The sequence below is a fragment of the Paenarthrobacter sp. NPDC089988 genome (assembly GCF_044748465.1).
In the GTDB taxonomy this organism is placed as follows: Bacteria; Actinomycetota; Actinomycetes; order Actinomycetales; family Micrococcaceae; genus Arthrobacter.
On record NZ_JBIVGD010000024.1, the window covers coordinates 1 to 53041 of the forward strand.

53 protein-coding genes are annotated in these 53041 nt (G+C 65.1%); 36 read left to right on the plus strand and 17 right to left on the minus strand.

Going from position 1 to position 53041, the window contains the following annotated elements; all coding sequences use genetic code 11:
- Window positions 1-201: 201 nt before the first annotated feature.
- Complete coding sequence (gene pgm, locus ACIPV6_RS20920) at window positions 202-1863, minus strand: phosphoglucomutase (alpha-D-glucose-1,6-bisphosphate-dependent) (protein WP_400272743.1); 1662 nt, start codon at window positions 1861-1863, stop codon at window positions 202-204.
- 226 nt (window positions 1864-2089) lie between these two features.
- Complete coding sequence (locus ACIPV6_RS20925) at window positions 2090-2845, minus strand: SDR family NAD(P)-dependent oxidoreductase (protein WP_400272744.1); 756 nt, start codon at window positions 2843-2845, stop codon at window positions 2090-2092.
- A gap of 217 nt (window positions 2846-3062) precedes the next feature.
- On the opposite strand from ACIPV6_RS20925, the gene ACIPV6_RS20930 reads away from it, so the two are divergent.
- Entirely contained in the window at window positions 3063-3695 is a 633-nt protein-coding gene (locus ACIPV6_RS20930) for a DUF4190 domain-containing protein (RefSeq protein ID WP_400272745.1), read from the plus strand.
- A gap of 77 nt (window positions 3696-3772) precedes the next feature.
- On the opposite strand, the gene ACIPV6_RS20935 is transcribed toward ACIPV6_RS20930, so the two are convergent.
- From ACIPV6_RS20935 to ACIPV6_RS20945, 3 genes are read right to left on the minus strand one after another with little or no spacing between them, the layout of a single operon-like run.
- Window positions 3773-5272 carry a peptide MFS transporter gene (locus ACIPV6_RS20935; RefSeq protein WP_400272789.1) on the minus strand — a complete coding sequence of 500 codons (1500 nt, stop codon included), beginning with the start codon at window positions 5270-5272 and terminating at the stop codon, window positions 3773-3775.
- Window positions 5273-5327: 55 nt separating this feature from the next.
- Complete coding sequence (locus tag ACIPV6_RS20940) at window positions 5328-6761, minus strand: amidase (protein ID WP_400272746.1); 1434 nt, start codon at window positions 6759-6761, stop codon at window positions 5328-5330.
- The gene (locus ACIPV6_RS20945) at window positions 6754-7497 is read right to left on the minus strand and encodes a Type 1 glutamine amidotransferase-like domain-containing protein (RefSeq protein WP_400272747.1); all 744 of its coding nucleotides are present in this window, start codon (window positions 7495-7497) and stop codon (window positions 6754-6756) included. The genes ACIPV6_RS20940 and ACIPV6_RS20945 overlap by 8 nt, the downstream gene beginning before the upstream one ends.
- 162 nt (window positions 7498-7659) lie before the next feature.
- On the opposite strand from ACIPV6_RS20945, the gene ACIPV6_RS20950 reads away from it, so the two are divergent.
- The 3 genes from ACIPV6_RS20950 to ACIPV6_RS20960 all read left to right on the plus strand — a co-directional run bounded on the left by ACIPV6_RS20950 (window position 7660) and on the right by ACIPV6_RS20960 (window position 9302).
- Window positions 7660-7986: a rhodanese-like domain-containing protein gene (locus ACIPV6_RS20950; protein ID WP_400272748.1), complete on the plus strand. Its 327-nt coding sequence runs from the start codon at window positions 7660-7662 to the stop codon at window positions 7984-7986.
- Between the two features lie 21 nt (window positions 7987-8007).
- Window positions 8008-8940, plus strand: coding sequence for a prephenate dehydratase (pheA, locus tag ACIPV6_RS20955; protein ID WP_400272749.1), 933 nt, complete (start codon window positions 8008-8010; stop codon window positions 8938-8940).
- Window positions 8941-9071: 131 nt separating this feature from the next.
- Window positions 9072-9302: a hypothetical protein gene (locus ACIPV6_RS20960; protein WP_400272790.1), complete on the plus strand. Its 231-nt coding sequence runs from the start codon at window positions 9072-9074 to the stop codon at window positions 9300-9302.
- Here the strand turns inward: ACIPV6_RS20960 and ACIPV6_RS20965 are convergent.
- Window positions 9299-10357 carry a diacylglycerol/lipid kinase family protein gene (locus tag ACIPV6_RS20965; protein ID WP_400272750.1) on the minus strand — a complete coding sequence of 353 codons (1059 nt, stop codon included), beginning with the start codon at window positions 10355-10357 and terminating at the stop codon, window positions 9299-9301. The genes ACIPV6_RS20960 and ACIPV6_RS20965 overlap by 4 nt on opposite strands.
- Window positions 10358-10457: 100 nt before the next feature.
- Here ACIPV6_RS20965 and serS point away from each other — a divergent pair, with 100 nt between their 5' ends.
- From serS to ACIPV6_RS20985, 4 genes are all read left to right on the plus strand, one after another.
- On the plus strand, window positions 10458-11747 hold the full coding sequence (gene serS / locus ACIPV6_RS20970) for a serine--tRNA ligase (RefSeq protein WP_400272751.1): 1290 nt from the start codon (window positions 10458-10460) through the stop codon (window positions 11745-11747).
- Window positions 11748-11883: 136 nt separating this feature from the next.
- Window positions 11884-12729, plus strand: coding sequence for an HAD family hydrolase (locus ACIPV6_RS20975; RefSeq protein ID WP_400272752.1), 846 nt, complete (start codon window positions 11884-11886; stop codon window positions 12727-12729).
- 67 nt (window positions 12730-12796) lie between these two features.
- On the plus strand, window positions 12797-13642 hold the full coding sequence (locus tag ACIPV6_RS20980) for a DUF6597 domain-containing transcriptional factor (protein ID WP_400272753.1): 846 nt from the start codon (window positions 12797-12799) through the stop codon (window positions 13640-13642).
- A gap of 78 nt (window positions 13643-13720) precedes the next feature.
- Window positions 13721-14110: a DUF1761 domain-containing protein gene (locus tag ACIPV6_RS20985; RefSeq protein ID WP_400272754.1), complete on the plus strand. Its 390-nt coding sequence runs from the start codon at window positions 13721-13723 to the stop codon at window positions 14108-14110.
- A 33-nt stretch (window positions 14111-14143) separates the two neighbouring features.
- Here ACIPV6_RS20985 and ACIPV6_RS20990 read toward each other — a convergent pair whose 3' ends face one another.
- Window positions 14144-14884, minus strand: coding sequence for an ANTAR domain-containing protein (locus tag ACIPV6_RS20990; RefSeq protein WP_400272755.1), 741 nt, complete (start codon window positions 14882-14884; stop codon window positions 14144-14146).
- 253 nt (window positions 14885-15137) lie between these two features.
- Here ACIPV6_RS20990 and ACIPV6_RS20995 point away from each other — a divergent pair, with 253 nt between their 5' ends.
- Window positions 15138-15827: a sigma-70 family RNA polymerase sigma factor gene (locus ACIPV6_RS20995; RefSeq protein WP_400272756.1), complete on the plus strand. Its 690-nt coding sequence runs from the start codon at window positions 15138-15140 to the stop codon at window positions 15825-15827.
- 27 nt (window positions 15828-15854) lie between these two features.
- Here the strand turns inward: ACIPV6_RS20995 and ACIPV6_RS21000 are convergent, their stop codons facing one another.
- Complete coding sequence (locus ACIPV6_RS21000; protein ID WP_400272757.1) at window positions 15855-16805, minus strand: glycosyltransferase family 9 protein; 951 nt, start codon at window positions 16803-16805, stop codon at window positions 15855-15857.
- Window positions 16806-16890: 85 nt separating this feature from the next.
- Between ACIPV6_RS21000 and ACIPV6_RS21005 the strand changes: the two genes are divergently transcribed.
- From ACIPV6_RS21005 to ACIPV6_RS21035, 7 genes are read left to right on the plus strand one after another with little or no spacing between them, the layout of a single operon-like run.
- A complete protein-coding gene (locus ACIPV6_RS21005; RefSeq protein WP_400272758.1) occupies window positions 16891-17460 on the plus strand; it encodes a D-glycero-alpha-D-manno-heptose-1,7-bisphosphate 7-phosphatase in 570 nt (189 codons plus the stop codon).
- Window positions 17457-18539 (plus strand): glycosyltransferase family 9 protein, encoded by a 1083-nt coding sequence (locus ACIPV6_RS21010; RefSeq protein ID WP_400272759.1) that lies wholly within the window; start codon window positions 17457-17459, stop codon window positions 18537-18539. The genes ACIPV6_RS21005 and ACIPV6_RS21010 overlap by 4 nt, the downstream gene beginning before the upstream one ends.
- The gene (locus ACIPV6_RS21015; RefSeq protein WP_400272760.1) at window positions 18536-19609 is read left to right on the plus strand and encodes a glycosyltransferase; all 1074 of its coding nucleotides are present in this window, start codon (window positions 18536-18538) and stop codon (window positions 19607-19609) included. Before ACIPV6_RS21010 ends, ACIPV6_RS21015 begins: the two co-directional genes overlap by 4 nt.
- Window positions 19606-20874: a glycosyltransferase gene (locus ACIPV6_RS21020; protein WP_400272761.1), complete on the plus strand. Its 1269-nt coding sequence runs from the start codon at window positions 19606-19608 to the stop codon at window positions 20872-20874. The genes ACIPV6_RS21015 and ACIPV6_RS21020 overlap by 4 nt, the downstream gene beginning before the upstream one ends.
- Complete coding sequence (locus ACIPV6_RS21025; protein WP_400272762.1) at window positions 20871-21581, plus strand: SIS domain-containing protein; 711 nt, start codon at window positions 20871-20873, stop codon at window positions 21579-21581. Before ACIPV6_RS21020 ends, ACIPV6_RS21025 begins: the two co-directional genes overlap by 4 nt.
- A complete protein-coding gene (gene rfaE2, locus ACIPV6_RS21030) occupies window positions 21578-23011 on the plus strand; it encodes a D-glycero-beta-D-manno-heptose 1-phosphate adenylyltransferase (RefSeq protein WP_400272763.1) in 1434 nt (477 codons plus the stop codon). Before ACIPV6_RS21025 ends, rfaE2 (ACIPV6_RS21030) begins: the two co-directional genes overlap by 4 nt.
- A 33-nt stretch (window positions 23012-23044) precedes the next feature.
- The gene (locus ACIPV6_RS21035; RefSeq protein WP_400272764.1) at window positions 23045-23740 is read left to right on the plus strand and encodes an SDR family oxidoreductase; all 696 of its coding nucleotides are present in this window, start codon (window positions 23045-23047) and stop codon (window positions 23738-23740) included.
- On the opposite strand, the gene ACIPV6_RS21040 is transcribed toward ACIPV6_RS21035, so the two are convergent.
- Window positions 23709-24860 (minus strand): glycosyltransferase family 9 protein, encoded by a 1152-nt coding sequence (locus ACIPV6_RS21040; RefSeq protein ID WP_400272765.1) that lies wholly within the window; start codon window positions 24858-24860, stop codon window positions 23709-23711. The genes ACIPV6_RS21035 and ACIPV6_RS21040 overlap by 32 nt on opposite strands.
- A gap of 146 nt (window positions 24861-25006) precedes the next feature.
- On the opposite strand from ACIPV6_RS21040, the gene rfaE2 (ACIPV6_RS21045) reads away from it, so the two are divergent.
- On the plus strand, window positions 25007-26560 hold the full coding sequence (rfaE2, locus tag ACIPV6_RS21045; protein ID WP_400272766.1) for a D-glycero-beta-D-manno-heptose 1-phosphate adenylyltransferase: 1554 nt from the start codon (window positions 25007-25009) through the stop codon (window positions 26558-26560).
- 14 nt (window positions 26561-26574) lie between these two features.
- The gene (locus tag ACIPV6_RS21050; protein ID WP_400272767.1) at window positions 26575-27609 is read left to right on the plus strand and encodes an NAD-dependent epimerase/dehydratase family protein; all 1035 of its coding nucleotides are present in this window, start codon (window positions 26575-26577) and stop codon (window positions 27607-27609) included.
- A gap of 9 nt (window positions 27610-27618) precedes the next feature.
- On the opposite strand, the gene ACIPV6_RS21055 is transcribed toward ACIPV6_RS21050, so the two are convergent.
- On the minus strand, window positions 27619-28698 hold the full coding sequence (locus ACIPV6_RS21055; protein WP_400272768.1) for an aromatic acid exporter family protein: 1080 nt from the start codon (window positions 28696-28698) through the stop codon (window positions 27619-27621).
- A 175-nt stretch (window positions 28699-28873) separates the two neighbouring features.
- On the opposite strand from ACIPV6_RS21055, the gene ACIPV6_RS21060 reads away from it, so the two are divergent.
- From ACIPV6_RS21060 to ACIPV6_RS21070, 3 genes are read left to right on the plus strand one after another with little or no spacing between them, the layout of a single operon-like run.
- The gene (locus ACIPV6_RS21060) at window positions 28874-29890 is read left to right on the plus strand and encodes a hypothetical protein (protein ID WP_400272769.1); all 1017 of its coding nucleotides are present in this window, start codon (window positions 28874-28876) and stop codon (window positions 29888-29890) included.
- Window positions 29887-30318, plus strand: coding sequence for a phage holin family protein (locus ACIPV6_RS21065; RefSeq protein ID WP_397326012.1), 432 nt, complete (start codon window positions 29887-29889; stop codon window positions 30316-30318). Before ACIPV6_RS21060 ends, ACIPV6_RS21065 begins: the two co-directional genes overlap by 4 nt.
- Window positions 30315-30890, plus strand: a complete 576-nt coding sequence (locus ACIPV6_RS21070; protein ID WP_400272770.1) for a DUF3618 domain-containing protein — start codon at window positions 30315-30317, stop codon at window positions 30888-30890. Before ACIPV6_RS21065 ends, ACIPV6_RS21070 begins: the two co-directional genes overlap by 4 nt.
- An 82-nt stretch (window positions 30891-30972) precedes the next feature.
- Here the strand turns inward: ACIPV6_RS21070 and ACIPV6_RS21075 are convergent, their stop codons facing one another.
- From ACIPV6_RS21075 to ACIPV6_RS21100, 6 genes are all read right to left on the minus strand, one after another.
- On the minus strand, window positions 30973-31572 hold the full coding sequence (locus tag ACIPV6_RS21075; RefSeq protein WP_397326559.1) for a hypothetical protein: 600 nt from the start codon (window positions 31570-31572) through the stop codon (window positions 30973-30975).
- A 6-nt stretch (window positions 31573-31578) separates the two neighbouring features.
- A complete protein-coding gene (locus ACIPV6_RS21080; protein WP_400272771.1) occupies window positions 31579-32265 on the minus strand; it encodes a hypothetical protein in 687 nt (228 codons plus the stop codon).
- A complete protein-coding gene (locus ACIPV6_RS21085) occupies window positions 32252-32887 on the minus strand; it encodes a hypothetical protein (RefSeq protein WP_400272772.1) in 636 nt (211 codons plus the stop codon). Before ACIPV6_RS21085 ends, ACIPV6_RS21080 begins: the two co-directional genes overlap by 14 nt.
- 42 nt (window positions 32888-32929) lie before the next feature.
- Window positions 32930-33706, minus strand: coding sequence for a hypothetical protein (locus ACIPV6_RS21090; protein WP_400272773.1), 777 nt, complete (start codon window positions 33704-33706; stop codon window positions 32930-32932).
- The gene (locus ACIPV6_RS21095) at window positions 33703-34683 is read right to left on the minus strand and encodes a hypothetical protein (RefSeq protein WP_400272774.1); all 981 of its coding nucleotides are present in this window, start codon (window positions 34681-34683) and stop codon (window positions 33703-33705) included. Before ACIPV6_RS21095 ends, ACIPV6_RS21090 begins: the two co-directional genes overlap by 4 nt.
- A gap of 183 nt (window positions 34684-34866) precedes the next feature.
- On the minus strand, window positions 34867-35355 hold the full coding sequence (locus ACIPV6_RS21100; protein ID WP_400272775.1) for an inorganic diphosphatase: 489 nt from the start codon (window positions 35353-35355) through the stop codon (window positions 34867-34869).
- Between the two features lie 219 nt (window positions 35356-35574).
- Here ACIPV6_RS21100 and dacB point away from each other — a divergent pair, with 219 nt between their 5' ends.
- From dacB to hpt, 4 genes are all read left to right on the plus strand, one after another.
- Entirely contained in the window at window positions 35575-37017 is a 1443-nt protein-coding gene (gene dacB / locus ACIPV6_RS21105; RefSeq protein ID WP_400272791.1) for a D-alanyl-D-alanine carboxypeptidase/D-alanyl-D-alanine-endopeptidase, read from the plus strand.
- A gap of 60 nt (window positions 37018-37077) precedes the next feature.
- Window positions 37078-38199, plus strand: a complete 1122-nt coding sequence (locus tag ACIPV6_RS21110; protein WP_400272776.1) for a zinc-dependent metalloprotease — start codon at window positions 37078-37080, stop codon at window positions 38197-38199.
- 248 nt (window positions 38200-38447) lie between these two features.
- Window positions 38448-39494: a tRNA lysidine(34) synthetase TilS gene (gene tilS / locus ACIPV6_RS21115; RefSeq protein WP_400272792.1), complete on the plus strand. Its 1047-nt coding sequence runs from the start codon at window positions 38448-38450 to the stop codon at window positions 39492-39494.
- 31 nt (window positions 39495-39525) lie between these two features.
- Window positions 39526-40077 (plus strand): hypoxanthine phosphoribosyltransferase, encoded by a 552-nt coding sequence (gene hpt, locus ACIPV6_RS21120; protein WP_216924216.1) that lies wholly within the window; start codon window positions 39526-39528, stop codon window positions 40075-40077.
- Between the two features lie 438 nt (window positions 40078-40515).
- On the opposite strand, the gene ACIPV6_RS21125 is transcribed toward hpt, so the two are convergent.
- A complete protein-coding gene (locus ACIPV6_RS21125; protein WP_400272777.1) occupies window positions 40516-41373 on the minus strand; it encodes a hypothetical protein in 858 nt (285 codons plus the stop codon).
- Window positions 41374-42039: 666 nt separating this feature from the next.
- Between ACIPV6_RS21125 and ftsH the strand changes: the two genes are divergently transcribed.
- The 11 genes from ftsH to ACIPV6_RS21180 all read left to right on the plus strand — a co-directional run bounded on the left by ftsH (window position 42040) and on the right by ACIPV6_RS21180 (window position 52553).
- Complete coding sequence (ftsH, locus tag ACIPV6_RS21130) at window positions 42040-44109, plus strand: ATP-dependent zinc metalloprotease FtsH (protein WP_400272778.1); 2070 nt, start codon at window positions 42040-42042, stop codon at window positions 44107-44109.
- A gap of 10 nt (window positions 44110-44119) precedes the next feature.
- Window positions 44120-44752 (plus strand): GTP cyclohydrolase I FolE, encoded by a 633-nt coding sequence (folE, locus tag ACIPV6_RS21135; RefSeq protein ID WP_400272779.1) that lies wholly within the window; start codon window positions 44120-44122, stop codon window positions 44750-44752.
- 8 nt (window positions 44753-44760) lie between these two features.
- Window positions 44761-45666 (plus strand): dihydropteroate synthase, encoded by a 906-nt coding sequence (folP, locus tag ACIPV6_RS21140; RefSeq protein WP_400272780.1) that lies wholly within the window; start codon window positions 44761-44763, stop codon window positions 45664-45666.
- 11 nt (window positions 45667-45677) lie between these two features.
- Window positions 45678-46040, plus strand: coding sequence for a dihydroneopterin aldolase (gene folB / locus ACIPV6_RS21145; protein WP_400272781.1), 363 nt, complete (start codon window positions 45678-45680; stop codon window positions 46038-46040).
- On the plus strand, window positions 46037-46576 hold the full coding sequence (gene folK / locus ACIPV6_RS21150) for a 2-amino-4-hydroxy-6-hydroxymethyldihydropteridine diphosphokinase (protein WP_400272782.1): 540 nt from the start codon (window positions 46037-46039) through the stop codon (window positions 46574-46576). The genes folB and folK overlap by 4 nt, the downstream gene beginning before the upstream one ends.
- A gap of 3 nt (window positions 46577-46579) precedes the next feature.
- Window positions 46580-47104 (plus strand): DUF3180 domain-containing protein, encoded by a 525-nt coding sequence (locus ACIPV6_RS21155; RefSeq protein ID WP_400272783.1) that lies wholly within the window; start codon window positions 46580-46582, stop codon window positions 47102-47104.
- Window positions 47085-47597 carry a PH domain-containing protein gene (locus ACIPV6_RS21160; RefSeq protein WP_400272784.1) on the plus strand — a complete coding sequence of 171 codons (513 nt, stop codon included), beginning with the start codon at window positions 47085-47087 and terminating at the stop codon, window positions 47595-47597. Before ACIPV6_RS21155 ends, ACIPV6_RS21160 begins: the two co-directional genes overlap by 20 nt.
- Window positions 47594-49114, plus strand: a complete 1521-nt coding sequence (locus tag ACIPV6_RS21165) for a PH domain-containing protein (protein ID WP_400272785.1) — start codon at window positions 47594-47596, stop codon at window positions 49112-49114. Before ACIPV6_RS21160 ends, ACIPV6_RS21165 begins: the two co-directional genes overlap by 4 nt.
- Window positions 49107-50051, plus strand: a complete 945-nt coding sequence (locus tag ACIPV6_RS21170; protein ID WP_400272786.1) for a Rossmann-like and DUF2520 domain-containing protein — start codon at window positions 49107-49109, stop codon at window positions 50049-50051. Before ACIPV6_RS21165 ends, ACIPV6_RS21170 begins: the two co-directional genes overlap by 8 nt.
- Window positions 50052-50056: 5 nt before the next feature.
- Window positions 50057-50959 (plus strand): pantoate--beta-alanine ligase, encoded by a 903-nt coding sequence (gene panC / locus ACIPV6_RS21175; protein WP_400272787.1) that lies wholly within the window; start codon window positions 50057-50059, stop codon window positions 50957-50959.
- A gap of 103 nt (window positions 50960-51062) precedes the next feature.
- Window positions 51063-52553 (plus strand): DHA2 family efflux MFS transporter permease subunit, encoded by a 1491-nt coding sequence (locus ACIPV6_RS21180; RefSeq protein WP_400272788.1) that lies wholly within the window; start codon window positions 51063-51065, stop codon window positions 52551-52553.
- Window positions 52554-53041: the final 488 nt, after the last annotated feature.

The following is a 53041-nucleotide window of genomic DNA, read 5'->3' on the forward strand; positions in this document are numbered from 1 at the left end:
TCAAGCGACAGAGCGTCAAAATCATGCCGGAGCCGGCAGGCCAGCACACCCATATCCTGCACCAGGAAACAGGCTACGAAAAAGGTAACGAGCGTTCGGGGGAAGGGGGTGTTTGGTGAGAGAGCGTCCGGGGGTGGGATGGTCTCTCACCTAACCGCCCTTTTGGGAGAACCCTCTCGCGCCCATCTGTACTCAAACCGCCTACGCGATGACCCCGTCCACCAGGGCCTTGGCCTCGTCCTGGACCTGCTTGAGGTGGTCGGCGCCCTTGAAGGACTCGGCGTAGATCTTATAGACGTCCTCCGTGCCGGACGGGCGGGCCGCGAACCAGGCGTTTTCCGTGACAACCTTGAGGCCGCCGATGGAAGCGCCGTTGCCGGGAGCTTCCGTCAGCTTCGCGGTGATGTCCTCGCCGGCCAGGGACGTCGCGGTGACGTCGGCTGCGGAGAGCTTGCCCAGCTTGGACTTCTGCTCGCGGGTGGCAGCAGCGTCGATCCGGGCGTACACCGGAGCGCCGAACTGGTCGGTCAGGCCCTTGTACAGCTGCGACGGGGAGGAACCCGTGACAGCAGTGATCTCGGAGGCGAGCAGGGCCAGCAGGATGCCGTCCTTGTCCGTGGTCCAGACGCTGCCGTCGCGCTTGTTAAAGGAAGCGCCGGCCGATTCCTCGCCGCCAAAGGCGCCCTCGCCGGACAACAGGCCGGGTACGAACCACTTGAAGCCCACGGGAACCTCAACCAGCTTGCGGCCCAGCCCGGCAGCCACGCGGTCGATGATGGACGACGAAACGAGGGTCTTCCCCACCACCGACCCAGGGTTCCAGCCACTGCGGTTGCGGTAGAGGTAGTCGATGGCGACGGCGAGGTAGTGGTTGGGGTTCATGAGCCCACCGTCCGGCGTGACGATGCCGTGGCGGTCGGCGTCGGCGTCGTTTCCGGTGGCAACGTCATACGCGGAGCCGCCGGAAGCGCCGGCAGCCATGCGCTTGATCAGCGAAGCCATGGCCGACGGCGAGGAGCAGTCCATGCGGATCTTCTCGTCCCAGTCGAGGGTCATGAAGGCCCACTGCGGGTCCACGGTGGGGTTCACGACCGTCAGGTTCAACTGGTGGCGTTCGCCGATCTCGCCCCAGTAGTCCACGGAGGCGCCGCCCATGGGGTCGGCCCCGATTCGGACACCCGCGTTGCGGATCGCATCGAGGTCCAGGACGGACGGGAGATCATCCACGTAGCTGCTGAGGAAGTCGAACTTGCCCGTGGTGTCTGCGGCCAGGGCGTCATTCAGCGGGATGCGCTTGACGCCGCGGAGTCCGTTTTCCAGGAGCTGGTTGGCGCGCTCGGCGATCCAGCCCGTGGCGTCGGTGTCCGCGGGGCCGCCGTGCGGAGGGTTGTACTTGAAGCCCCCGTCGGCGGGAGGGTTGTGGCTCGGAGTGACCACGATGCCATCGGCCTGGGGAGTGCCGGGTGCGGCCTCACGGTTGTACTTCAGGATTGCGTGGCTCAAGGCCGGGGTGGGCGTGTAGCCGTGGCGCGCGTCCACCAGGACCGTCACGCCGTTGGCTGCCAGCACTTCCAAGGCGGAGTTCTGCGCGGGTTCGCTCAAAGCGTGGGTGTCCCGCCCAATGAAGAGCGGTCCCGTGATTCCCTGGCGTCCCCGGTATTCGACGATTGCCTGCGTGATGGCAAGGATGTGCGCTTCATTGAAGGAAGCTTTCAGGCTGGAACCGCGGTGGCCCGAGGTTCCAAATGCCACGCGCTGCGCGGGATCGCCCAAATCCGGAGCTACGTCGAAATACGCGTCCAGCAGGGCTGTGATGTCAACAAGGTCCTGGGGAAGGGCAACTGTGCCCGCTCGGCTAGCCATGTCCAACAGCATGCCAGACCGTTCCGCCCGCCGACAGGAAATGTCCGTGATGCGGCCCCTATGACGTCGAATGGCGGTTAGGTGGAACAAACGGACTAAAGATTCACGTCGGCTTTACGTTGTGGACAGCTTCCTGACTAAGCGCAAAAGAGCCCTCCCGGCCCGGTGGATCCGGCTGGTCCAACGGGCCAAGAGGACCGCGAGGGCCGCGAGGGCCGTGACCAAACTAGACGGCCGTGTAGCCGCCGTCAGCCAGGACATACGAGCCGGTCATGAAGCTTGCCTTGTCCGAAAGCAGGAACGTGGTGACGTTCGCGATTTCTTCCGGGCGGCCAAGGCGTCCCAGGGAATGCTTCGCTTCGAGCCCGCTGATGACTTCCTTCGGAGCGTTGGCCAGCAGCGGTGTCTCGATGTAGCCCGGGCCGATCGCGTTGATGCGCAGTCCCTGGGCTCCGTATTCGGCGGCGGCATTCTTGGTCAGGCCCACAACGCCGTGTTTGGCCGCCGTATACGCGGCGTTGCCCAAGGCGGCAACCGTGCCGTGGATCGAAGCCATGTTGACGATCGCACCCTCAGCCGCGCCGGCTTCGAGGATGGCCGGGACCTGGTAGCGCATCCCGTAGAGCACGCCGCTGAGGTTGATGGCGATGACGCGGTCCCAATCCTCAATGTCCACCTCGCCAACGGGGGCATTGGCACCGCCGATGCCGGCGTTGTTGACTGCATAGTTCAGGGCACCATAGGTTTCGACGGCAAAGTCGACGGCCTTCTTGCTGTCTTCGGCTACGGCGGTGTTGGCTTTGAACGGAACTGCCGTGCCGCCAGAAGCCGTGATTTCCCCGGCAACGCGGGTGGCTGCATCAAGGTTGACGTCCACTACAACCACGTTGACGCCGTTGTTCGCGAGGTCCTTGCTGATCGCTTCCCCGAGACCCGAACCGCCGCCGGTGACCAGTGCGGTTTTGCCTTGGAAGTTACCCATGATGTCCTCCTTCGCGGGACGGATCCCGCTGATGATCGTTGTAGCGCTGCTTACGTCGCTATTAAGGCCAACCCATCCCACAGCGGGCATATTCCATGCATATGCATGAATCGCGTCACAGCCCCGCATCCCGTCGGTGACAGCAACGCTCCGTACTTATGCGTGGCCTTCGGCAGCGGTAGGGTTGGGATCAAAGACCATGCACAGGGGGATACCTATGTCAGAGCAACCAGCCAAGGGCAACGAAGACAAGCCCGCGGGTTACGAACCGCCGCAGTACGTTCCGCCCGCAGAATTCAGCGCGCCGGGCCAGGGCAGCGCGGTGCCGCCGCCGCCGTCGTACGAATCAGCAACCCAGGCCGACGCCACCCAGCCGCTGCCGCCGTACGGGCAAAGCGCCTACACGCAAAACGCGCAAGGCCAGAGTGACTTCTACACCCAGCCGACGCCGCCCTCAAGTACGCCGCCTGCCAGTTCGTACACGCCGGGTGACTACAGCCAGCAGCCGCCGTCGCCGTACAACCAGCCGCCGAGCCCCTACCAGCAGCAGCCCTACGGCCAGCCGAACCCGTATGGACAGCCGGCCTACTACGCCATGCCCTCGCAGCCCAAGGGTTTGAGCATCGCGAGCATGATCTGCGGTATCGCCACGTTGGTGGGCTTCGGCTTCTTCATCCTCCCGCAGATCGCGGCCGTGATCCTGGGCCACCTCGCCCTTAACCGCGAACCCGCCGGCAAGGGCATGGCGATTGCCGGCCTGGTGATGGGATACATCGGCATTGCGATCGGCGTGCTCATCTTGATCGGATTCTTCGCGGCGCTCGGCGCCTCAAGCCGGTACAACTACTAAAAGGCGAACGACGGCGGCCCCCGCCTCGGTTGGGATTCCCACCGAAGGCGAGGGCCGCCGTCGTGATTTAACGCTTGTTACCGAACGCCCGCCATGAGCTTCTTGATCGCCGGAGTCGATGCGGCCAGTGCTACCGCGAGCACCACGGCCACGCCGCCGATGCCCAGGAAGTAGGGGAGCTCGTCGTCCGGGTTGTAGAGGCCCGCGAGGATGCCCGCCAGGGTGGTGCCGAGCGAGACCGAGAGGAAGAACAAGGCCACCATCTGCGTGTGGAAGGCCTTCGGTGCAAGCTTGGTGCTCACGGACAGCCCGATGGGGGAGAGGCACAACTCCGCCATGGTGAAGAGGAACAGGATGCCCACAAGTGCCAGGAGTGGGGTCTTGCCGTCGCCGGCCAGCGGGATGAATGCCAGGAAGGCCAGTCCCATGATGAACAAGCCCATGGAGAACTTGAACGGCGAACTCGGCTGCCGGGAACCCAATTTGGTCCACAGTGCGGCCATGACGCCGGCGAAGATGATGATGAACACCGGGTTGATCGACTGGACCCACGCGGCAGGCATTTCCCAGCCGAACAGGTTGCGGTCCAGCTTCTCCTCCGAGTACACGGCAATGAACGTGAACTGCTGCTGGAACAAGGCCCAGAACGCAGCGGATGCGATGTAGAGCGGGATGAATGCGAGCACGCGCTTGCGCTCAAGGCCCGTCACCAATGGACTCCGGAAGATCAGGAAGAGATAGATCACCGAGGCGCCAATAGCTGCGTAGGCCATGCTGCGCGCAAGGTTGTCCGCGTTGACGGTACCCGTACCGAGCAGCACGCCGATCACCACGAGGATCGCGAGGAAGATCAGGCCGTACTTTGTCCGGTCCTTGGCGGGCAGCGGGTTGGGGACCCGGTGGGCTTCCTCCGGCAGGCGCTTGCGGCCAAAGGCGTAAATGACCAGGCCGATTGCCATGCCCACGGCGGCCGCGCCGAAGCCCCAGTGGAAGCCGTTGCTTTCCTGGAGCCAACCCGTGACCAGAGGTCCAATGAGCCCGCCAATGTTGATGCCCATGTAGAAGATGGAGAAGCCGGCATCGCGGCGCTCGTCCTTCTCGCTGTACAGGGTGCCCACCAGCGCGGTGGCATTGGCCTTCAGGCCACCCGAGCCGACTCCTACCAGCACCAGGCCGGCGATCAGGCCCGGAATGCCGGGGATGAGTGCCAAGGCGATGTGGCCCATCATGATCATGATGGCCGAGCCGAAGAGGACCTTCTCCGATCCGAAGATGCGGTCCGCGAGCCACGCGCCCAGGATGGTGGACAGATAGACGCCACCGCCGTACGCGCCCACCAGGCCCGCTGCGAGGCCCTTGTCGATGGACAGGCCGCCCTGGTCGGCCGTGAAGTACATGTAGTAAAGCAGGATGCCCTGCATGCCGTAGAAGGAGAATCGCTCCCACATTTCCACGGAGAAAAGGCTGGCCAACATCTTTGGGTGGCCGAAGAATGACGTATCGCCCGGGGTTTTGGCAGGCGGAGCCGTGGTTTGAGGTGTGCTCATTTCCTCAATGCTGGCACTGACTGCGGGCATTGTCACATCGACCAATGCCCCTGGCAACCGCATTCCATATGCTAGACGCCTGGATTTATGCGGTCTCCAGCGCTGCCGCCACCTGGAGAAGCTGCAGCTCGGATCCCCTCCTGCCAATGAGCTGGATCCCCATCGGCAGGCCGTTCTCCGTGGTGTGGACCGGGATGCTGATCGCAGGGAGGCCGCACACGTTCACCATGGAACTCCACGGCGCGTACTCACACTGCCTCTTGTAGTCCTGGTCAGCGTCTCCGGCCCATTCGCTGGGCCACGGTTCGCCGCTGTGGCCGCCGCCCGTAAACCAGCCGATGGGACGTGGGGTTTGGGCCAGCGTTGGCATAAGCATCAGGTCCCACTCCGAATACTGGGCAACGGTATCCGTGGTGAACTGCCGCAGGAAACCGAGCGCTTCCTGCACCTTTGCGGCGCTCCGCTGTTGCGCGCGACGCCGGAACGTACGGGTAAGCGGGGTCAGCAGCGCCTCCCGCTGGGGAGCTATCCGGGCGCTCCCGACGCCGGCCGTCCAGGCCGCGGTGAAAGCTTCCGGATAGCGGTTGTCATAGCGGATGTCTGCTTCAAGGACACGGTGACCTGCCCTATCCAACAGGGTCCGGCCGCGGTTGAGCGCGTCCAAGGCTTCCGTTTCGATTTCGAACGGATAGCTCGCGGCCCAAGGGCTGTCCAAGGTCATTCCGATGCGCAGGGGTTCGGGCGCCGTGTAGACGTTGGCGAGGTAACCGCCGTCGGGCCTGTTCCCGAAGGGGACCAGCGCGTCCAGCAGCAGCGCGGCATCCGCTGCGTTCTTCGCGAGAGGTCCAGCGACCACCAACCTGGCAGCGTCACCGGCGCTCGCCCCCGACGGCACCAGTCCCCGGCCAGGCTTCAGGCCCACGAGCCCGCAGGCGCCGGCCGGGATGCGGATGGACCCGCCACCGTCGGTACCCGGCGCGAACGGCACCATGCCCGCCGCAACCGCGGCGGCGCTCCCGCCCGAAGAGCCACCCGAGCTGCGGGCCAGGGAATGCGGATTGCGCGACGGCGGTGCCACGCGGTTTTCGCTGTAGGCGGTGAGTCCGAATTCCGGAACCTGCGTCTTGCCCAGCGAGATGACCCCTTGGGCCTTCAAGGTGGCTGCCAGGGCGCCATCCTCGGGTGCCGCCTTGTGTTCCAAGGCCGCGCTGCCGTGCGTGGTGGGTACACCGGCCACATCCGTGAGGTCCTTGAAGGCGGCGGGCATGCCGTGCAACAAGGGGAGTTCACTGCGCTCGCCGTTTGCATGGCGTTGGTCCGCTGCCGCGGCGGCGGCCATCGCGTGTTCGGCAGTCACGGTGATGAAAGCGCCCAGGTGTCTATTGCGGGACTCAATCACGGACAGGAAGTGAGTGGCGGCCTCACGGGCAGACAACTCGCCGCTGGCCAGGGCATCGCGGAGTTCAACTGCCGTCAACGCTGCGATCCCCGACTGGTCGGCAGGGGGTGAATCAATCAAGGAAGCGCGACTCCAGCCGTTCTTCGACGGCAACCGCATCAACGCTTTCGCCGGCTCCTGCCGTCACGCGGAATGCTGCTTTGTTCTTCACCGAGGAGACCACCTCCACCAGTTCCGTTCCGCGGTAGACCAGACCGACGCCGTCGTCGGTGCAGTGGGTCTCGCCCAGCGTTCCGTTCGCCACCAGCCTGTGGACCGTGGGGCGGCGGCGGAGTTCGGAATCGAAGTGCACGCCATTATGGAACGGGAGGAATCCCAGCGAGTTCGTGACGGGCCTCAACTCGGGACCGAAAGAGTCGGTGACTCCGCCCTTGAACCAGCAGATGGAACCGGCCGAAACGCCGGCCAGGATGATGCCGCTCTCCCACACGTTCTTGAGGATGCTGTCCAAGCCATGGGCGCGCCACACCGCCAGGAGGTTCACCACGGATCCGCCGTTGACCCAAACCACGTCCTGCTCCATGAGGTATGCCTCGGGATCGGCCACGTTGGGCATGGTGAAGAGATTCAGGTGGCTCAGGTCGAAGCCGGCAATCCGTGCTGCCTGGTCGACTTCCGCGGCCCACCATCGTTGGTCCCCGCCTGCGGTGCCGATGTGGGCGATCCGCGGTGCACGGCCCGTGACGCCGGAGAGTTCCACGGCGTAGTCCACCAGTGAGTCGAACTCGATCCGCGTGCGGCTGCCCTGCTTGTACCCGCCGGACGTGGCAAGAATAGTGGGTTGGCCAGCGGCCATGGTCCTGCTCCTTACTTCTGGGTGGCGTCGGTGGGAGTGGCTGGCACCCAGTCTTCGCGGGAAGGCCCCGGCATGCAAGGGATGCCCACGGTGCGGGCGCGGCGTGCGCCTCCCGGGGACTAGGCTGGATGCAGACTCCGTGAACCGATGGAAGGGACTGCCTTGAGCGACTTCGAAACAGTGCCTGTGGGCGACATTCCGGCCGACGCCAGCATCCTGGACGTCCGCGAGGACTACGAGTGGGTTGCCGGCCACGCCGAGGGTGCGCGCCACATCCCCATGGACCAACTCCCGGCGCGCCTGGAGGAATTGGACCCCGATGACGATTTGTTCGTCATCTGCCGCACGGGTGGCCGATCGTTCCGGGTGGTGCAGTGGCTCGTGGCCCAAGGCTACTCCGCCGTGAATGTGGCAGGGGGCATGGACATGTGGTTCGAGGCGGGCAAGCCGATGACCTCGGACAACGGACTCAAGCCGGTCGTCCTTTAATAACCAGCAAGGAATATATTGATGCCTGCAGTTCCCACTTACACGTTCCTGGGCCCGGAGGGGACGTTCACTGAGGCTGCGCTCATGCAGGTTCCGGGAGCCTCGGAAGCGATTCGGGTCCCTTGCACCAACGTCAACACCGCACTGGACAGCGTGCGTTCCGGCTCAGCAGACGCTGCCATGGTGCCCATCGAGAACTCGGTGGAAGGCGGCGTGACGGCAACCCTCGACGCCATTGCCACAGGCTTGGAGCTCCGTATCCTCCGCGAGGCGCTGGTTCCCATCACGTTCGTGCTCGTGGCGAGGCCCGGCGTCGAACTTTCGGACATCCAGCGCATCTCCACCCATGGCCACGCCTGGGCGCAATGCCGCCTCTGGGTGGACGAACACATTCCCCACGCGGACTATGTTCCGGGCTCATCGACGGCGGCCGCCGCCATGGGCTTGCTTGAACCGGACGCGCCCTATGAGGCAGCCATCTGTGCGCCGCTGGTCGCTGCCGGGCAGCCGGGGCTGAACGTACTTGCCGAAAACATCGGGGACAACCCGGAGGCGGTCACCCGCTTCATCCTGGTAGGCCGCCCGGGTGCTGTTCCAGAGCGTACGGGGGCGGATAAGACCACGGTGGTTGTGCCGCTGCCGGAGGACCACCCCGGTGCCTTGATGGAGATCCTGGACCAGTTCGCCTCCCGTGGGGTGAACCTGAGCCGCATCGAATCACGGCCCACCGGCCAGTACTTGGGCCACTACTTCTTCAGCATCGACGCCGACGGCCACGCAGCCGATTCCCGCGTGGCTGACGCCCTCGCCGGACTCCACCGGATCAGCCCCGCCACGCGGTTCCTGGGGTCCTACGCCCGCGCCGATAAGCAGCCGGCAGTCGTGGCACCGCACACCTCCGACGCCGCTTTTGCGTCCGCGCATGCCTGGGTGGAATCGATCCTTAGGGGCTGATCGCTTTCTTCGGCGGGGGCCGTTTCCAGCGAAATCATTGACGCTTCAACCCCCTTTCGCGCGCCTGTAAGTGTGCGTATGCTTGCCTGATCCACAAACGATGGATGAATGCCCAAACGAAGGGAGACGTCATGTCAGTGCATCGCGATGACAAAGACGGCCAGGGCATGATCGTCAATCCCAAGCCGTCCGGCGACAACAAGGACGACTGGGACGGCGACGAAGCCGACCGTGCGGATCGACTCCGTTTTGAAGAAGAACAGGCCATGATCCGGGAGCAGGCCGAGGCCCGCGCGGCGGCAAAGGCTGCCCAGGAAGAAGCCGACCGGAACGCCGCTGAGCCGGATAAGGGAGCTCTCTAGAGGTGGCTCTTCGGCACCCGCACCAGCAGCGAGCCGGGCTGCACCTGGACGGTGACCTCGGTCGCCTCACCTGACGGGTCGCCGTCGAGCTGTGTCGCCATGGGTTCCTGGCTGCGGATGCTGACTTTCTGCGAACGATAGAAGTTCATCACCGGCAGGTTCCTGTTGTGCTTGAACAGCACCTTCGCGTACATCGCGATCCAGCCCACCGCACTGCGCGGACTCATCACCACGATGTCCAGCATGCCGTCGTCAACCATGGCCTGCGGGATGAAGTCGATGCCGCCGGGGATCAACCCGCAATTGGCGAACAGCACGCTGCGGATCTTACGGGCCTGTTCCGCTTCGTCGTCCATGGCGATGGTGACGCGTTTGCGGCGGCCGGGCAGGTGCCGCACACCAGCTTCGGTATAGGCGAGCCAGCCCACCGTTTTCTTGAGGTCTTCCTTGGTATCGCCCACCACTTCGGCATCCAGGCCCATGCCCGCGATCACCAGGAACGTGTGCGTCGAAGACTCCCCGGTAATGCTGTTCTCGATGCCCATGGTTGCGGTATCGATGTAGCGCTGGTGCCCGAACAACGACACCTGGATGCAACCCGGCAGATCGTAGACGTCCAGGTCCACATTGCGGGCCAGCAGATTGCCGGTGCCCAGCGGAATCAGGCCCATCGCCACGCCCTGGTGCGCCAGCGACTCAGCCACCACGCGCACCGTGCCGTCACCGCCGCACGCCAGAACGACGTCGGCCCTTGACTCAAGCGCCTGGCGGGACTGGGCGTATCCCGGGTCCTCGGGCGTGGTCTCGTAGAACGTGGGCGGGTCCCAGCCCGCCAGGTCGCAGGCATCGATGATCGCCTGCCGCGCCTCGTCGGACTTGTTTTTCACCGGGTTGAGGATCACCGCCACCTTCTGGTGGCCGGGGTCCGGCCTATGGGGGTCCTCCGCCACGGCACTGCGGATATGGCGGGCCTTCAAGCGCCGCACGCCCCACCAACTGGAGACGGCAAATGCCACACCCCCAGCGAGAATCACCCACCAGATCCAGTCGCTCATTGTGCTCCAACACTATCCGTTCCGGCGGGGCCGTTTGCGCCGGTCCAGTCCCGGTGCTTCGCGGAACAGGGAATCGTGGCCGATTCGATACTCTTGTGTGGTGATCGACGTAAAAGACCTCAGCGAAAACCCGGACAAGTTCCGTGCCAGCCAGCGCGCCCGCGGCGCCGACGAGTCCGTTGTGGACGCGATCATCTCCGCCGATTCCGACCGCCGCGCAGCGCTGATCCGCTACGAGACCCTCCGCGCAGAGCAGAATGCGTTCGGCAAGAAGGTTGCGCAGGCCAAGGGCGAGGAAAAGCAGGCCCTGCTGGCCGAGGTCAAGGAACTGGCCAACGCCGTGAAGGCAGCGTCTTCGGAAGCCGACGTTGCACAGGCCAAGCAGGATGAACTCCTGCGCGTCATCCCCAACCTGGTGGTGGACGGCGTGCCCGAGGGCGGCGAGGACGACTTTGTTGTGGTCAAGACCGTGGGCACACCCCGCGAATTCCGTGACTTTGAGCCAAAGGACCACCTGGAGATCGGTGAACTGATCGGCGCCATCGACATGGAACGTGGCGCCAAGGTTTCCGGTGCCCGCTTCTACTTCCTGAAGGGTGTTGGTGCCCGCCTGGAGATGGCACTCCTGCAGATGGCCATGGAACAGGCCATCGAGGCCGGCTTCGTCCCGATGATCACCCCCACTTTGGTGCGTCCGGAAACCATGCAGGGCACCGGCTTCGATGTAAAGCACGACGCCGAGATCTACCGTCTCGCTGAAGACGACCTTTACCTTGTGGGAACCTCGGAAGTGGCCCTCGCCGGCTACCACGCGGACGAGATCCTGGACCTTTCCGCCGGCCCCATCCGCTACGCCGGCCAGAGCTCGTGCTACCGCCGCGAGGCCGGCTCGCACGGCAAGGACACCCGCGGAATCATCCGCGTGCACCAGTTCAACAAGGTGGAGATGTTCATCTACACCACTGTTGAAGAGGCTGCTGCTGAGCACGAGCGCCTGCTGGCGTGGGAAGAGGAAATGCTGGCCAAGTGCGAGCTTCCCTACCGCGTGATCGACACCGCCGCGGGAGACCTTGGCATGTCCGCGGCCCGTAAGTTTGACTGCGAGGCCTGGGTTCCCACGCAGAACGCCTACCGTGAGCTCACGTCCACCTCGAACTGCACCACGTTCCAGGCCCGCCGCCTCAACATCCGCGAACGCGTGGTCAACGACGAAGGCGTAGCCAAGGGCACCCGTGCCGTGGCAACCCTGAACGGCACGCTTGCCACGACGCGATGGATCGTTGCGCTCCTGGAACACCACCAGAACCCGGACGGTTCCGTGAACGTCCCGAAGGCCCTGCAGAAGTACCTGGGCGGCCTGGAAGTCCTCCCGGTTCTGTACCCCAACTGACTGGCAGTTGTGGTTGTTTTGAGGGCTCAGAACAACCACAACTGCCAGTTAGTTGGGGCGAGAGTTCACTGACCGTTAAGGCGCCGCTGTGGCCCCGGTCCTATGAGCTGTCAGTGGTGTCTGTTCTACTGGAACCATGACTATTTTGACTGATACTCCAGTTGCTGGCATCGATGACCAGCCAAAGAAAAACCAGAACCTGATGATTGCCCTGGACGTGGACGGCACGCTCGTGGATCACGATGGCCACATGTCGCCGGCCGTCCGGGAGGCCGCGCAAGCCGTTGTAGCCAACGGCCACGACGTCATGATTGCCACGGGGCGGTCCCTTAATGCGACCCTCCCGATCATCGAACAGATCGGCCTGGAACGCGGCTTTGCGGTGTGCTGCAACGGCGGCGTCACCCTTCGCCTGGATCCCTCGCTGGAAAAAGGCTACGAAATCATCCACAAGGCCACGTTCGATCCCGCCCCCGCCCTCAAGGCACTCCGGGAGCGGCTGCCCAACGCCAAGTACGCACTGGAGGACGAGGCGGGCAACTTCCTCTCCACCGAGCGTTTCCAGGACGCCAGCTTCGGTGTCGAATCGATTGGCGTGGACTTCCAAACCATGCTGGACTCCGTGGCTGTGCGCGTGGTGGTGTTCAGCAGCGAGAACACCTCCGAGGAGTTCAACGCCGCCATCCACCACATTGGACTCTCCGGCGTGACCTACTCGGTGGGCTGGACGGCCTGGCTGGACATCGCGGCCGAGGGCGTCACCAAGGCCAGCGCGCTGGAAGCCTTGCGCCTGCAGCTTGGCACTGATCCTGACAACACGCTCGCTATCGGCGACGGCCGGAATGACATCGAGATGCTCACCTGGGCCGGCCGCGGTGTCGCCATGGGCCAGGCCCCGGAGGAAGTGCTGGCCGTAGCCGATGAGGTCACCGCGTCAGTGTTCGACGACGGCGCCGCCTTGGTCTTGCGCGACCTGCTGTAGGCGCGGCGCGGCTTGGTCCGCTGCCACGTAGGGGCGGTTGCAGGTCAAGGCCTCCTAGACTGGCGCTGTGCTGTATCAGGAGTGCCCGGCGCCGCCCGGGCTTAGGCCCTTTGTCACTCAGTTGTGGTTCGTACACACTGATCCGAAGGCCCGGTACGAGAAAATCCTGCCGGGTCCATCCGCTCACTTGATCCTGAACCTGTCCGATCCGTACCGGCTCATCACGCCCTCGGAGGATGGGAGTGGGAATACGGCGACGGAGGTCTCCGCTGGTTTCTACTCCGGGCTCCAGCGGAGCTACCTGGTCAGCGAGAACCCGGACCGGATCTTCAACGTGGGTGCGCGGCTGACTCCGTTTGGCCTGTCAGCGTTCACCAGCCGGCCGCCGTCGGAATTCCAGGGCAAAGTGGTGGACGCCCAAGGCGTCCTGCCCGGGCTGGCCGACCTTCGGCCACATTTGCTTCACGCGGATCCGCCGACGGCGTTCGCCGTGCTGGCCGGGTTCCTGGAAGAGGCGCTGCTTCCGGAGCGGACGGTGGATCCCCGCACCATCAAGGCCGTGGAGACGCTGGCCAGGGAGGACGTGGAGATCGGCCGGCTCGCTGCCGGCCTGGGCATCAGCACGTCCACGCTGGAACGCATCATGATGCGTGATTGTGGTTTCACGGCCAAGGCGTACTCGGACGTCTGCAGGTTTTTCCGGTTCGTCAATACTGCCGCGGCCATGCCTCCGGGCGCGGTCCCCGGCCGCGATCTCCTGGCGTTGGCCGATTATTATGACCAGCCGCACCTGATCCGTGCGTTCCGGAGATTCAGCGGATTTACGCCCACCGAATACCTGCGCGTGGTACAGCGCTACGGTGCCGAGTACGCCACGTTCGTGCCTTTGGAGCAGGTTCCCAGCCTGGCGTAGGGGATGCGGCATTTGTACAAGACGGGCCCTCGGCTGCGTCGTAGGGTCCTCTCAGTAACCGCAGATGAAAGGACTTACATGACCATCAATTGGTTCGGCGTCCTGCTGGCCGCACTGGCGACGTTCGTGGTGGGCGGGCTTTGGTATTCGTTGCTCTTCGCGAAACCGTGGCAGAAGGCTGCGGGTGTGAGCGATGAGCAGTTGAAGTCCGGAACAGCCCGCGTGTTCGTGGGCTCGTTCGTCCTTGCCGTGGTGATGGCCGTTTTCCTGGCAGCGTTCATCGGGCGTGGCGGCGCGGGCTTCGGCACGCTGGCCGGCTTGGCTGCAGGGGTGGGGTGGGTAGCAACCGCGCTCGGCGTGAACTATCTCTTCGAGCGTCGGAGTCCGGTGTTGTTCGCCATCAATGGCAGCTACAACGTGGTGACGTTTACCGCGATGGGAGCCATCCTGGGGGCGATGCAGGCCTAGCCGACCCACCTGCGGCCAGTGCGGTGGTGCGGGCTACTTGAAGTGTGTTTCGATGGGGCCGCCGCCTGCCTTGTCAACTATTGCCTGCGCTACGTCCCGCAGCTTGACGTTGCGGTTGCTGGAGGCGCGCTTGATGAGTTCCACGGCCTCGGCCTGGCTGCAACGGTTCTGGGCAATGATGATCCCCGTGGCGATATCGATGACAGTCCGGGAGGCCATGGCGGCCCTGAGGTCCGTGGCGGTTTGGCTGTGCTGGGCCAGGAGGATGGCCAGGCGCAAACCCTTGGAGGCCTGGTGTACGTAGTCGGTGGCCCTTTGCACTGCAGCTTGGTTAAACGCGTGGAAGTCTTCTGAGTACAGGTTCAGGCCGGCCTTGGTGGAGTGGTCCAGGAGTGGGAAGGGCAAGGCCAGGATCGACGCGATGCCTTGCTCCCTGGCGGCTTCGGCGTAGTCAGGCCAGGTGTCGTCCTTCGACAGATCGGGGATGTGGACCTGGACCCCATCCCGGGCAGCCGTGAGGCAGGGGCCCTCGGCGAATTGGTACTGGAGTTCGTCAAGCTGCAGCGCACGTTCGCTGCTGCTGGCGACCGTGGCCGCAGTCCTGCGACGCAACAGGGTAACCCCGCAGTGTACGGCAGTGTTGCTCACGCTGAACATGGCGGCGGAATGCCGTGCCAGTTCGCTAAGGAACGCCTCCACATCCGGGTTGTCCAGCAGGAGATCCTGGATTTCCGCGGCGATGGGCTGGGTTTCAGCGATTTGCTGTCGATCCATGACTACCTCCGATCCTGGGGTTTGGGGCTGCCCTCCGGGCTTTGCCCCAAGAAACCACCCTATCCAATAGTAAGTACCCTTGGCTTAAGATGGTAAGTATGCTTCGCTTTTAATCAGAGTCTTGCCATGGGCTCGCTTCCGCCCGATCGGTCCAAGGATTTGAAGCCCCATGCGACAAGCCAGACCAACGTATGCATCCGTTCGCGCCCACTCAGGGGAAAGTGCCATCCGGCGAAGCTTTTGCGAAGGACTGGTGCTGGATCACCTGAACCTCGCAAAATCCATTGCTGCAAGGTATTCCGCCCACGCCCACGACATTGACGACGTCCGGCAAGTTGCCTACATGGGCCTCATCAAAGCCGCCAACGGCTTTGACGAAGCCAAAGGAGTCAGCTTTCCGGCCTACGCCGCGCCAACCATCGCAGGCGAGGTCAAAAGGTACCTCCGCGACCATTGCTGGGTGGTCCGTCCGCCCCGGCCCATCCAGGACCTGCGGCGGCAGGTCCTGGCACGCAGCGAAGAAATGACGCAGGTCCTGCAGCGGACGCCCTCACCGGAGGAGGTGGCAGAGGACCTGCACATGGAGCCATGCCAAGTGCGCGAGGCCCTCATGGCAGGAACCAGCAAGAGGCCTGACTCCCTGGATGCGCCAGCTGCCGAAGGACGGGACGGACTGCAGGGATCCCTGTCAAGCATCGGTTGCCCCACCGACAAACTTGACGACGTCCTGGCACTCCGGAATGCCATCAGGACCCTGAGCGCCGAGGACCGCCACCTCCTGTACAGGCGCTACTACCGCGAGGAAACCCAATCCACCATCGCGGAGGCACTCGGGATGTCCCAGATGCAGGTCTCGCGCAAGCTGTCCAAAATCCTGGTTGCCCTGCAAGCCCAACTGCTGGACGGCGGCCAGACCCAGCTCGAGGACGGAACAGCACCTTGAAATGGAACTAAAAGCGCCTCTACGGCCTCAGCACTTGAGCCCCTCCACCGCGGCCACAACGTCCTGAACCGTCACGGCCAGGAGCGCGGGATCCGGATCGCTCGCGAAAACGTCGCCCCGGCGGCGTTCGACGGCGGTAAGCACCACGTGCGGGCCGGGCGGCGGACCCCATTCCTCGGCCGGTGCAGGCCCAAAGAGGACCACTGATGGCCGCCCGTACGCTGAAGCCAAGTGCGCGGCACCAGTGTCGGCGGAGACCACAAGCCGAGCTTCGGCAATGGTTGCGGCAAACCCGGCCAGCCCTTGCAGCCCGGCCAGCACCCCGCCGTCGAGGTTTGCTCCTCTGGCCTTGGCCAGCGCGGCCGTTTCCTGGGCGCGTTCGCGTTCCGACGCTCCACCGGTGAAGACAACCTGGTGCCCGGCCTGGGTCAGTTCAACCGCTACGTCGGCGAATCGGTCCACGGGCCAAAGCCGGCTGCCGTACGCAGCACCCACGTGGATGACGGTGGCGCCGGGCCATGGCGACGGAACGGAGGGGCTGTTCAGGCGGTAGTCCAACGGGTCGGCGTCGATGCCGTGCCAGTTCAGCATGCGGGTCCAGCGCTCGCGTTCGTGGAGGCCGGTGGTCCACTCGGGCCCGTCCAGTCCGGGGGAGCGGTGCGCTACAACGCGTTTGGCGCCAAGTTCCCCAATCCGCTGCCGGCTTTCCGGGCCGTTCCCGTGCAGGTTCACCGCAACGTCAACCACCCCCGGAGTGATGGTGAGGGGATGGTCCAGGCCAGGGGTGGGCAAATGGTCGATGCCGCCCACCAGCTCAAGGGCCTCCCCGATCCACGCTGGCGCCGCGTACAGGATGCGGTGTTCCGGGAAGCCCCGCCGCAATCCTCGAAGGGCCGGAACGGCTACCAGCAGATCCCCGAGTTTCAGTGCCCGGAGGGCAAGCAGGACGGGTTGTCCAGCGAATTCAGCATTGTTCAAAGTGGCCTCCCGCTAGGAGTCTAACCACAGGAAACTTCTCCCGACCGTGCTGTTTAGCACGGAAGGAACTGGGAACGTTGCCGGTATGGGAGGAACCGGAACGTTGAAGGCGGTCCTGTTTGACCGCGATGGAACGCTGGTAGTCGACGTGCCCTACAACGGCGACCCGCGGCTGGTACGGCCCATGGAGAGTGCCCGTTCGGCCGTGGCGAGGGTTCGCCGGGCAGGGCTGGCAACGGGTGTGGTGAGCAACCAGTCGGGAGTTGCCAGGGGGCTGCTGACGCTCCAGCAAGTGCACACCGTGAATCAGCGCGTGGACGAGCTGCTGGGTCCGTTCGATGTGTGGGAGATTTGCCCGCACGGCAGCTGGGACGGTTGTGCATGCCGCAAGCCCGCGCCCGGGATGATCCACCGGGCCTGCGAAGCGTTGGGCATCGAGCCGTCGGAAACGGCCGTGATTGGCGACATTGGCGCGGACCTGGGTGCCGCCAAGGCCGCCGGCGCCCGCGCCGTGCTGGTCCCCACGGGGGTGACGCGGCAAGAGGAAATCGAAGCCGCGGAACTGGTGGCCAACGATTTATGGCATGCGGTGGAGATGCTGCTGTCACTTCAGCAACCGTCCACCGGTCCCGCACAGTTTGGTGCGCTTGCATGAGCCGCGTCCTGGTGGCCCGGCTGGACAGCATGGGTGATGTCCTCGTTTCAGGCCCAGCGCTGCGGGCCGTGGCCAACGGAACGCGAGCGGACGGAAGCAGGCCCAACGACGTGGTGCTGCTCTGCGGTCCCGAAGGTACGGGTGCGGCGGAGATGCTTCCCGGTGTCACCGAGGTGCACACATGGCCCTGCCCTTGGATTGTGAACCCGGCCCCGCCGGTCACTGAGGGCCTCACGAACGGCCTGGTCGATTTTGTCCGGAGTTCCCGGATTGAGGAGGCCGTGGTGCTCACGTCCTTCCACCAATCTCCCCTTCCGCTCGCCATGTTGCTCCGATTGGCCGGGGTCCGGCAGATCACCGGTGCCTCCACGGATTACGCGGGGTCGCTCCTGGATGTGCGGCTCAAGCCGGGAGAAGACTTCCCCGAAGACCAGCCCGAGGCGGTGCGGGCCCTCGGCATCGCACAGGCTGCTGGGTTCCAGCTTCCACAGGGCGACGACGGCAAGCTCCACGTCACGCCCAGCACGGACGAACTGGTGGATGAGCTGGGCAAGGAAGGCCCGTACATCGTGGTCCATCCTGGTGCAGCCGCTCCCGCGCGCGCATGGCCGGCGCTGCACCATGCGGCCACTGTGGAGCTGCTTGAGGCGTACGGGCACCGGGTGGTGGTCACCGGAGGACCTGGTGAAACGTCGCTTACCGCCACGGTTGCAGGACCTTCGGCGCAGGACTTGGGCGGCAAGACGCATCTCCGCACGCTGGCGGCGGTACTGGAGGGCGCCGCCGTCGTGGTCACCGCCAACACGGGACCCGCGCACTTGGCCGCGGCAGTGGGCACGCCGGTGGTTTGCCTCTTCGCGCCCGTGGTTCCGGCCATCCGTTGGGCGCCCTACGGCGTACCCATGGAGCTCCTGGGCGACCAGGAAGCGGCCTGCAAGAACACCCGTGCGCGGAGGTGCCCCGTCCCCGGCCATCCATGTTTGAGCTCCGTGACGCCCGAGCAAGTGGTGGAAGCCGTCGAACGGCTGTTGGGCGGCGTCTCTTCACTGACCACGCGACGAAAGGTGTGGAAGCCATGAGGATCCTGGTGTGGCACGTCCATGGCGGGTGGATGGAAGCATTCGTCCGCGGCCAGCATGAATACCTCCTTCCGGTAGAGCCCGACGGCGGTCCCTGGGGTTTGGGGCGCGGTGGCCGTGAGTGGCCGGCCAACGCAGTGGAAGTGGACTTGGGTGAGCTGGATCCGGACAGCGTGGACGCCGTGGTCCTGCAGCGGCCCGAAGAGATCGCCGCCGTGGCCCGGACGTTGGGGCGCCGTCCCGGCCTGGACCTTCCCGCCGTCTACCTCGAACACAACACGCCCAAGGGGGACGTGCCTTTCACCATCCATCCGATGGCCGACCAGAACTCCATTCCCGTAGTCCACGTAACCCATTTCAACCAGTTGTTCTGGGATGCGGGTTCGGCCCGCACAGTAGTGATTGAGCACGGAATCCCCGACCCCGGGCACCTCTACAGCGGTGACCGGGAAGAGCTGGCCGTGGTGGTGAATGAGCCAGTGAGGAGGGGCCGCGTCACGGGCACGGATCTTCTCCCGGGCTTTGCCGGCGTTGCACCGCTGCGTGTCTTCGGAATGGGCACCGAATCCTTGCCTGAGGCGCTGAACCTGAAGGGCCTTGGGCTCAGCGAGGAGCGGCTGAGGATCGCCGGCGATGTGCCGGCGGCCGGGCTCCATCAAGAACTCGCCCGTTGCCGCGTGTACCTCCATCCGATCCGCTGGACCTCGCTCGGCCTGGCCCTCCTGGAAGCCATGCACCTGGGCATGCCCGTCCTGGCGTTGGGAACCACCGAGGCATACCGGGCGGTTCCCCGAGGTTCCGGGCTGGTTTCCAACGACGTCGAGGAGCTCCAAAGCTTCGCGCGGCGGCTCCTTGACGATCCGGACGACGCCTACGCGATGGGCCTGCTGGCCCGTGAGGCAGCACTGGAGCGGTATGGACTGGCGAAATTCCACCGGGCCTGGGACGAACTCCTGGCCGATCTGGGCACAGTCCACGGGGAACGCCGGTCCTTCCATGGAACGGAACGCCACGATGCCGGTCCCCGTCCGGTACCGCCAAGCCATGATGCAGAGAGGACACACCCATGAAGATCTCCATGGTTTCGGAACACGCCAGTCCGCTGGCTGCGCTGGGAGGAGTGGACGCCGGCGGACAGAACGTCCACGTCGCAGCGCTCTCCTCAAGCCTCGCCAAGCGCGGCCACCACGTCACCGTGTATACCCGCCGTGACGATCCCTGTCTCCCTGCAAGGGTGCAGGTGGCCCCGGGACTTGCAGTGGTCCACGTGGACGCCGGTCCGGCACGCCACATTCCCAAAGACGAACTGCTGCCCTACATGGGAGCCTTGGCGGACGGTATCTGTGCCGACTGGGAGGGCGATGTCCCGGACGTGGTCCATGCCCACTTCTGGATGTCCGGGCTTGCCGCCATCCAGGCCGCGCGCCGGGCCGGAGCTGCGGAGCCTGTACCTGTTGTCCAGACCTTCCACGCCTTGGGGTCCGTGAAACGCCGCCATCAGGGATCGGCGGACACCAGCCCCGCGGCGAGGGCCTGGCTGGAGCCTTGGGTGGGGCGCACCGCGGATTGGGTGGTGGCAACGTGCCCGGACGAAGTCTTCGAACTCAAGGCCCTGGGAATCGACAAATCCAACGTCTCCATTGCTCCCTGCGGCGTGGACCTCACGCTTTTCGATGGCACGGCAGAACCGGAGACGAAACCGCGGACCCACCGCATCCTCAGCGTGGGCCGGCTGGTTCCCCGCAAGGGTGTGGACCTGGTGATCCAAGCCCTCCCGCTGCTGGTCCAGGCCGGCCTGGACGACGTGGAGCTCCTCATTGTGGGCGGTTCCGGCGACGCCCTGTCCCTCGAGGAGGACCCCGAAGCGCAGCGGCTCCGCGCCCTCACCAAGGAACTGGGGGTGGAGGACAAAGTGACCATGCGGGGCCAGGTTCCGCGCGACGCCATGCCGGGCATCCTCCGCAGCGCCGATGCCGTGGTCTGCACTCCGTGGTACGAGCCGTTCGGCATCGTGCCGCTGGAAGCCATGGCGAGTGGCGTGCCCGTGGTGGCTGCCGCCGTCGGGGGTTTGCGGGAAACGGTGGTGGACCAGAAGACCGGGCTGCACGTTCCGCCGCAGGACCCGGAAGCCATTGCCGACGCCGTTGGGCGCCTCCTGGGAGACCCTTCCTTGCGCGCCGAGATGGGCCGGGCGGGAATGCGCCGTGCACGCTCACGCTATTCGTGGGACCGCATTGCAACAGACACCGAAAAAGCGTACCGATCCGTCCTCGCAGCCGGTTTGTCCCGGCAGGCCGGGGAAGGCCTGGAAACCCTGGAAGGAACGGCACTGTGACACCCAAGACCACTGCGACCCCCGAAACGACGCTGGCCCCTCAAACCGCCTTGAGGTCCGTCCCCGACACCGTTCCCGCGGGCTGGACCGGACCAGGTGCCGGACCACGCGCCGGGAACGCCGAGGTAACCACCCACCTGGACAACGTGCTGCCGGCCCTCGAATCGCTGCGCTCGCAGGCGGACCGGCTCTCCGGATGGGGAACCGAACTCGCCCACCGGCTGCTCTCCGGCCAACGCTTGCTGGCAGCGGGAAATGGCGGCTCGGCCGCAGAGGCGCAGCACCTGACCGCCGAGCTGGTGGGACGCTTCGACGCGGAACGGGCACCCTTCTCAGCCATCTCGCTCCACGCCGAAAGCTCCGCCGTCACCGCGCTCTCCAACGACTACGGCTACGAGGAAGTGTTCGCCAGGCAGGTCCGGGCGCATGGCCGGGCAGGGGATGTGCTGATCCTGCTTTCCACGAGCGGACGGAGCCCCAACCTGCTCAACGCCGTCCGTGCGGCCAACGAGCGCGGCATCGCCACGTGGGCCCTCACCGGGCCCGGCCCCAACCCCCTGTCCGAAGCGTGCGATGAGGCCATTACTGTGGACGCCATCGCGGCCAACGCCCAGGAGGGACACCTCATCGCCGTGCACGCCGTGTGCAGGGCCTTCGATGCCGAAGTGGCACGCCGCACGGGATCCAGCAACGGGCAACGGCCGTGAGAGTGACCGTGGTGGGAGACCTACTCCTGGATGTCGATATCAACGGAACCGCTACCCGGCTCAGCCCGGACGCACCGGTGCCGGTGGTGGACGTTGCCGGGGTCCGGCACCGCGCGGGTGGGGCGGGACTGGTGGCCACGCTCTTGAAGCGCGACGGCCACGACGTCACGCTCGTTACCGCGGTATCGGACGACGACGGCGCAAGCCACCTGAGGCGCGCCCTGTTCGGTGTGCGGCTTCTCACCGGAGAGCCGCTCGCCCCCACTCCGACGAAGACGAGGGTGCGGATCGGTTCGCACGCGGTGGTCAGGTTCGATGAAGGATGCGCCGCCGCTCCCCGTCCGGACTGCACCGCAGGGATGCGCTCCGCGATCGAATCCGCCGAGGCCATAGTCGTTGCCGATTACGGCCGGGGGATCACGCTCAACCAGGACATCCGGGCAGCGCTCGCCGCGGCTGCGCACCGGGTACCGGTGGTGTGGGACCCGCATCCCTCCGGTTCGGAACCAGTGGACGGCGTTGCCGTGGTGACACCCAACTTGGCCGAAGCCGCGGCTGTTGCGAAGGCCGCCGGACTGGGACACGCTTCGCCGGACGGCGTGGAAGCCGGAAAGCAGCTGTTGGAACATTGGCACAGCAACGCGGTGCTGGTGACCAAGGGTGCAGCGGGGGCCGTGCTGGTGGAGGCCTCTGGAGGAGGGGCCGGCATCCCGGCGCCCAGGACATCCGTGGAGGATCCCTGCGGGGCAGGGGACCGCCTGGCCGGGAGCCTCGCGGTGTACCTGGGCTTGGGGCTTGGGATCCGCGACGCCGCGACCCGCGCCGTTGCCGATGCCTCTGCCTTCCTGGGCGAAGGCGGTGCGGCTTCCCTGGCTGTGGACACCGACACCATGGAGCCTGACGACGAAGGGGTTCCGGACCCCGCCGAGGCGGGTGCCGTCGTCGGACTTTTCGGCAGCCACGCTGAAACGGACCAGCCCGACGGCGTCCAGCTCGCCCGGGCGGTACGCGCCCAGGGCGGAACGGTGGTGGCCACCGGCGGTTGCTTCGACCTGCTCCACGCCGGCCACGCCCGCACCTTGGCCGCAGCGCGGGAGATGGGCGATTGCCTGATCGTCTGCCTGAACTCGGACCAATCAGTTAGCCGGCTCAAGGGACCACACCGGCCGATCGTCAGCGAGGAGGACCGGGCCGAACTGCTGCTCGCGTTGACCTGCGTGGACGCCGTGGTGGTCTTCGATGAGGACACTCCGGAGGATTGCCTGGAATTCCTGCAGCCCGATATCTGGGTCAAGGGCGGCGACTACCAACCTGATGAACTGCCGGAAGCCCGGCTCGTAGCCGGTTGGGGAGGGCGATGTGTCACTGTGCCTTTCCACCCGGCCCGATCAACCAGCGGCTTGGCGGAAGCACTTGCCAAAGTCGGCTGACACCAGAACGGAAAGACACACGAAAGGAACCGCATGAACACGCAAACACCTGGCCGCGTCATCGTCACCGGAGGCGGCTCCGGCCTGGGCGCCGCAATCGTTGAAGCAATAAGCAATGCCGGCGGCACCCCGGTGGTTTTCGACCGGGACGTCAGCAACGTGTCCGGTGCGAAAGCCCTGGAGGTGGATGTCTCCAACCGCGAAGCCGTGGAGGCCGCAGTGAAGGAAACTGCGGAGAGCCTCGGCGGATTGGACGGCGTAGTGACGGCCGCAGGTATCGATCGCTGCGGCAAGCTCGGCGACGTCGCGGCGGAGGAATGGGAAAAGGTCATTGGGGTGAACCTCCTGGGCACTGTGTCAACGGTGCGCGCCGCACTGCCTTACCTGACGGAGTCCCGCGGGCGGGCCATTACCATCGCCTCCACCCTGGGGCTCCGGGCGCTCCCGGACGCCACTGCCTACTGCGCCTCCAAGTTCGGCGTGATCGGCTTCAGCCGGGCGCTCGCCGCTGAGACCGGAGGAGTCATCGGCGTCACCACCATCATTCCGGGGGGCATGAAGACCCACTTCTTCGACGACCGTGATGAGCAGTACAAGCCGCAGGACGATTCCAAACTCAACGACCCCGCCAATGTGGCGCAGGCAGTGGTGTTCGCCCTCTCGCAGCCGTTCGGCAGCGAGGTACGCGAACTCCTCATCACCCCCGCAGAAGAAGGCTCGTGGCCGTAAGGTCCCGCACGTCCTGAACAACGCCGGCCACGGCGATGCCCTCGATGAGGGTGTCGCTGTGGCCGCAGTGCGGAGCGGTCCATCCCACCTGCGTCACGTCCGCACCGCAGCGGGGGCATGCCGTCACCCAGGACATGTGGATGCGGTGAAGGCCCCGGCCGCGCGGGCCGGCGTTGAACACATTGCCCACCCAGAAGATGCCCACAGTCGGGGTTCCCAAGGACTGGGCGAGGTGGCGTGGGCCGCTGTCGCTGGCCAGCATCACGGTCGCTTCTGCCAGCAGCGCGGCCAATTCCCCCAGTTCCAACTCGCCGGCTACGGAGCGCACGGCATCGCGGTCATGTCCAGGCACCTTTTCCTGCGCGAGTTCGGCTACTTCCTGCGCCAGGGCTTTTTCCGAGTTGTCCCCAACCACCAACACCTGCGCACCTTCAGTGGCCAGGCTTGCGGCGGCCTCGGCAAAGTTCGACGCCGGCCATCGCCTCCTGGGATCAGTGGCACCCGGGTGGAGGACCACCAGGGAATCGCGCTGGGGATCCTTCAATCCGGCAATGCTTTGCACGAACCCGCCCTTCGGTCCCAGCAGTGGCGGAATGATGGTGGGAGCCCCCGCGAGGCCTGCCACTTCCAACCATCGGTCAGGTTCGTTCTGGTAGTAGACGTAGTCCAGGTTGCGCTCCAGGCGCTCCGCGTCCGGGGTCCGTGTGCCCACGGTGTGGCGTGCGCCTAATTTCCGCAGGAAAGGGTTGGAGTACCGTCCGCCGCCGTGCATCTGGATGGCGAGATCGAATTTCCTGGCCTGCATGTTCCCCAGGAAGGCTGCGACCGCGCCAGGGTCTTCCTCGCCGTCACGGACTCCCTTGGCGAAGGGAAGAACTGCCACATCGTCCACTGGCCCTTCCGTTGCCGCCACCAGGGCTTGGTGGATTGGCGTGCCCAGCAGGGTGATGCGCGCTCCCGGGTAGGCCGCCTTCAGTGCATGCAGGGCGGGATAGGTGTAGATCAGGTCCCCGAGGCCACCGCCGCGAAGGACCGCCATGCGTTCCACTCCCTGGAACTTCTCCAGCACCGGGCCAACACCTGCCTCAAGAGAGGCCTTCGCATCCGGAGGAATGACCATGGAAACGTCCCTTCATGGAGGAAACCGGAAGCTGCCCGGCGTATGCGGAACAGCAGCACGGAAAAGTACGTGGTGGGCGTGTGAAGCCCGGGCTGCTGGGTACCTGAGGGGAGCAGGAACTTGCCGCCACAACCGGAAGGTACCCCATGGCACACCTCTCCAACCAAGAAGGTCTGGCCGAATGGTTGCCGGGCCGATTGGCCGAAGAAAAGCGCATCATCACTGTGATTGGCGATGCCATCCTGGATGGTTGGTGGGACGGCCTCATCGAGCGTTTCTGCCGCGAAGCCCCTGCCCCGGTGGTCCAGGTGAAGCGCCGTGACTTCGCGCCCGGAGGAGCTGCGAATACCGCGGTAAACCTGGCCGCGCTCGGAGCCCAGGTGCGGTTCGTCTCCATCATTGGGCAGGACCAGGCAGGGCAGCAGCTCAAGGAGCTGCTCGGGGAAGCCGGGGTGGACGTGGCGAATATGCTGGCGCATCCGGACATGACCACCACCACCAAATTCCGGGTGAGCAGTTCCGGCCAGGTGATGCTCCGCCTGGACGACGAAGCCGGGACCGTCCCAACTCATGGCCTCGAGCAATTGGCGGCGACGATTCCCGGCGCAGTGGAAGGCTCACATGCTGTGGTCGTGTGCGATTACGGTGCCGGGGCTTTGGAAGGCCCGGTACGGGACGCATTGTTTGCGGTCTTGGGCCCTGAAGATGCCGGGAAGCCGGCGGCCGGGCCTGGTTCTTCCGCACGCGGTGGCACGCTGGTAGTGGTGGACGCCCACCACCCGGAACGCTGGGCAGGGCTCGCTCCGGACCTCGCCACCCCCAATGCCCAGGAAGCGGCACGGCTGGTGGGTGTCGAATTGCCCGGCGGAGTTGCCCGGTGCCCGTTCGTGGAGGCCCATGCCGAGCAGCTCCTGGCCGCCTCCGGTGCGGCCGCCGTCGTCGTGACCTTGGACCGGGACGGCACGCTGACGGTGCGCAGGGACCGCAACGGGGCCACGGCCACGCACAGGACCTGGGCCCGTCCGGAAACCGAGAAGCAGGCATCCGGGGCCGGGGACACCTTTGTGGCCGCGCTGGCCTTGGCACGTTCGGCCGGCCTGCCCCTGACCACCAGCGTGGACCTGGCACAGGCCGCGGCGGACGTGGTGGTGCACCGGCCCGGCACCTCCGTGTGCAGCACGGAGGAACTGTCCCGCCATTTGCGCGAGTTCGCGGACACGGCCCTCACAGCTGGGGAGCTGGCCAAGCAGGTGCAGGCACACCGCCAGGAAGGCCGGAGGATCGTGCTCACGAATGGCTGCTTCGACGTCCTGCATCGCGGCCACACCCGGTATCTCAACCAGGCCAAGCAACTGGGCGACGTCCTGGTGGTGGCCCTCAACAGCGACTCGTCCGTTCGCCGTCTCAAGGGACCCGACCGTCCGGTGAACCACGAGTCGGACCGTGCCGCCGTCATCGCAGCACTCAGCTGCGTGGACCACGTCACGGTGTTTGATACCCCCACGCCCATTCCGCTCATCGAGATCCTGCAACCGGATGTCTACGCCAAGGGCGGCGACTACACCCCGGAAATGCTTGCCGAAACGGAAGCCGTGGAACGCTACGGCGGCACCGTGACCATCCTGGACTACGTTCCGGAACACTCCACCACGGCAGTACTGCAGCGGATCCGTTCAACAGGCGAGCCCACCAGCCACTAAACGAGGAGAAGCCCATGCGCATCGTCATCACCGGAGCCACCGGAAACGCCGGAACAGCGCTCCTCAAACGATTGCAGGCAGCCCGTTCCGAGGAAGGCGCTGATCTTGAACTGGTGGGCATTGCCCGCAGGGAGCCGGATGTGCACGCCGCTCCCTACCAGGGGGTCGAATGGCACGCCCTGGACGTTGGCGACCACCGGGACCGCAAGGCCCTGGACGAAGCCGTTGCCGGGGCCGACGCCGTGGTCCATCTGGCCTGGCTGATCCAGCCGAACCATAACCGCAAACTCTTGCGCCGGACCAACGTCGCCGGTACAGCCCACGTGCTCGCCGCAGCGGAAACGGCTGGCGTGAAGCACATCGTGTGTGCCTCGTCCGTGGGCGCCTACTCGCCTGCACCCAAGGACCAGCGGACCAAGGAAGACTGGCCTGCAGGTGGGGTCAAAGGCTCGCACTACAGCGTGGACAAGGCCGCGCAGGAGCGTCTGCTGGACAACTTCGCCAAACAACACCCGGACATCGTGGTTGCCCGGCTACGGCCCGGGCTGATCTTCACCTCGGAAGCGGGCAGCGAAGTGGGCCGGTACTTCCTGGGCCGCTTGCTCCCACGCCTCCTGCCGCGCAAGCCGTGGTTGCCGCTCCTCCCGCTGCCCAACGAACTCGTGTTCCAGGCCGTCCACGCCGACGACGTTGCCGACGCCTACTGGCGCGTCCTCCAGCAGCGTGCCGAAGGTGCCTTCAACGTCGCCGCCGAACCCGTGCTGGACCCCAACGCGCTCGCGTGGATCCTCAAAGCCAAGCGCCACTTGCCGCTGCCGCTCGCGGTGTTGCGCGCCGTCGTCGATGTTTCCTGGCGTATGCGCATCCAGGTGACCGATGCGGGCTGGGTGGACATGGCCGCGGGAGCTCCCATCATGGACACCGGCAGGGCGCGGAGCCTGCTCGGCTGGATGCCGCACAAGTCCTCCTTGGAGGCCTTGACTGAAATCCTGGAGGGGCTGGGAGCCGGCCACGGGAGGAAGGCCTCGCCACCGCTGACGCCGCGCTGATCACGCAGGCTATTCGGAGGACAGAACCGTGATCATCCGCCGCAGGCTCATGGCCACGGACGCTGCAGCGCTCACTGAGGCCTGACCGGCTGCAGCCTCGTTGATGGCGTCGCCCAAGGCGTGTACCCGGTCCCGTGCATCGGTGAGCCGGTCCTCGAGTTCCCGGGCCTGGTCGTTGCGCCATTGATCGATCACGGCCGCCACGGATTCCAGCGCCTCGGCGAGATTGCTGAGGACGCCCTCCGGCAGCACCGTGTCCGCGCCCTCCTCCCAGATCACGCTCGCCAGCACGTCCGTGATGTCCTGGACGTGGAACGTCAGCCTTTCCACTGTCCGGAGTCCTGCGAGGTCGTTGGGAAGGCGACGTGCACGACGGCGGGACCTGGGATTCGCTTTGGTGCTGAGTTCCGCTTCGAGCACCGCAGTCCGGACGGTTGAGGCGGTAGCTGACAGTTCGCCGCTGCGGCTTGCCCAGGCTTCGTGGTCCGGGGGCCATGATTCCTCCATGGCGCGTGCCATGTCCGTGAGTTGCCGTGACAGGGCGCTGCGGTGTCCGGCCAGTGCGGGGTCGATTCCTTCCAGGTGGAGCGGCGGGAACACCATCCAATTCACGGCGAAGCCAACAGCCACGCCCAAGGCCATCTGGAGGACATACCCGAAGGAGAAGCTCTCGGCATTCGAATCCCCAAGGACCAGGACAAACAGGGCAGCCATGGGGATCCACTCGGACGCGGACCCGAGCCTCGGGAGACCTCCGATCAGCACGCCCAGGCCCACCACGAGTGCCACCGAGAAGGCCGTGGGGGCGGCAAACGTGGTGACGGCGAACGCCATGCCGATGCCAAGGGCCAACCCCAGCAGGCTCTGGAGGCCGTGTTTGGCGCTCGCGGCCACGGTTGGATGCATGCTGACGAGTGCCCCGAGCGGGGCGTAGTACGGGTAGGCGGCTGCCGGTCCGGGCATGAGCGGCGCCAGGTACCAGGCGAGTCCGGCCGCCAAGGCAGTCTTGGCGGCGAACAGTAGGCGGTGGCGGGTAACGGTCTTTCGAAGCGCGGAGATCAGCCGCTGCCTGCGGGGCATGTGGCTCATGGCTCCAAGGTAGGCAGGTCAATCCGTGCCTGTCGAGTGGGGATTTCCGAGCTGGAAATTCCGCGAAACTGGTGCGATTGAATCCGCAATTCGAGGGTACACACCCATTGATAGTAACGATACTTACTATCCCGGCTGCTGTCCGCAGCCTGCCAACTGTGGAAAGAGAGCGACAATGACTGAGAGCCAATCGCCGCAGGACGGAAGCTTCGCGGCGCCACGGAATGGGGTCCCGGCAGGGACCGAACCATACTCCGGAAGCTACCTGGACTCGCCAGTTGATACCGGGACGGACACCACGGGTGCCCCGTCGGGATCCGGCACGGTGGAGACCGCAAAACATGAAGCTGCCGACGTTGCGGGCACGGCAAAGGATGCCGCCAGTGGCGTGGTTGACACCGCCAAGGACGAGGCCGCCAACGTAGCCCACGAGGTCAAGCTCAATGCCCGCCAGCTGCTCACGCAGACCAAGGGCGAACTGACCGACCAAGCAGCCACCCAACAACAGCGCGTTGCCGAGGGACTGCGGTCCATTTCCGAGGAGTTGTCCAACATGGCCAATGCCTCCACCAATGGCGGCATGGCAAGCGATCTGGTCCAGCAGGCGGCCGATCGTTCATCCTCCGCCGCCCACTGGCTGGAGAACCGCGATCCGGGATCCCTCCTGGACGAGGTCAAGAGCTTTGCACGCCGGAAGCCCGGCGCCTTCCTCCTGCTCGCCGCAGGTGCCGGCGTACTTGCCGGACGCTTGGGCCGCGGCATGGCGGGCAACGCTTCGGCGGATGGTTCCGGCACCGGCACCGCAACTTCGCCGCGCGCCGAGTACTACCCCAGTTCCGGAGGTGCCGTGCCGCCGCCCGCCGTCGACCTTCCGGGTCCTGATGCCACCACGGCAAGCTACACCACGGCCGGTGTAACCGGCGCCGGTGGCGTGACTGCTGCCGGTGGCGCTGCCGGGGCAGCGGGTTACGACGACGGAACCATTGGACGCCGCACGGGTACAGCAGAATATGACGCTGCAGCCCAGGGTTACGGCGCAAGTGCCCAGGGCTACGACGCCGGAACAACCGGCGGGTTCGAAGGCTCCACGGCTGCCTACCCGGAGACAGACGGCGGGACCAAGGCGCAGGGCGACCCGCTCGCAGATCCCCTGGATGACCCGGACAGCCCGGAATACGGAGGTCCCCGATGAGCAGTCCCGCCGATTTGCCTCCAACACAGGCGCACATCAAAGCGGAAACCCAGCCCCTGGGCGAGCTGCTCAGTGACCTGACGCGCGATGTCTCCACGTTGATGCGCCAGGAAGTGGAGCTGGCAAAAGCAGAGGTCAAGGAATCGGCCACGAAGGCAGGAAAGGGCGCCGGCATGCTTGGCGGTGCCGCTTGGGCAGGCCACTTGGCGGTCGTTTTCCTGTCGCTCGCCCTGTGGTGGGCCCTGGGTCAACTGGTTGGCCTTGGTTGGTCTGCCGTCATTGTGGCCGTCATCTGGGGCATTGTCGCGGCAGTGCTCGCCAGCATGGGACGCAAGGAACTCAAGACCATCAAGGGCATGCCGCGTACAGCCGAGACAGTCAAGGAAATTCCTCCAACCTTTAAACCGAACACCGAGGAGACACGATGACGCAGAACCCGGACGCCCTGCGCGCCGATATCGAAGAAACCCGCCGGCGGCTCAGCACCAACGTTGACGCCGTAGCGGACAAGGTCACTCCCTCGCACATCGTTCATCGCCGGGTGGACCGCATCAAGAATGCGGTCTTCGGAGCCAGCGACGACGTGCAGAATGCTGCAGGCAACGCTGCCCACCAGGCGCACGACGCGGCCGCGGATGTCGCTTCCAGTATTGGCGAGACCCCGCAGGTGATCACGCGGAAGACCCAGGGCAGCCCCATTGCCGCGGGCTTGATCGCTTTCGGTGCCGGGCTGCTGGTTTCGGCCCTGATCCCGCCATCGGAGAAGGAACGTGAAGCTGCCCAGGCCGTGAAGGAAGCGGCACAGCCGTTGACGGAAGAGCTGAGCCACGCTGCCAAGGAGGTCGCCGAGCACTTGAAGGAACCGGCAACCGAGGCAGTCCAGAACGTGAAGGAGACCGCTACCGAAGCGGCCGCCAACGTCAAGGACGAGGGGCAGGCCGCTGCTGCGGATGTCCAGGACCGCGCCGCCACGGCAAAGGACAACCTGGGCAACCAGTAGCTTGTCCGCTGGCCCAACCGGGTCGCAGACGTGCGCGTTTTGAGCCCTCAAAACGTGCACAACTGCGACCCGGTTTGGGTGCCTAGCGGACGTCCAGGATCAGTTGCAGTAACCGTGCGGCCGCGGGACGGGCGGCGTGTTCTTCCACCCACTGGGCCCGTGCCAACGCCTTGCTGACAGCCTGCGTGGTGATCCCAAGTTCCTGCGCCACGGTTTTCTGCTGGCCACGGACACCGGGCGTGAGCAGGTCCAGCACGCGCCATTCCGCGGCACTCCTGTGCTGCACAATGTGCCCCAGGAGACGCAGCACCGCTTCCGCCTCGGCCGCCTGGGCCGCGAAGGGTCCGTCCACAGCCACCGGGACGCGTTCCTTGCTGTTGCGTAGCCGGTCCACGGCCCGCCGCGCGTACACCAGGCCGTGCCCCGAGGCATCCTTCACCAAATTCGGCAGGGGTTCGTTGACGGGACCCACCCCGATCCCCACGTACCAATGCCCACTGCGGAGCGCGATCAACGCCGACTCAACAGCATGGTGGCCCGAGTCGACGATGCCTTGGACCTCGTCCTCAACCGAGCGGTCAAAGTCGAGCCGGGCGGGGATGTGCCGCAGGTCCTTCAGGAGCTTGGGCACCAAATCTCCGTCGCGGCGGCTGTCGCGTTGGTTGATGGTCAGCGTGAACATAGTGGATCACATGCTACCGGCTGGTAGCGGCTCTGCAAGGGCTTGATTTCCGTATTTCTCAGTCCAGTGCCGTGCGTCCGGAAAGCACGACGGCGGGCAGCGCACCTTCCGTCCTACGGGACGCACCGGGTATTCCAGCCCCTGACATGGCCTCGCGGATGGAGTGGACCAGCGGCGCCGGGTCCTCGTCACTGGAAAAGCCCAGAACGACTCCTGTGCCTTAAATACCACTGCGTTACGCCCGCCTGCACCCAGGGAGACTTTGCGTGAAGCCAGCAAGCGCCGGTCCGGATCAGTGCCGTCGGAGGTGGTGACGGCCTTGAAGGATTCGGTTGCCGCATCCTCCCATCGCAGCACCACCGTGGTGTGCCGCTGTGAGTACTTGGCCACCAAACCACCCTCGAAAACCAAGAGCTTCCGGAAGCTGCCCAGGAACGTCATGGCCCACAACACCAGGCCGGTGAGGATGCTCGTCGTTGCAAACAGCAGAGGATCGCTGAAGTGGCCGGCCTCGCGGGTGGACCGGATGGGGCTGACGAACTCACCAATCGTTCCGAAAACGAATCCGACCACCAGGCAGAACGGCAACACTTTCCAGAAGATCCGCCGCGAGGCCGCAACAAACCGGAGCCCACCCAAGTCATTGCCGAGGCGGGCTTCAGTGCGTCGAACCAGCCAATTACGGCCGCGCATCCGGGCGCTGGCCGTAGAGCTTTGGAAGATCCTCCGGATCCGCCGCAGAGGGCTGGGCAGGCGGCGCAGTTTTCGGGTCCGGAACAGGCTGCTGGCCTTGGGCGACGCCGGAGCGGCGGTCCAGAGCGGCGAACTTGGGGTCCCACGTTTCCCCCGAACCGCCGCTGAACGCCGCAGCGATCACCATGACCACGAAGAACGGAAAGAAGGACCAGCAAATGGCGCGCCAGCCACCCAACCAGGCTCCCGCCGTCGTGCCGTCCTTGATCCGCACGGAGCGCAGGCCCGCGGCAGCGTCCCCAACGCTGCCGACGGTTCCCCAGATCATGCCGTACACGAGCAATCCCACGAACCAGAGGATCACGTAGAGCGCCAGCCAAAACCCGTCGTTGAACGCCAGGAGCGAGCCGCTGTTCATCATGGCGTTGCGGGCAACCGCAGCGATGACGGCCAGGACGCTGTAGCCCGCCAGGAATACCAGGGCATCCAGCACCCGGCCCCAGAAGTGTGCGCTTCCGGATGCCTTGACGTAGTAGGCACCTGTCCCGGTGTGGCGACGGACGGGCCTGCCGTTGGCGGCATCCACCAGTCCGGTGGCGGTTTCAGGCTTTGGCTTGCTCATGTGGGGCTTTCAGTTCGACGGCGATGGGTCGGCTGGGGTGGGTCAGGCGAGACCCGCGAGACCAGCCAGGATACCGGCCAAGGTAGCGGCGGACGTTTCCTTGACCTCCAGAGAGACGGTTTCGCCTTCGACGCGCGGGGTCAGGACCTGCACGCCGGACGGGCCGGTGTACACGGTGACGGTGGGGAACTCGTTGGAGTCCGTGTTGAAGGCCACCACGTTGCTGGCAGCCTCGGTGTCGGCCAAGGCCTTTGAGGCATACTCTTCAAAAGCCGGTTCGGTGTACGTTGATGGCTCTGAGTCGCGTTGCGCGGCGCCCTTGGGATCCACGAACTCCGCCAGGCGGGGGACCAGTTGGTCGCGGGAGATTACCGTGAATCCGTGCAGGCCACCTTCATCCACTTCTTCGATCAGGACGCCGTCGTCGTGCACATAGCCGTACAGCCAGCGCTTGCCAGTGGACACCGTTCGCTCCACCGAGACAACGCTGTTGCCACTGCGGCGCAGGGTGAGGGCGCCGGTGATTTCCTCCGTTGCGTGCAAGCGCGTGGGTTCGGCCTCACCCTCAAAAATCACCGGGTAGACCAGTTCCTTGGCCAGCAGCCCGCGAAGGGCCACGGCGCACATGAGTTCCTTGCTGGCATCCTGCGAGGACAGCCAGGGAAGCGCCACGATTTGCTCGTGCTGCACGCCGTCCAGGGCTACCACTTCTTCGTCGGTCAGCGTGGGCAGTGCGGCGCCGGTGGCGCTGGCCGAACCCAGGACTTTGGCTGCGGCTTCAATGTCCCGCGCAGTCCATTTCATGGTGTTGGTGGTCATCCGAATATCCCTCCGACAAAGTTTCCGACTGACTTGGCGGCATTACTGACCCCGTCAGCCACCTTACTGCCTACGTCCTTGGCGAAGTTGCCTACCTCCCTGGCACCGTCGGCGATGTAGCTGCCCGGATTGCGTGCAAAGTTGGTGATGGAATCCCAGTTGTCCGCCACGAGGTTGCCCAATGCCCACGCCCCGGCCACGATGCCTGCGCCGATCACGATCGGGGCGCCGATCGGACCCAGCATCGCCGCGCCGCCTGCCGTCATGAGCATGATGCTGCCCACGCCGCCCACCACGGACAAGCCACCTGCAACCCGGTCGCCCGTGCCCCGCCAGCCGTCGTGTTCGGGATTGATCATGTCGCTGATGCCGCCCACGATGTTCAGCGGCGCGGCCAACGCGCCGGCCACCCGGAGGCCCTTGGAGAACCTGCTCGCGTCCTGGAAGGCCTGGCTGTAGGGAATGTTGGCTTTGAGGTCAGTGATGACGTCGGTGATCTTCTCGCCGTTGCGCAATGCGGTCAGGGCGTCCTTCACCGCTGTTCCGCCGGCCCGCCAGTTGGTGAGGACTTCCCGCGTCTTGGCGAAGTCCTGCCAGCCCAGCTTGCCCAGCTTGTAGGCCGCCCAGAGCTGGGAGCCGAGGTCCTTGACGCCCATGCCGGTGTCGTACACATCCTTGAGTACGCCCACTGAGCTGCGGGAGCCGTCATTGTGGCTCGCGAACTCCTGCTGGTTGGCGTTCTTCTTCAACAGGCTAGCGTTGTCCCGCAGCATGCTGGCCGCCTTGACCAGGCTCTGCCGGTGCTGGCTGTTCCAGTCGTTCTTGAACATGGTGGCATCGCGGCCCTGCCAGGCGGTGGCCGAGTTGATGGCGTTGGACAGTTGTGCGCTTTGCGTGGTGATCGCGTCCGCAGCCTTGCCCATCACCCCGGCCAGACTGCGAAGCTGTGCGATGTCCGCACCGTAGAACCCAGCCATGTGCAACCCCTTTTGCATGAGTGGTGTGTGAGTCGAAAAACCTCGTCCAAGCCTAGGCGCACCGGGACACCGCCGCGATGGGGAGCGGTGCCCATGCTTAAAGCACGACGGCGGCCGGTGGGGTTCCCGGGGAACCGCACCAACCGCCGTCGTCACCCAACCTACTTATCAGTTGGGGAAGGATCAGTGGCCTTCTGCAGTGAAACGCTTGATGGAAGCTTCCAGCTCGGCTTCGGCAGCTGCGCGGTCGCCCCAGCCCTCGGCCTTGACCCACTTGCCCGGTTCCAGGTCCTTGTAGCGGGTAAAGAAGTGCTCGATTTCCTTGATCAGGAATTCGCTGACGTCGCTGACTTCCTGGATGTGGTCGAAGCGTGCGTCCACGGGAACGCAGAGGACCTTGGCGTCTCCGCCGCCGTCGTCGGTCATGTTGAAAACGCCGATGGGGCGGGACTCAACAATGACGCCCGGGTGGAGGTCGAAGTCCTGCAGGAGCACCAATGCGTCCAGCGGGTCGCCGTCTTCGCCCAGGGTGTTCTCGAAGAAGCCGTAGTGCGTGGGGTACTGCATGGAAGTGAACAGGACGCGGTCCAGGCGGACACGGCCGGTTTCGTGGTCGACTTCGTACTTGACGCGCGATCCCTTGGGGATCTCGATGGTCACGTCGTGCTTCATGGAATGCTCCTTGAACGGGGTCTGGGTGGGGCTAGGCTCCGCCCGGAAACGGAGGCCGCCACAGCTGGCGGTTCCACAGGCAGTCTGCTCAGCCCAGGGCTGGCGGCAGGCGAAAGTACAGCCGACGCCGCCGACTACTATTGAGGATATAGCGAGACACCCGGGTTTCTTGAACCGGCGGGGACATTTCAGGACTGACAGGACCAAGCAACTTCCATGATGGGCATTAAAAACGGGGATGCCCGCACTGGGCTGCCCGCGGCGTGGGGGCGCCTGAAATGGCCGTTGCTCCTGGCAGTCGTACTGCTTTGTGCCGTAGCTGTGGTGGTGGCCGGGATGGCCCCCGGGTTGCTGGCGCCCAAGCCTTCGCCGCCCGTTCCTTCCTGGCAACAGTCGCCAAGCGCCTTGGCCGGCTCCAGCGCGGTCCAGCCCCTCGACGCCAACGCGCCCATGCCCGTGCAGGCCGACGTCACAAAACTCCTGGAAGAGACACTGAAGCCGGCAGGTTCCGGATCCATCACCGGTGCTGTGCTCGATGCCGCCACGGGCAAGGTACTTTTCGACCGTAACGCTGCCGCCAACCGGATCCCCGCGTCGAACATGAAGCTGCTCACCGCCGTCGCCTCGTTGAAGGCCCTGGGGCCGGAGACCCGTTTCACTACCCGCGTGCTCGGTACGGACGATCCCCACACAGTGGTCCTCACCGGGGGAGGGGACGTGCTCCTGGGCGGCGGTGCTTCCGACCCCTCCGCTGTGCTGGGCCACGCCGGGCTGGCTACTTTGGCGGCGGACACCGCTGCCTCCCTGAAAAACGCCGGGATCAAAGGTCCCGTGACCGTGCAGGTGGACGATTCCTTGTTCTCCGGCGCCCCCTTGAACCCGGCCTGGAGCCTCGACGATGTCGCCGCCGGGGAGACTGCGCCCCTGTACTCCCTGGCCCTGAACTCCGGTCGCTATTCGCCAACCACCACCACGGGTCCACGTCCACAGGATTCCGCGGTGACCACCGCCCAGGCCTTTGCCGAACAGTTGGCCGCTGCCGGCGTCGAGGTGGGTTCCGGCGTCGAACGCGGCAAAGGCCTCCCCGCCAAACTGCTGGCCAGCGCCGAATCCGCCACGGTCAGCGAGCAGGTAGACCACATGCTCCAAACCTCGGACAACTTCCTTGCGGAAGCGCTGGGACGGCTCACGGCTGCCGCTTCGGGCCAGAAAGCGACGTACGACGGCGCCACAGCGGCTGTGCGGCAGCGGCTGGGGGAGTTGGGAATCGCCACGGATTCGATGGAGTTGGCCGACGTTTCCGGCCTCGCGCTGGAGAACCAAGTCAGCGCACGACAGTTTGCGGAGGTGGTCCGCGCCATCACCAGTGGGCCCGATCTTTCGCTGCGGGCGGCGCTGGATGGTTTCCCCGTCGCCGGACTCACCGGCACCCTGGATGACAGGTACGTGGATCCGAGTACCGCCCAGGGCGCAGGGCTGGTGCGGGCCAAGACCGGGACGCTCAACACCGTGATCGCCCTGAGCGGCTACGTGGTGGATGCGGATGGACGTCTCCTGGTGTTCTCCTTCATCGGCAACGGCCTGGAGCCGGGTGCAGCCGGAAACAAGGTAGCCATGGACCGTTCGGCTTCGGTGCTCGCTGCCTGCGGATGCCGGGGCTGAAGCTCAGCGCGGAGCGAACTTAAGGGCACACTGTCAGTTACGTGTGATGTGATGGACCGTATGGTGACATCCGCCCGAGATTCTTCAGCAGGGGCTTCGTCCCTGATCAATTGGGACCTTGCCGCGGCCACTGCTGCCCGGCTGGCTCCTCCCGGCCCGGCGCTCAGTGCTGCGGAGATCGGCAAAGCCGTGGAGAACCTGCGTTTCAACGCGGACATCTCCGTCCCGCACGTCCACGACATCACCGGACTGGAGGCCGCCAAGGACCTCCGCGATTCGCACGTCCTGGTGGTTGACCGGGCCTCGTGGTCCAAGGCCAACACCCAAAGCTTCTCCGTCATGCTGAAACCGGCGCTGCAGAAACTCCTTGAGAGCCGCAGCGGAATTTCCATGTCTCCGGCGGCAGCCAGCGCCAGCGGGGCCATTACGGGAAGCCAGCTCGGAGCCATCCTCGCTTTCCTGTCCAGCAAGGTCCTGGGCCAATACGACCCCTTCGCTGCGCTCGCCCCGGGCTCCAATGTTCCGCCGGGCGGCCGGCTCCTGCTGGTTGCGCCCAACATCATCTCCGTGGAGCGGGAACTGAACGTCCACCCGGACGACTTCCGGCTCTGGGTCTGCCTGCACGAGCAAACGCACCGGGTTCAGTTCGCGGCGGCACCCTGGCTTCGGCACCACATGCTGGACCAAATCGAGAACCTCAGCGGCCACTTGCTCGGCAACATGGATTCGCTGGTTGAACGTGCAAGTGCCGTGGCCAAGTCCCTGAAGGACCGGACCGCTTCGGGCAATGTCCCCGGCCGCGGGGCCATCCTGGACCTCCTGCAGGACCCCGAAGAGAAGGCCGCTCTTTCCCACATCACGGCCGTCATGAGCCTGCTTGAAGGACATGCCAACGTGGTCATGGATGCCGTGGACTCGAGCATTGTGCCCTCTGTGAAGACCATTCGCCAGCGCTTCAACGATCGCGGCAAGGACCGTGGAATCGTGGAGAAGTTCATCCGCAACATCCTCGGGCTCGACGCCAAGATGCGCCAGTACACCGATGGCGCCAAGTTCGTCCGCGGCGTGGTGGCCGTGGCCGGCATGGATGGCTTCAACAAGGTGTGGGAATCGGCGGAGAACCTGCCCACGGAAGAGGAAATCCACGATTCCAAGCTTTGGCTCGAGCGGATGGGGCTTTGAGCGGTTCGCTCCCTGACGCCTCGAATGCTGGTGACTCCCCGGGGGCGGTTGCCTCACCGGATGCCGCCTCGAGGATCGGCGGACCGCATAGCGCGGCGGCGTCGCCAGGTCTTGGCGATTCGCTGAGCCCCGGCGGTTCGCCCGGACCTGCCGCCGCGGCAGGTGCCGCTTCGTTGGGTATGGCTTCCGGAAAGGGACGACGCCGGCCCGGCCGTTTGGCGCCCGTCGTTGGCAAAGCACGGAAACATTTGCAGGACGCCTTGGCCGCTGCCGGCTACCCATCACGGGTGCTGGTGGCTTGCAGTGGCGGACCGGATTCCTTGGCTTTGGCCGCTGTTGCCGCGTACTTTGCCCGCCGGAGCCACGTGGACGGGCACCCGGTCTCCGTCGCCGGCGTGGTGGTGGACCATCAGCTGCAGCCCGGCTCGGCGGAAGTAGCTGCTGAGGCTGCGTCGGTTCTCCGCGAGCTCGGCCTATCGCCAGTGGAAGTTCGCACCGTGACCGTGGCTTCCACCGGCTTTGGTCCGGAAGCTGCGGCACGGGACGCCCGCCACGCAGCACTCGAAGCCGCTGCCGATGACCTTGGCTGCCAGGCGATCCTTTTGGGCCACACGCTTGATGACCAGGCAGAGCAAGTCCTGCTGGGCCTGGCCCGTGGTTCCGGCACGCGGTCCCTGGCAGGCATGAGGCCGTCACGGGGCCGGTTGCTTCGCCCCTTCCTTGGCTTGCGTCGCTCCGAAACGCTGGAAATCTGCCAGGTCGAAGAGCTTTCTCCGTGGCACGATCCCAGCAACTCCGATCCCACCTTCGCCAGGTCCCGGACCCGGGTGGAGGTGATGCCGGTGCTTGAGGAAAAGTTGGGTCCCGGGGTTGCCGAATCCTTGGCCCGGACCGCGGCCATCCTCCAGCAGGACGCCGACTTCCTGGAAGACCTGGCCCAGCAGACCTACCTCGAACTCGTGAACCGGACGCCGGACGGCGCCTGGCTGCCCGAGGACGACGTCCGGGACCTTGCTCCGGCGCTTCGGTTCCGTGTCATCGCCAAGGCAGCGGCCGACGTCGGCGGCCAACAACCCGGTTACGGGCGCCTCCAGGCCGCGGAAGCTCTGCTCCGCCGGCGTGGTTCGGCAGGTCCGGTGGAGCTGCCCGGCCATGTCAGCGTCTACCGCCTTTCACTGAGCGATTTGGAGCAGGATCGGGGCGCTGCGCCAGGTGATCCTGCACCGACCGGTCCCCGCGAGGCCGCGCGCTGTGGGAAGCTAGTATTCCGGCATCAGAAATCGGCCCAACAGTAGCCGCACCCCGAGCATCAAACAGGAGCCATTGGTGGATTCAAACGACGTCCAGGCAGACCTCAAGCACGTTCTTTACACCAAAGAGCAAATCCAGACGCGCATCGCCGAACTGGCAGCGCAGATCGACAAGGACTACGAGGGCCGCGAACTGCTGATCGTCGGTGTCCTCAAGGGTGCCGTGATGGTCATGGCTGACCTCGCCCGTGCACTGCACAGCCACGTCAGCATGGACTGGATGGCTGTCTCGTCCTACGGTTCGGGTACCCAGTCCTCCGGTGTTGTCCGCATCCTCAAGGACCTGGACACCGACCTCATGGGCAAGGACGTCCTGATTGTCGAGGACATCATCGACTCCGGCCTCACTCTCTCCTGGCTCAAGTCCAACCTGGAATCCCGCGGGACCGCCAGCGTGGAAATCTGCACCGCCTTCCGCAAGCCCACCGCTGCCAAGGTGGAAATCGATGTCAAGTACGTCGGGTATGACATCCCCAACGAGTTCGTGGTTGGCTACGGCTTGGACTACGCCGAGAAGTACCGCAACCTGGACTTCGTGGGCACCCTGGCCCCGCACGTATACGAGTAAGCCGAACCTCCGGCGAACGCTCGTTCCGCGCCGTACCCCCGTTGTCGGGCGGTGCTCCTGATTCCGTGGCGCACCCTTTTCCGCCTGGGGCACCCGTTCCATCGGGTGCGCTGGGCGTGAAGGGGTGCGGCGGGTGTGTATTACGGGCGCGCTGGGCGTGAAGGGGTGCGGCGGGTGTGTATTACGGGTGCGCTGGGCGTGAAGGGGCGCGGCAATGCGCGTGATTCCGGCGCGGACCCTCTTACGACGTGACGTCTTGTTTTGGTGCACCCTCTTCGGGCGGTGCTCCTGATTCCGTGGCGCACCCTTTTCCGCCTGGGGCACCCGTTCCATCGGGTGCGCTGGGCGTGAAGGGGTGCGGCGAGTGTGTTTAACGGGTGCGTTCGGCGCGAGTGGGCGCGGCAGGTGTATGCCTGAGGCGCCCCAGCCAGGTCATCGTCAGGGGCGATCTGGGACCAGGCCTCCGTCGGCCAGGATCTTGGCGAATGCGACAGGGTTCATCATCTCGGCCCAATCCCATCGAATGACGGTTAATCCGAGTGCACGCAGGGCGTTCTCCCGTGCTTTCTCTTCCATGACCACTTGTTGAATGGTCTTGCCGCCGCGAAGTCGGTTTCGCAGGTACTTTCCCTGGCCATCGAATTCACCTACGAGATCGAGTTCGGGCCACCAAAAATCCGTTCGTGCCGTCTTTCCACTCTTTAGCGCAAAGGACGCTTGCAGCCGTGGCAAGGGGAATCTCTGCAGGATCATCTTTGCCCGGCTCATTGACTCGCCAACGGATTCCGACTGAGGATCGGAGAATTCGATTATTTTGGCGGCACGCTGCTGTCTGGATGACGAGCCGAGGCAGGATGCAGCGTTTTGTAGAGTCCTCTCCTCGAGCATGATGCCCCACGGGAAGTCCTTGTCCCAATCCGAAGCCTTGCCCGTGGAAACCTTGGGCGGCTCGCGACGGCTGGAGTCAACCACAGCCAGTGCTTCGGCAAACCTAAGGGTCCCTGCCAGTTCGATGGTGGTTCGGGCTTTATCCGTAACTTGGAATCCGCCGAGTTCGCAGACACCGTGATCGATGGTGCCGAGGATTCGTTGAACTCCGTGCTTGGACCGCCCGCCACGAGGATCGCTCGTGACCGTCTGCAATTTGTCTGGAACTCCGACCACACCCAAACCCCACAGCAAAGCGGCCGTTTTCATTGCGAAGACGGGTCTTTTCTGGCTGCTCTGGACCAAAGCTGCAGCGAGGAGACCGTGCTTTTGAGATTCGCTAAGGCCGGACCAGAGCTGAGCCGGCACGTAGGCTCCTCGACGCACCCGAACGAGCTCTCCCCGTTGGGCCCGCTTGGCAAGAAGGCGCGGGTCTTGCCCGATCCGGGTGGCGTCGGAGCTCAAGATCAAGGTGGAAAACGGCATGACATCAACAATGCGGACCTCTGCCGAACTTCGAACAGGTGCTTTCGGTCGTATGTGGACAAGGGTGTGCCGCAGGAGACGTTGAAAGTCGCACCCGCTTGCGCCCCACGCACCCCTTCTGCAGGGTTGGCGCATCCATTTCCGCTTCACGCACCGAGCTTTCGGGTGCGCCGGGCGTGAACGGGTGCGGGAGGGTCTGTGGGTGTGGGGTGGTGGGTGCGCCGGGTGTGTGCGGGTGCGGGAGGGTTTGTGGGTGTGGGGTTGGTGGGTGCGGGAGGCGAGGACGGTGTGGGGTGCGGGTGCGCCGGGCGTGAACGGGTGCGGGTGCGGCGTGTGTGCTGAGGGCGTGAAGGGGTGCGCCCGGCGTGAAGGGAGCACGGCGGGGGCCGTTTCGGCCTGCGCACCTGTACGCCCAGAGGGAACTTTTGCGCATTCCAGTGCGTGAATTACTGGGTACGGTGTATAGCTAGAAACTGAAGCAGCACCACTCGCGCGCAGAAGTTGCGCCTTGCAGCACTACCAGGAGGGACGGGGCGCAACCCCGATCAGATGAAAGCTAAGAATTTCTTCAAGGGCCCGGGCATCTGGATTGTTGTCGTCGTCGGCTTGCTTCTGGTGGCGTTCGCAACGTTGGCTCCCAGTGGCTCTACGAGGATCGACACCAAAGAAGGCCTGGATCTCCTTTCCCAGAGCGGCAAGGTGGAGCAGGCAAAGATTTTCGATGCGGAGAACCGCGTCGATTTGGTGCTCAAGGACAACCTGAACATTGATGGCCAGGACAAGGGCAAGAACGTCCAGTTCTTCTACGTCACGGACCGTGGCCCGGACGTCGTCAAGGCCGTAACCAACGCCAACCCGGAAAAGGGCTTTACTGACCAGCCCGTTGAGAACAACTGGTTCTCCGGCCTGTTCTCGCTGCTGATTCCGGTGCTGCTGCTCGGTGTGCTCTTCTGGTTCCTCCTTTCCCGCATGCAGGGTGGCGGCTCAAAGGTGATGCAGTTCGGCAAGTCCAAGGCCAAGCTGGTCAACAAGGACATGCCGCAGGTGACTTTCGCTGACGTTGCAGGTGCTGACGAGGCCGTGGAAGAACTCCAGGAAATCAAGGAGTTCCTCCAGGAGCCGGCGAAGTTCCAGGCTGTCGGCGCCAAGATCCCCAAGGGCGTGCTGCTCTATGGCCCTCCAGGTACCGGTAAGACCCTCCTGGCACGCGCTGTTGCAGGCGAGGCCGGCGTCCCCTTCTTCTCCATCTCCGGCTCCGACTTCGTTGAAATGTTCGTCGGTGTTGGTGCTTCCCGTGTTCGTGACCTGTTCGAGCAGGCCAAGGCGAGCTCGCCGGCCATCATCTTCGTGGATGAAATCGATGCCGTGGGCCGTCACCGTGGTGCCGGCATCGGCGGCGGCAACGACGAGCGCGAGCAGACGCTGAACCAGCTCCTGGTGGAAATGGACGGCTTTGATGTCAAGACCAACGTCATCCTGATTGCCGCGACCAACCGTCCGGATGTCCTGGACCCCGCGCTGCTTCGCCCGGGCCGCTTCGACCGCCAGGTCACCGTGGAAGCTCCGGACCTTGTTGGCCGCGAGCAGATCCTGAACGTCCACGCCAAGGGCAAGCCAATGGCGCAGGGCATCGACCTGAAGGCTGTTGCCAAGAAGACCCCGGGTTACACGGGTGCCGACCTGGCCAACGTCCTCAACGAAGCTGCACTGCTGACGGCACGTTCCAACGCCAACCTGATCGACGACCGTGCACTGGATGAGGCAATCGACCGCGTCATGGCAGGCCCGCAGAAGCGCAGCCGCGTCATGAAGGAACTCGAGCGCAAGATCACCGCCTACCACGAAGGTGGGCACGCCCTGGTTGCGGCAGCGCTGCGCAACTCGGCCCCGGTCACCAAGATCACCATCCTCCCGCGTGGCCGCGCCCTCGGGTACACCATGGTGGTGCCCGAGGACGACAAGTACTCGGTGACCCGCAATGAACTGCTGGACCAGATGGCGTACGCCATGGGTGGCCGCGTTGCCGAGGAAATCGTGTTCCACGATCCCTCCACGGGCGCCTCGAATGACATCGAGAAGGCCACCGGCACGGCCCGCAAGATGGTTACCCAGTACGGCATGAGCGAACGCGTCGGTGCCGTGAAGCTCGGCCAGGGCGGCGGCGAACCGTTCCTGGGCCGTGACGCCGCACAGGAGCGCAACTTCTCTGACCAGATCGCCTACGTGGTGGACGAGGAAGTACGCCGGCTCATCGATCAGGCACACGACGAGGCCTACGCCATCCTCACCGAAAACCGCGACATCCTGGACCGTCTGGCCTTGGAGCTGCTCGAGCGTGAGACCTTGAACCAGGCCGAAATCGCGGACATCTTCCGTGACGTCCGCAAGCGCGATTTCCGCGAGATCTGGCTGTCCAAGGAATCCCGTCCGGTGCAGACCATTCCGCCGGTGGAATCCCGCGCCGAGCGGGCCGAGCGCGAAGCCCAGGAGGAAGCCAAGAAGGCCCGCTTGGACGAGCCGCTGGACACTGTAGCCCCGCACGCCCAGGGCGTCAGCAGCCAGGATAACTTCCAGGCACCGGGACCCGACGGCGGCAACGACTCCCCGCTTCACGGCTAAGCTTTCTGCTGTGACTCATTTCGACGACGACGACCTCGCCGCCGCCCATGGCCCAGCCGGCGACTCCAAGGGAAGCCACAACGTGGACCGCCCCCGCATTGAAGCAGCGGTACGTGAGATCCTGCTGGCCATAGGTGAAGACCCCGATCGCGGAGGGCTGCAGGATACGCCCAAGCGCGTGGCCAAGGCGTATGCCGAGGTCTTTGCCGGCCTCCACCAGAACCCTGTGGATGTCCTGTCCACCACGTTCGACCTCGACCATGAAGAGCTTGTCCTGGTGAAGGACATCCCCTTCTACTCGACCTGCGAACACCACCTGGTTCCGTTCCACGGCGTCGCGCACGTTGGTTACATTCCGTCACATGACGGCAAGGTGACCGGCCTCAGCAAGCTTGCGCGGCTCGTGGACATCTATGCGCGTCGCCCCCAGGTGCAGGAGCGCCTCACCACGCAGATCGTCGAGGCGCTCGTGAAGCACCTCAACCCCCGCGGGGCGATTGCCGTGGTGGAATGCGAACACATGTGCATGTCCATGCGTGGCATCCGCAAACCAGGCGCCAAGACCGTCACCAGTGCGGTGCGCGGTCAACTCCATGACCCGGCCACCCGCGCCGAGGCCATGAGCCTCATACTCGGAAGGTAAAGCTATATATGGATTCCCTCGCTGCAGCACCCGGAACCGGCCCGGCCACGAGCCCCCTGCCGGTTCTTCGCAAGCCGCGACCCGCGGCCAGGTTCCAGGACCTGCCAACGGACCGGACCCTCGTTATGGGAATCCTCAACGTCACCCCGGATTCCTTCAGCGACGGCGGCACGCACCGCACGCCCGATTCCGCCATTGCGCTGGGCTTGCGGATGTTCTACGCCGGCGCTGACATCATCGACGTCGGAGGCGAATCGACGCGGTCCGGCGCTGAGCCGGTGGACCCCGAAGAAGAGCGGCGCCGCGTGCTCCCCGTCATCGAAGCGTTGGTCAAGGCGGGCGCACTGGTCAGCATCGACACCATGCACACCTCCACGGCCGCAGCTGCTGTGGAAGCCGGAGCCGCGATCATCAACGATGTTTCCGGCCTCACCATCGAGGACGGCATGCCGGAACTGGTGGCACGCACCAAGGTTCCGTACATCCTGACCCACCGCCGTGGCGACGCCCAAACCATGGACAGCCTCGCTGACTATGAGGACGTCACCGAGGAAGTCGTAGCGGAGCTGAAGGGCGTCCGTGACAAGCTGTACGCGGCCGGAGTTGCCCCGGAGCAGATCATTGTTGACCCGGGCGTGGGTTTCTCCAAGAACGAGGACCAGAACTGGGAGATCCTCAAGAACCTGGACAGTTTGTTTGAGCTTGGCCACAAAGTGATGGTTGCCGCTTCCCGCAAGCGCTTCCTTGGCTCCCTCCTGACTGTTTCCGGCAAGGCTGCGGCTCCGCAGGAGCGGGACGCCGCGACTGCCGCCATTACCGCCTTGAGCGCCGCGAAGGGTGCTTGGGCTGTCCGCGTTCACGACGTCGGCCCCAGCCTTGACGCCGTCAAGGTCGCCGCCCGGATCGCCCGCTGATCGGAGGCGCTGTGGACAAGATCACGCTGACCGGCATCACCGCCGTCGGCTATCACGGGGTGTTCGATTTTGAGCGCCGCGATGGCCAGCCGTTCGTGGTGGACGCCGTGCTGCACACGGATTTCACCAAGGCTGCCGAGACAGATGACCTGCAGCACACGGCGCATTACGGCGAAGTCGCTGAACTGATCACCTCGTATATTGAGGGCGAGCCATTGAACCTCATCGAGGCCCTTTCCGTGAGGATCGCCGAGGGCATCCTGGCCAATTACAGAACCTTGGCCGCCGTCGATGTCACGGTCCACAAGCCCAAGGCGCCCATCGAGGTTCCCTTCGGCGACGTGACGGTCAGTGTGCACCGGGAGCGGACATGAGCGCCGGCTACACCAAAGCGATCCTGGCCCTCGGCAGCAACCTTGGGGAACGCAACGACACCCTGACCACCGCCGTCGCGGATTTGGTGGATCCGGCGGAAGTGCGTCTCCTGGGCGTTTCCCCTGTTGTGCAGACCAAGGCGGTTGGAGGTCCGGAGGGCCAGCCTGACTTCCTGAACATGGTCATGGCCATCGAGACCACGTTGTCCCCGTCGGCCCTTCTGGAACACTGCCATGCGGTGGAGCAGAAGCATCTGCGGACGCGGGAAGTCCGCTGGGGTCCGAGGACGCTGGACGTGGACATCATCGTGTACGGAAACGTGCAGACCGACGATCCCGTCCTCACCCTCCCGCACCCCCGGGCCGCCGAGCGGGCCTTCGTCCTGTACCCCTGGTCGCTCCTGGAACCGAACGCGCAACTGGGCGGCAAGAGCGTGGCTGAGTTGGCCGCCGTCGCCGCCGACATGCCGGACATCCGCCGCTTCGATGGCTATGGCGACGTTGCCGGCGTGCCCGCCACGGGAGCAGTTGAGTAGCCCATGAAAGCCATGCGTCCGTGGGTCCTGGTGATTATCGCCGTCGTATCCGCCCTGATCGGTTGGCTGGCCACGACGGTGACCAACCGCGTCAGCATGCCCACGCCGGTTCTGCCCGTCTCAGCGTTGGTGACCATGGGCGTGATTGCCTTGATCACGCTGGTCATGGGCGTCCAGGTGCTGCGCTGGCGCAACGGCAAGAAGAAGGCCATGCTGGACCCCATCATGGCGGCCCGGACACTCGTCCTCGCCCAGGCCTGCGCCTATGCCGGGACGTTGCTCCTGGGCTGGCACGCCGGGATTTCCCTTGATCTGCTGCGGATCGGCACCCTGCGAAGCGGCGAAGGCATCCTCTGGAACGCGCTCCTGATGGGCGGCGGCGGAGTGGTGATGATCATCGTCGGGCTGGTGGTGGAGCGGTTCTGCAGGATCCCGCCGGAGGACTTCGAAGGTGGTACCGCCGGAGGGCCGGAGAAGCGGCGCGGCGAAACAAAAGGTGAAGGCGAGTATGCATACCGAGGCGATTGATCCGCCGGGCGTCCAGTGGCTGCGCGTTTCGCCCAAGTACGTGACCGTGCGCTTGGTGGAATGGGCCATCGGCAACCTGGTGATGGTGGCAATCCTGAGCCTGCCCTTGGTTTTCGTGCAGTTGGGTTGGTGGCGTTGGCCTCCGCTGTGGCTGGCGATCGCCGTTCCTGCCTTCATGCTTGTTCTGGCCTTATGGCGGCTGGTGCTCATTCCCCGTCAAGTCCGGGCGATCGGTTATGCGGAACGCGACGATGACCTCCTGATCCGTCGCGGCATTTTCTTCCAGCGCACCATGGTGGTGCCGTATGGCCGCATGCAGTACGTGGACGTCGCGGTTGGACCCGTGGAGCGCAGCCTGGGATTGTGCACCCTGAAACTCCACACCGCTTCCGCGGGAACCAACGCCCACCTGCCTGGACTGCCGGCCGCTGAGGGCGCGCGGTTGCGCGAGCAGCTTTCCGCCCGTGGAGAAGCCAGGCTGGCCGGGCTGTGAGCCCGGAGGTGAGCCTTCCGGGAAAAGCGGTCGACGGCGATTGGCGGCGCGTGCACCCTGCGTCGCCCTTCGTGCGGGGTTGGGTTGCGCTGGCCGCGGTGCTCTACTTCTTCGGTCGCGACGCTTTCGAGCGCGTGCTCCAAGGCCGCGATTTCCTTGATCCGCATCTCAACGGACGGGTCTTCTGGTTGTTGGTGGGCGGCGGGGTGCTGCTGCTCCTTGCCGTCGGCGGTTTCATCCTTAGCTGGTATTTCACCCGGTACCAGGTGGCCGAGGGCTATGTCCGCGTGAATACGGGCTGGCTGTTCAAGCAACAGCGCCAGGCCCGGCTGGACCGCGTCCAGGCGATCGACATTGTGCAGCCGCTTTTGGCGCGGATCTTCGGTCTCGCCGAACTCAAGTTCGAAGTGGCCGACGCCGGCGAATCGGCCGTGCGCTTGGCTTACCTTCCCTTGGCGCAGGCCAAGCAACTGCGGGCGGCGATCCTTGCGCGGGCCGCAGGCGTGGTCACCGGACAAGAGACCATCGAGGAAATCCCGGAGGCGCCCGAGCAGCGCGTCCTGTCCGTCCCGCCGTCGCGGTTGATTGGATCCTTGCTCCTGAGCGAACAGACAGTGGGCATCCTGCTGGCCGCAGCTGCTTCGGTTGCCATCTCCGTGTACACCGGGAACAACGCGATTTTCTTTGCCCTGATCCCGGCCATCCTGGGTATTGCCGCGGCCTATTGGAGTTCGTTCAATAAGGGCTACAACTTCACGGCCGCCATTTCCCCGGACGGCATCCGGCTGCGCTACGGACTCTTGGATACCCAGGCGCAGACTGTTCCGCCAGGACGGATCCAGGCGCTCAAGATCACGCAGTCTCCCTTGTGGCGGCTCTTCGGTTGGTACCGGATGCACGTCAATGTTGCAGGGTATGGAGGTACGCCCGGCAACGAGAATGCTGCGCGGACCACGCTGCTGCCGGTCGGATTGAAGTCCGACGTTATGGTGATGCTCTCGCTCGTCCTCCCAGATCCGGGCGTTGACGATCCCCAAGGCGTCTTCACTGCCGGACTGGAAGGCCTGGCGCCGGTCTCCGGCGGCAAAGATGGCTTCACCACCACGCCCCGGCGAGCCCGGCTTTTGGCCCCCCTCGGCTGGCGCCGCAACGGATTCCTGGCAACACGCACTGCGCTGCTGCTCCGTTCCGGCCGCTGGTGGCACGCCCTGGTGCTCGTTCCGCATCAACGCACCCAGTCCATGGCGCTGCAGCAGGGGCCGTTGGCGCGCCGGTTCGGGGTGACCGACCTGGTTCTGCACACTACGGCCGGCCCTGTCCTGCCCCGCCTCTACCAAGCCGACGTTGGGCAGGCTGTACAACTCTTCGACCAACAGGCCGCGCGGGCCAGGGAAGCCAGGAAGCGGCAGACCTCCGAACAGTGGCTCGCCCAAGTGTCCTTCCAGCCTCACGCCCCAAACGAGCCATCCGCCGTCGAACCCAACACCACCCAACAGGAGGATCCCCATCATGGCTAGGCCAGGACGACTCGGAGTCGGCATCATCGGCGCCGGCAAAGTGGGCGCCGTCCTGGGTGCGGCCTTGCGCGCGGCCGAGCACGCCGTCGTCGGGGTTTCCGCCGTCTCGGAGGCGAGCCGGGAGCGGGCCGAAAGCCTTCTGCCAGGCGTCCCGGTCCTTGAGATCCAGGACATCGTGGAGCGGTCCGAGTTGGTGCTGCTCGCTGTCCCGGACGACGCCCTCGGCGACCTGGTTGAGGGTCTGGCGAAGCTCGGAGCCTGGCAGCCAGGCCAACTGGTGGCGCACACCTCAGGACGGTTCGGCGTCGGAATCCTCCAACCCGTGCGGGCGGCTGGCGCGATCCCGCTGGCGATGCACCCGGCCATGACCTTCACCGGCATGAGCCTGGACCTGACCAGGCTCATGGATTGCACCTTCGGCGTCACCGCAGACGCGGCCATGCTGCCGATTGCGCAAGCCCTCGTGGTGGAAATGGGTGCGGAGCCGGTGGTTGTGGCGGAGGCCGACCGTACGCTCTACCACGCAGCCCTGGCCCACAGTTCCAACCACATGGTCACGCTTGTTGCCCAGGCCTCGCAGTTGTTGCGCGAAATTGGGGTGGAAGCGCCCGAGTCGATGCTCGGTCCGTTGCTGCGGGCCACGCTGGAGAACGCCCTCGCGTCCGGCGAATCAGCCCTGACCGGGCCGGTGGCCAGGGGCGATGTGGGCACCGTTTCGGCGCACGCACAGGCGCTGGTGGAGTACGACGGCGGTGCCGGCGGCGACGTCCTCGCTGCCTACCAGGCCATGGCGAAGGCCACGGCGCGTCGGGCGGAAAACCGCGGGCTGCTGCGGCCGGAACAACTGCAAGAGATCAACGAGGCCCTGGACAACGGGACAGAACCGGACAAGGGTTCTGAACCGCGCAGCGGGCACTCGTCGCCGGAAGGGAACTGAACTGCATGGCCATCAAACTCGTCACCACGGCGGCGGAACTCCGGTCCGAGAGCGCGCGGCTCCTTGCTGAAAAGGGCGGATCGTCGCAGGGCCTGGTGCCCACCATGGGGGCATTGCATTCCGGACATGCGGCCTTGGCGCGGACAGCTGTGGCCGAAAACGACGTTGTGGTTGCCACGATCTTCGTGAACCCGCTGCAATTCGGCGACGCCGTGGACCTCGACCGCTACCCCCGTACGCTCGAAGCCGACCTCGCCCTCTTGGACGCGGAAGGTGTTGACCTGGTGTTCGCGCCCACCGTGGAAGAGGTCTACCCCGGCGGGCAGCCGCTGGTGCGGGTCACTTCCGGTCCGCTCGGCGAAAAATGGGAGGGCGCTTCACGCCCCGGCCACTTCGACGGTGCCCTGACGGTGGTGGCCAAATTGCTGCACTACGGCCTTCCGGGAGGATCGGCAGCGGACGGCACGACGGCGGACTACCGCGCCTACTTCGGGCAGAAGGACGCACAACAGTTGGCCCTGGTGAAGAGGATGGTGGCTGACCTGAACTTCCCGGTGGAGATTGTGCCGGTGCCGATCGTCCGCAGCGCAGACGGCCTTGCGCTGTCCAGCCGCAACCGCTTCCTCTCCGACAAGGAGCGCGAAGCGGCGCTCGTGTTGTCGCGGGCGTTGCGCCTGATCGAGTCCCGCGCGAACGCGCACCAACCCCTGGACCTGGACTCCGCCGTCGAACTCGTGGAGTCCCAGCCACTGGTGGAACTGGACTATTTCGACGTGGTGGACCCCATCACCCTTGAGCCGCTCGCTGAGAACTGCAAGGAGACTCCTTTCCGCGGCGGGGGCTTGGCGATCATCGCGGCAAAAGTGGGTCCAGTGCGCCTGATTGACAACGCACCACTAAATTCCTAACGTTTGGATTTTCTGCTGACGGGAATGGCGGGGGAGTTTAGACTGTTCCTGTCTTTACCGGCCAAGAATGCCGGAACCCAAATCTCAAGCCAAGGGAATTCCCATGTCTACCGACGTCACGTCCGGCGCCTCCGGCGATCCCGTTTCCGGCGCTACCGGTGCTGTTTCCGGCGCAGCTGCTCCTGAGCAGGCGCCGGGCCCGCAGGTGTCCGGCAAGATGTCCCGCGAGTCCGTCACGGTCATCGTTACCCTGCTGGTTGCCACGTTCGTGGTGATCCTCAACGAGACCATCATGAACGTCGCCCTCCAACGGCTCATGACGGACCTCCGGGTGGACGCGCCCACGGTGCAATGGCTGGCTACCGGGTTCATGTTGACCATGGCCGTGGTCATCCCGACCACCGGGTTCATTCTGCAGCGGTTGAGCACCCGGGCCTCGTTCATGCTGGCCATGGGCTTGTTCAGTGGCGGTACGTTGCTGGCCGCCCTGGCTCCGGGCTTTGTGGTGCTGCTCCTTGCCCGCATTGTCCAGGCCGGCGGAACGGCCATCATGCTTCCGCTGCTCATGACCACCATCCTCACCTTGGTGCCCATGTCCCGCCGCGGAGCCGTGATGGGCAACGTCAGCATCGCGATCTCTGTCGCCCCCGCCATGGGACCCACGGTCTCCGGCATCATCCTGGACCACTTCTCCTGGCGTTTCATGTTCGTGTTCGTGCTGCCCGTGGCATTGGCCGCGTTGGCCATCGGCGCGAAGTTCCTCACGAACGTTGGGGAACGAGGCAGGACCACCCTTGACCTTGGTTCCGTGGTTCTGACAGTCCCCGCGTTCGGCGGCCTGGTGTATGGCCTGAGCCAGATCGGTGGAGCCAACGCCGGAATCGTTCCGGTTATTGCCTTGGTTGTGGGCGTTGTGTGCTTGGCGCTGTTCGTGTTCCGGCAGCTCACGCTCCAGAAGTCCGACGCTCCTCTGTTGGACCTTCGTGCCTTCAACTACCGCATGTTTACCGTGTCCACGCTGCTGATGGTCGTGGCGATGATGGCCCTGTTCGGCGGAGTGATCCTGCTGCCCTTGTACCTGCAGAACACGCTGCACCTGCAGCCCATGGAGACCGGGTTGGCTCTCCTCCCGGGTGGTTTGGCGATGGGCTTGCTGGGTCCCGTGATTGGCCGGATCTTCGACAAGGTGGGTCCGCTGCCGCTCACGGTTTCCGGCTCGATTCTCATGGTCCTGACGCTATGGCAGTTCTCGCGGCTTGACGAGGCGAGTGCGTTGGGCTGGGTCATTGCCCTGCATGTTGTGCTTAGCCTGGGCCTGGCCTTGCTGTTCACTCCCGCGTTCACCACCGGCCTGAATCCCCTGCCCCCGCACCTGTACTCGCACGGCTCGGCGATCATGAGCACGGCGCAGCAGGTGTCCGGAGCGGCCGGTACCGCCCTGCTGGTTTCCATCTTTGCCGTGGTGTCGGCATCGTCCGGGCTGGTGGCCGGCATGCAGGCAGCGTTCTTCGCAGCGACTGTCATTGCCGTCGTGGCCGTGGTGCTCGGAGCGATGATGCGCAGGACCGAAGGTGCCGGCCACGGCGGTCACTGAGCATCAGTGTTGATGTGAATCCCGGGCTTCCCTGAAGCCCGGGGATTCGCGAAGGCCGGTAACCCTTGTGGTTGCCGGCCTTTCGCATCCCCACCCCTCGTCCCCTCGGACCCTCTCTCACCGAACCCCCCTTCCCCCGGATGCTCTCTCACGGAATCGCCGTTTGGGGCGGATGCTCTCTCACGGAACCGCCCTATCCGCCGGATGCTCTCTCACCGAACCCCCCTTCCCCCGGATGCTCTCTCAGTTGGTGGCCGGTGTGGGGTCCGCTTTTCAGGTTCCGGGGTCGTGGGCGGGTTCGACGGCGGGTGGTTGGGTTTGGGTGCCTGGACGCCTTTGGTTGGTGGGGTGGGGTTGTGATGGGGTTCACGTGGGTTTGTTTTGGTGGTTTGTGGGTGGTGTGGGGGGGTGGTGGTCTGGTTTGTGGTGTGTTTTCGGGGTTTTTGGGTGGTGTTGGGGTGGATTTGTGTGGGGGCTGGTGGGCGTGT

Coding starts and splice junctions, on each gene's coding strand:
- panC (WP_400272787.1), top strand. CDS start 50,057: ATGGCCATCAAACTCGTCACCACGGCGGCGGAACTCCGGTCCGAGAGC.
- ACIPV6_RS20975 (WP_400272752.1), top strand. CDS start 11,884: ATGACTATTTTGACTGATACTCCAGTTGCTGGCATCGATGACCAGCCA.
- ACIPV6_RS21010 (WP_400272759.1), top strand. CDS start 17,457: ATGAGCCGCGTCCTGGTGGCCCGGCTGGACAGCATGGGTGATGTCCTC.
- ACIPV6_RS21090 (WP_400272773.1), bottom strand. CDS start 33,706: ATGACCACCAACACCATGAAATGGACTGCGCGGGACATTGAAGCCGCA.
- ACIPV6_RS21100 (WP_400272775.1), bottom strand. CDS start 35,355: ATGAAGCACGACGTGACCATCGAGATCCCCAAGGGATCGCGCGTCAAG.
- ACIPV6_RS21050 (WP_400272767.1), top strand. CDS start 26,575: ATGCGCATCGTCATCACCGGAGCCACCGGAAACGCCGGAACAGCGCTC.
- ACIPV6_RS21110 (WP_400272776.1), top strand. CDS start 37,078: ATGGTGACATCCGCCCGAGATTCTTCAGCAGGGGCTTCGTCCCTGATC.
- ACIPV6_RS21170 (WP_400272786.1), top strand. CDS start 49,107: ATGGCTAGGCCAGGACGACTCGGAGTCGGCATCATCGGCGCCGGCAAA.
- ACIPV6_RS21095 (WP_400272774.1), bottom strand. CDS start 34,683: ATGGCTGGGTTCTACGGTGCGGACATCGCACAGCTTCGCAGTCTGGCC.
- ACIPV6_RS21060 (WP_400272769.1), top strand. CDS start 28,874: ATGACTGAGAGCCAATCGCCGCAGGACGGAAGCTTCGCGGCGCCACGG.
- ACIPV6_RS21055 (WP_400272768.1), bottom strand. CDS start 28,698: ATGAGCCACATGCCCCGCAGGCAGCGGCTGATCTCCGCGCTTCGAAAG.
- ACIPV6_RS21015 (WP_400272760.1), top strand. CDS start 18,536: ATGAGGATCCTGGTGTGGCACGTCCATGGCGGGTGGATGGAAGCATTC.
- ACIPV6_RS20965 (WP_400272750.1), bottom strand. CDS start 10,357: ATGAGCGACTGGATCTGGTGGGTGATTCTCGCTGGGGGTGTGGCATTT.
- dacB (WP_400272791.1), top strand. CDS start 35,575: ATGGGCATTAAAAACGGGGATGCCCGCACTGGGCTGCCCGCGGCGTGG.
- ACIPV6_RS21035 (WP_400272764.1), top strand. CDS start 23,045: ATGAACACGCAAACACCTGGCCGCGTCATCGTCACCGGAGGCGGCTCC.
- ACIPV6_RS21065 (WP_397326012.1), top strand. CDS start 29,887: ATGAGCAGTCCCGCCGATTTGCCTCCAACACAGGCGCACATCAAAGCG.
- ACIPV6_RS20935 (WP_400272789.1), bottom strand. CDS start 5,272: ATGCCCGCAGTCAGTGCCAGCATTGAGGAAATGAGCACACCTCAAACC.
- ACIPV6_RS21020 (WP_400272761.1), top strand. CDS start 19,606: ATGAAGATCTCCATGGTTTCGGAACACGCCAGTCCGCTGGCTGCGCTG.
- ACIPV6_RS21080 (WP_400272771.1), bottom strand. CDS start 32,265: ATGCGCGGCCGTAATTGGCTGGTTCGACGCACTGAAGCCCGCCTCGGC.
- ACIPV6_RS20990 (WP_400272755.1), bottom strand. CDS start 14,884: ATGGATCGACAGCAAATCGCTGAAACCCAGCCCATCGCCGCGGAAATC.
- ACIPV6_RS21160 (WP_400272784.1), top strand. CDS start 47,085: ATGCATACCGAGGCGATTGATCCGCCGGGCGTCCAGTGGCTGCGCGTT.
- ACIPV6_RS20960 (WP_400272790.1), top strand. CDS start 9,072: ATGTCAGTGCATCGCGATGACAAAGACGGCCAGGGCATGATCGTCAAT.
- ACIPV6_RS20930 (WP_400272745.1), top strand. CDS start 3,063: ATGTCAGAGCAACCAGCCAAGGGCAACGAAGACAAGCCCGCGGGTTAC.
- rfaE2 (WP_400272766.1), top strand. CDS start 25,007: ATGGCACACCTCTCCAACCAAGAAGGTCTGGCCGAATGGTTGCCGGGC.
- ACIPV6_RS21085 (WP_400272772.1), bottom strand. CDS start 32,887: ATGAGCAAGCCAAAGCCTGAAACCGCCACCGGACTGGTGGATGCCGCC.
- ACIPV6_RS21070 (WP_400272770.1), top strand. CDS start 30,315: ATGACGCAGAACCCGGACGCCCTGCGCGCCGATATCGAAGAAACCCGC.
- folP (WP_400272780.1), top strand. CDS start 44,761: ATGGATTCCCTCGCTGCAGCACCCGGAACCGGCCCGGCCACGAGCCCC.
- pgm (WP_400272743.1), bottom strand. CDS start 1,863: ATGGCTAGCCGAGCGGGCACAGTTGCCCTTCCCCAGGACCTTGTTGAC.
- folK (WP_400272782.1), top strand. CDS start 46,037: ATGAGCGCCGGCTACACCAAAGCGATCCTGGCCCTCGGCAGCAACCTT.
- ACIPV6_RS21155 (WP_400272783.1), top strand. CDS start 46,580: ATGAAAGCCATGCGTCCGTGGGTCCTGGTGATTATCGCCGTCGTATCC.
- ACIPV6_RS21180 (WP_400272788.1), top strand. CDS start 51,063: ATGTCTACCGACGTCACGTCCGGCGCCTCCGGCGATCCCGTTTCCGGC.
- pheA (WP_400272749.1), top strand. CDS start 8,008: ATGCCTGCAGTTCCCACTTACACGTTCCTGGGCCCGGAGGGGACGTTC.
- ACIPV6_RS21005 (WP_400272758.1), top strand. CDS start 16,891: ATGGGAGGAACCGGAACGTTGAAGGCGGTCCTGTTTGACCGCGATGGA.
- ACIPV6_RS20925 (WP_400272744.1), bottom strand. CDS start 2,845: ATGGGTAACTTCCAAGGCAAAACCGCACTGGTCACCGGCGGCGGTTCG.
- ACIPV6_RS21075 (WP_397326559.1), bottom strand. CDS start 31,572: ATGTTCACGCTGACCATCAACCAACGCGACAGCCGCCGCGACGGAGAT.
- ftsH (WP_400272778.1), top strand. CDS start 42,040: ATGAAAGCTAAGAATTTCTTCAAGGGCCCGGGCATCTGGATTGTTGTC.
- ACIPV6_RS20945 (WP_400272747.1), bottom strand. CDS start 7,497: ATGGCCGCTGGCCAACCCACTATTCTTGCCACGTCCGGCGGGTACAAG.
- ACIPV6_RS21040 (WP_400272765.1), bottom strand. CDS start 24,860: ATGGTCATTCCTCCGGATGCGAAGGCCTCTCTTGAGGCAGGTGTTGGC.
- ACIPV6_RS20985 (WP_400272754.1), top strand. CDS start 13,721: ATGACCATCAATTGGTTCGGCGTCCTGCTGGCCGCACTGGCGACGTTC.